Here is a 56,114-nt window from a genome sequence, read left to right as displayed (position 1 = left end):
CCGAGGATCATCGCGATGATCACGCCCAGCTGCCAGCGAATGTCGCGCGCCGAGAGCCGGTCCGCCGCCCAGCCGATCACGATCAGCCCGACGATGCCGACGACCCCGCCGGCGACGCCGAAGGTCACGCCCGCTTCGCCCACGGTCATGCCGTGGGACCGCATCAGATAGGCCGGGGTGAAGGCCATCGAGGTGTAGCCGCCCATGCCGACGAACGCTGCCCCCGCCAGCGTGGCGAGCAGGCTACGCTTGCGCAGCAGATGGAGGAATCTGGGCTGGGGCTGTTCGGCGTCGCGCGGACGGCTGGCCACGCCCGCGCCGCGCCCGAACGACAGCCAGGCAAGCAGCGCGAGCGCGATGCCGATCCCGCCCATCAGCATGAAGGTGTGCCGCCAGCCGAGCGCCTGTCCGAACACGCCGCCGACGATGAACCCCGCCATCGTACCCAGCGGCAGGCACATGGTGAAAAGCGAGAAGGCGGTGGTGCGGCTCTTCGCCGGGATGTGGCGAGTGATGAAGGCGTGCGCCGCGGGCATCCCGCCGGCTTCGCCCAGCGCCACGCCGCACCGGGTGAGCGCCAGTTGCCACCCCGCGACCACCCAGCCGCCCAGCGCGGTCATCAGGCTCCAGATGCCGAGCGAGAAGGTGATCACCGCCGGATAGCGCCCGCGATCCGATTGCGACGCGATCGGGATGCTCGCCAGCGCATAGATGGCGAGGAAGCCGACGCCGTTGACGATGCCCAGCACCGTATCCGACAGGACGAGGTCCTTCTTGATCGGCTCGGCAAGGATCGCGGGCAGGACGCGGTCGAGATAGTTGAGCATCCCGATCAGCATCAGGAAGACCACGCCGGCCCAGGGCCGCGCCATCATCCAGCCGGGCGCGGCGGCATCCGGCGTTTCGCTGCCCGCAATGCCCTGCGCGTTCCTGTTCGTTGCCATCGACCCGGCCATCCTCTTGCGTCCCCGGTCCTCCGAAGCGGGACGGTCGGCATCGGGCGCGGCCATGCGACCGCGCCGGCGCGTTGCCGCCCGCGAACTCTGGATTCCGCCACGTCCTGAAGGAAGCGGCCAGGGGTTTCTTTATGGTTGTCCAGACATATCTTGCGCCGCGGTCGTCGTCAACGCCGGGGCGTTTCGTCCAGCCTCGCATTGTCCGCATAAATTATCTGGGCTAGGCATCGGAAAGGCGCCGTTCGCGCCGGGGCATTCGATGTAATCGGGAACCTGTACTTTCCGGGTCGGCGTAATAATGCCAAGGATTGTTTGACCAGAACAAGAACCAAGAGGCTGAAGATGCCCGAAAAGGCCGTACCCGAGGAACCCCTGTACCTGCAGATCGCCAAGGTGCTGAAGCAGGAAATCATGAAAGGCGACTTCCCGGTCGGCGCCCAGCTTCCGACGGAGGGCGAGCTTTGCCAGCGTTTCTCGGTCAGCCGCTACACGGTGCGCGGCGCATTGGGGCAGCTGCGCGACGACGGGCTGATTTCCTCGCGGCGTGGCGCCGGAACCGTCGTGATTCCGCCGCCTTCGATCGGTTCGCGCAACTTCGGCGCCATGTCGATCGAGGATTTGCTGCACTTCGCCAGCGGTTCCTACATCGTGATCGAATGGATGAAGATGGTCACCGTCGACAAGGCGCTGGCGGAACGGACCGGGTTCGACGTGGGCGAGGAGTGGCTGTCGGTCCGGGCGCTGGGCTTCAACGTCGGGTCGGAAATCCCGCTCGGCCTGGCCGACTATTTCATCCATCGCGACTTTGCCGGGGTCAGCCGGCTGCTGGAAAGCCACAAGGCGCCGATCTTCCCGCTGATCGAGGATCTGTTCGGGGTGCGCATGGTCGAGGTGCGGCAGGAAATATCCGCAATACTCGTCCCCGCGGAGTTGGCGTCGCCGCTGCTGGTCGAGGTCGGATCGCCTGCGCTGGAGGTGCGTCATACGTACAAATTGGCGAACGGCCAGATCGCGCAGCTGACGATCAATACGCACCCGTCCGAGCGCTATCGCCACGCGGTGACGATGCGGCGGGTGAAGAACTGAACGGCAAGAATGGAAAAGGCCGGGGCATCGAGCCCCGACCTTTTCTAACCCACCCCTAGCCGCTCCTTGCGGGGAAGGGGATTCCGGTCAGCGTCCGGTGAACACCGGCTTGCGCTTCTCCTTCAGCGCGGCGACGCCTTCGCGGTGATCGGCGGAGCGGACGCTGACGGATTCGTAGGCGATGCCGGCTTCCATCACCGCATTGGCGATGCGCTTCAGCTCCATGTTGGTCAGCACCTTGGTCCAGCGGATCGCGTTGGGCGCGCCGTCGAGCAGCTTGCCGCACAGCGTATCGACCGCATCGTCGAGCTGATCCGCGGGAACGGCGTGGTTGATCAGGCCGATCTCCGCGGCCTTTACCGCGGTCAGCAATTCGCCGGTCAGCAGATATTCCTTGGCGCGCGCGATGCCGATCCGCTGTGCCCAGACCAGCGCGCCGCCATCGCCCGCGACCAGCCCGATGCCGACATGCGGGTCCCCGATCCGCGCCGTGTCGGCGGCGATGATGATGTCGCACAGCAGGGCGATGGTCGCGCCCAGGCCCACCGCATGGCCGTTCATCCGGCACACCACCGGCTTCTCGATGTCGAGCAGCGCGTTGACGATCCGCTTTGCTTGACGCGCTTCGTGGTCGAACAGGTGGGGGTTGGCGGCGTTATGCTCCATATGCGCGATGTCGCCGCCGGCGGAGAAGGCGCGGCCCGCGCCGGTGAGCAGGATCACGTCCGAACCGGGATCGTTTGCCGCGAAGGCCAGCGCCTCGGGAAGTTCGTCGTGCAGCGCCAGATTGACCGCGTTCATCGCGTCGGGCCGGTTGAAGGTGAGGACCAGCAGGCGCTCGCGGCGCTCGAGCAGGATGGTCTCATATCCGGGCAAATTGGCGGTCATGGGCAGCTCTCCTTGCCCGTCCCTTATCACGCCGCGCGAAGATGCAAAGCCGCTTGCTCTAAAATTTGTCCGGATTAATACGGGTGCCGGTGAGGCTGTAGCCGGAGCCGGATGACATATCGCCCGCGCGGTGATCGTCCCCGCGCCGATCTGATAGTCTCGCCGCGGGAGAGCATGGCTGGCAATCGATGCCGCGCAGCGCGCGGGCGTCACTTTTTGAGCGAAGGTTTGCATGGATTTTGACTGGACCAGCGAGGAGGAGGCGTTCCGGCGCCGGCTGCGGGATTTCCTGTCCGCGAACCTGCCTGAAGGCTGGGAGGATGTCGCGGGGCATGGTCCCGGTTCGGCCGAACTGACCGAATTCTCGCGCCGCTTCTGCGGCAAGCTGGCCGAGGACGGCCTGCTCACCCCGCACTGGCCGGTCGAGATTGGGGGGCAGGGCCTCGATCCGTGGCACCAGCTGATCCTGGCCGAAGAGATGTGGATCGCGGGCGAGCCGCGCGGCGCCCAGTATATGAACGTCAATTGGATCGGGCCGACGCTGGTCAAATACGGGTCGGCGGAGCAGCAGGCGCGCTATCTGCCGCCGATCGCGGCGGGCAATGCGATCTGGTGCCAGGGCTTTTCGGAGCCGGGTTCGGGATCGGACCTTGCGTCGCTGCGCACCCGCGCCGTGCCCGATGGCGAGAATTACCGCGTCTCCGGCCAGAAGATCTGGACCAGCTATGCCGGCCTCGCAGAAACCTGTTTCCTGCTGTGCCGCACCAGCGACGATCGCAAGAATGGCATCAGCATCCTGCTCGTGCCGATGGACACGCCGGGCATTACCGTGCGCCAGATTCCGTCGATCATCGGCGAAGGCGACATCCATGAAGTGTTCTTCGACGATGTCGTCGTGCCGCAATCGGCGCGGATCGGGGCGGAAGGGCAGGGGTGGGAGATCATCGCCTTCTCGCTCAAGAACGAGCGGCTGGGCATTCCCCGCTATCATCTCGCGCGCGCGGCGCTTGATCGCGCGGTCGGCATCCTGAAGGATCAGGACGAGTTTGCGGGCGAGGCCGTGCGTATCGAAGCTGCCAACGCGCTCGCTTTGTGCGAAGCGGCGCGCCTCGCCAGCTACGCCATCGTCGCCCAGCGCGCGCGGGGCGAAGCGGTGGGGCCGGAAGCCTCGTCGGCGCGCGCGGCCACGGTGATGGCCGAGCGCCGCGTGTCCGAATTCATCGTCGAGTATTTGCCCGAATCGCTGGGCGATGCGCACCCCTATCTCAAGATGCACCACCAGCGTGGGATCGTGGCGGGGATCGCGGCGGGCGCCGCCGAAATCCAGCTCAACATCATCGCCACCGACGTGCTCAAACTGCCGCGGGAGCCGCGCTGATGGACTTGTCGCTCACCCCCGATCAGGTCGCGATCCTCGATGCGATCGACAGCCTGACCAAGCGCTTCGCCTCGCCGCCGATTCACGACATCAGCTTTGCGCTGACCAGCGACGAACTCGACCGCGAACTGGCCGAAGGCGGGTTCCTCGACGTGGCGTTCGATCCCGATCTGGGCACCGTCTCGGCGGCGCTGATCGTCGAGCGGCTGGCGCGATTGCCCTATGCGGTCGAGGCCGCGACCAGCGCGCTGATCCGTCCGTTGCTGGGCGAAGCCGCGCGGCCGGTCTGTCTGGTCGAAACGGGCAAGCTCCGCCGTCCGATCCGCTTCCTGAAGCCCGGCGCGACGGTGCTGGTGCTCGGCGATACGGTGACCAGCTTCACCGCCGGGGAAGTCGATATCCGCACCGACAAGGAGTCGCTCTACGGCTATCCGATGGCGACGCTGATCGCGGTGCCGGATCGTGCGGTGACGCTGGATATCTCGCCGGAGGCGCTGCGCACGCGGTGGCAGGTGGCTATCGCCGCCGAAGGCGCCGGGCTGCTCGCCGCCGCGCTGGAGAGCACCGCCACCTATGTCACCGATCGCCAGCAATTCGGGCGTCCACTCGCGGCGTTTCAGGCGGTGCGCCATCGGCTTGCCGAGGCGCAGGTGCGCACCAACGGCGGCTACTGGCTGGCGATGAAGGCGGCGGCCACGCTCGATCCGGGCGACGCAGCGCTGGCCGCGCTGCACGTTCAGCAATCGGCGGGATCGGCGGCTTATGATTTCCACCAGTTCCTCGGCGCGATGGGCATGACGCTGGAGCATCCGCTCCATCTTTGGACCTATCGGCTCAAGGCGCTGGTCGGCGATATGGGCGGGCGCGGCGCGCAGGCGCTGGCGGCTGCCGATGCGGTCTGGGGTTAGCTCAGAACCCCAGCGCCGCCAGCGTGCCGCCATCCACCTTGATGTCGCATCCGGTGATATAGCTCGCGTCGTTCGAGCAGAGGAATACTGCGACCGACGCGATCTCGTCGCCGATGCCGGTCCGGCCCAGCGGGGTACGGGCGAGCATCACCTTGGTCTGCTCGCTCGCCGCCATTTCGGATCGGCCCATGCCGGTGTCGATCAGGCCCGGTGCGATCGATGCGATCCGCGCGCCCTTCGCGCCGAACGCCGCCGCTTCGCGCGCGACCAGCGCGATCACGGCGCGCTTCGAGATGGGATAAGCGCCGCGCGGCTCGGTGATCATCGGGGCGATGGCGGCGCCGTCGCCATCGATCAGATCGCGGATCGCTGCGTCGATCTCCGGACGGGCAGCCATATAGGCGGACATGGACGAGATCAGCACCGCGCACCCGCCGGATGCCATGCGCGGACGGACGGCGTCGACCAGCCGCCGGGTGGCGGTGAAGTTGACGTCGAAGATGCGAGGGCCATCGGCAAGCGTCGGCGAGAGGCCCGCGGTGTGGACCAGCGCTGCGATGGGTTCGCCGTCCAGCGCCGCGACCAGTTGGTCGGGGAAAGCGGGATCGGCGATGTCGCCGGGGAGGATGCGCACGTCGCCGCCGACGACGCGCAACGGACCCGCGACCTGTTCCAGCCGATCCGCGTCGAGATCACACAGCAGCAGCGGCCGTCCCTGCGCTGCGAACCGTACCGCCACGGGCTGCCCCATGCCGCCCGCCGCGCCGGTGACCACAGCAATGCCGTTCGGATTTCGCGTGCCGCTCATCTGGATTCCTCTCTCGCCTGCAATGCGCGCACGCGTGTGTGGCCGTCCATAGATGAGGGCCGATCATGAGGCTTTCGAGCAACAGGATCGCACGCGCGATACTGTCGATCTTGCCAGTAAAGAAGCGGGCAATCGCAGTAGCGATATGTGCCCCGGCGGCCCTCCCCAACCGGTTTTATTCAGGCATATCGCAGCCTCAAGGACAACGCGCAGAGTCGAGAACGAACAGGCGCATCAAGGGGAGGAGGTTTCCGTGAGAACCATTTTCGCAACTTCGATGGCAGGCGTCTGCCTGTTGGCGATCGCCGCGCCGGCCAGTGCACAGACTGCCGCGCCGCAGGATCCGGCGGCATCCGCCGAAGCCTCGCAGAACGAGGAAATCGTCGTCCAGGCCCGCCGCCGCGACGAAAGCATTCAGGACGTTCCGGCGGTGGTGAACGCGGTCACCGGAGATGCGATCGCCAATCTGGGCCTGCGCGATTTCACCGAAGTGAAGGACCTGGTTCCGGGCCTTCAGCTTTCGAACAACGCCAACGGCATCGGCGGCAACGCGCAGATGCGCGGCGTCAATTTCGACGTGAACGCCAGCGGCTTCAACGCCACGGTCGAATTCTACCAGAACGATGCGCCGCTGACGGCTGGCGTGGTTCTTCAGCAGATGTACGACGTCGGCCAGATCGAAGTCGTGCGGGGTCCGCAGGGCACGCTGCGCGGCCGCGCTTCCCCGTCGGGCTCGATCGTGGTCACCACGAAGAAGCCCGACCTTTACGAGATTGGCGGCTATGTCGAGCTGACGGCCAACAACATCGGCACGATGAACGGGCAGGGCGCGATCAACCTTCCGGTGATCAAGGGCATCGCGGCGATCCGCGTCGCCGGCGTGATCGATCAGGGCGAGGGCAACCGGATCCATTCGATCGACCGCACGGCCGATGCCCGCGATCCCTATACCGACGCGCGCAGCGTCCGCGTCTCGGCGCTGGTCGAGCCGGCGGACTGGCTGCGCCTTGAAGGCAATTATCAGCGGATCGATCGCTTCTCGCGTCAGTTCGGGCAGGTCGAATCCTTCCGCAACGTCAATCCGGCGGCGATTGCCACCCCGGTGCTGATCGGGCCGAAGGATCGCCTGTCGAACGTCGCGCGTCCGACCTATCTGACCCAGCTGTTCGACATCTATAACGGGCGCGGCGAAGTGTCGTTCGGCGGCCAGCAGCTGATCTATCAATTCTCGCACTACACGCAGAACATCGACTCGTTCGGCAACCAGGACCCGGCGAACTTCTTCCCGGCGACCACGGTGGTGCAGCGCACCCAGTCGAACATCAAATCGACCTCGCACGAACTCCGCCTTCAAAACCAGGAGCGCGTGTTCGGCATGTTCGACTACGTCATCGGCGGGTTCGATTATGTGAACGACACGCCAACCACGCTGAACTCGCCGACCGTGATCCGCCTGCCGGTCGCGCTGGGCGGCGGCGTCGCCACGGTCAACCAGACCGCGATCCGCCGCACCGGCAAGTCGCACGAGCGCTCGTTCTTCGGCAACGTGACGGCGCATATCGGCGAATCCACCGAAGTCTCGGGCGGCGTGCGCTTCATCAGCTACAAGGATGACGGCCAACTCTACATCAATGGCAGTCTGGCCGCGAGCAACGCGCAGGACGACGACAAGGTGATCTACACCGCGTCGATCAAGCACTCCTTCTCGCCCGACTTCATGGTCTATGCCAACACCGGCACGTCCTATCGTCCCGGCATCTCCGCGGTGGGCGATTTCAACATCGCTCGCTCGGCTCGCGAGAACTCGTTCCTGAACCTCGCGGCGGAAACCTCGCAGTCCTATGAAGTGGGCTTCAAGAGCTCGCTGTTCGATCGCCGGGTGCGGTTCAATGCCAGCGCCTATTTCCAGAAGTTCTCCAACTTCCCGTATCGCTCGCCGAACGGTGTCTATTACGTCAACACCGTCGCTGTCCGTAACGCACAGGGCCAGGTCACCGGCACCGCGCAGCAGGTCGGCGTGTTCAACTTCGTCGGGGCCGTCCCGGTCGAAGTGAAGGGCATCGAACTCGAACTTTCGGGCAACATCACGCCGCGCTGGAGCATGGGTGTGGTCGCCGCCTATTCCGACGGCAAGATCAAGAACGGGACGATCCCGTGCAACGATCTGAACGGCGACGGCAAGCCGGACACCTCGACGACGGCGCCGACGCTGGCGGCGCTGCAGGCGGCGGTCGGCGCGAACAACCTGTCCCAGTGCAACGTCACGCAGCGCTCGGCCTTCCAGGCGCCATTCAGCGCTTCGTTCCAGACCGAATACAGCGTGCCGATCACCGGCCATGTCGATGGTTATCTGCGCGGCCTGTTCAACCTGAACGGCAGCTCGCAGGGCGATCCGACCAGCGCGTTCGACGATGTCGGCAGCTATGGCCTGCTCAACCTGTTCGTCGGCATCCGTGCGCCGGACGGCCAGTGGGAACTGACTGCCTATGCCAAGAACCTCACCGATGAAGTTCGCGTACTGACGCGCGGTAACCCGCTGTCGACCTCGTACCAGCAGCTCGGCTTCGGCGGGTTCGGCCCGACCGGTCCGATCCTGACCGGCCCGACCGGCACCAGCGCGGATACCGGCTATGTCGGCATCACCACCACGCCGCTTCGCGAGTTCGGCCTTAGCTTCAAGTTCCGCTTCGGCTCGCGCTGAACGGTAAGACCTTTCAGAACCTGGGGACGGCCGGGCGGCATTGCTGCCCGGCCGTTTTCCTTTGCGGCAACGCCGCCAGCCTTCGCCCGGGCGATCAGCGCGGCTTGCCGGGGCGCGGAACGCGGTTCGCGATTGACTCCTGCGGGCAGGAGAACAGGACTGTCACCCATATCGACGGCATGTCGAAGACGAAGTGAGGATGGCGATGGCGGAGCCAAGGCAGAAGCGGACCCGGGATCCGGTCGAGACGCGCGAAGCGATCCTCCGCGCCGCGCGCACCCTGCTGGCCAAGGACGGTCCCGAAGCAATCAGCCTGTCCGAAGTCGCGCACCTTGCCGGGGTCAATCGCGGCACCGCCTATCAGCATTTCAAGACCCGCGAGAATCTGATCGAAGCGACCGCCGACGGGGTGTCCGAACAGATGTTTCGCGCGGTGTTCGGCGATCCGGAGACGATCGGCGAGCGGCAGGTCGAGGATGTCGACATCGCCGACACCACCGATCGGCTGGTCAATTTCGCAATGGACAATCCCGAGCTCGGCCGGATCTGGCTGCTTCAGCTGCTGTCGTCGCCCGATCCCACGGCCGACCCCTTCTGGCGCGAATATGAAGGCTCGCTCGAGCGGTTCGCCAGCACCGACAATTCGCGCGAAGGCGTCGATGCCGAAGTGCTGTCGGTGATCATGCTGGCAAGTGCGTTCCTGTGGCCGGTCTGGGCGCGATCGCATGCGCATGGCGAGGAGGAGCGCCGCGCGCTGGCGCATCGCTTCTCGCAGGAATTCCTGCGGCTGAGCATGTACGGATCGGTCCAGCCCGATCGCTATCCCCAGGTCGCCGAGCGGCTCGGCCGCAAGGTCGCCAAACCGGCCAAGCTGCGCGCCGTCGGGAAATGATCCCGGCCTGAGCCCCCGACGATTTCGATACCCTGTCCAGTGAGGATCAATCCCAAATGTTTTCCGCCATCCTGATTTCGAAGGACGATAGCGGCCAGTCGGTCGCGGTGACGCAGATCGACGACGCGCAGCTTCCCGAAGGCGATGTGACGATCGCGGTCGATTATTCGACGCTGAACTATAAGGACGGTCTGGCGATCACGGGCAAGGGGCCGGTGGTGCGCAAATTCCCGATGGTGCCCGGCATCGATCTGGTCGGTACGGTGACCGACAGCAGCCACGCCGACTGGAAGGCGGGCGACAAGGTCGTGCTCAACGGCTGGGGCGTGGGCGAGACGCATTGGGGCGGGCTGGCGCAGAAGGCGCGGCTCAATGGCGACTGGTTGGTCCCGCTGCCCGCAGCCTTTACCGGCAAACAGGCGATGGCGATCGGCACGGCGGGTTATACTGCGGCGCTCTGCGTCGAGGCGCTGGTGAAAGCTGGCGTGACGCCCGATGCTGGCGAAGTGCTGGTCACCGGCGCGACCGGCGGCGTGGGCAGCGTCGCGGTGGCGCTGCTGGGCAAGCTGGGCTTCAACGTCGTGGCGGCGACCGGCAAGGCGTCCGAAGGCGAGTATCTGACGACGCTCGGCGCGACTTCGATCGTCGAGCGCGCGGCGCTCAGCGAACCGGGCAAGCCGTTCCAGAAGGAACGCTGGGCGGCAGTCGTGGACTCGGTCGGCAGCCACACGCTGGCCAATGCCGTCGCGGCGACGAAATATGGCGGCGTGGTCGCGGCATGCGGTCTGGCGCAGGGCGCGGATTTCCCGGCGACCGTCATGCCTTTCATCCTGCGCGGCGTGAGCCTGCTCGGAATCGACAGCGTGATGGCGCCCAAGGCGAAGCGGCTGACTGCGTGGCAGCGGCTGGCGAACGATCTCGATCCGGCGCTGCTCGAGACGATCGCGACCGAGATCGGGCTGGCCGATGCGATCCAGACCGCTGCCGATCTGATCGACGGCAAGGTGCGCGGCCGCGTCGTCGTCGATGTGAACCGCTGAACCGTGGCGACGCGGCCCCCTTCGATCGCAGCCGGCCCGCCGCTGGCGGACGAACCCGGCATCGGTCCGCTGACGCTGGGCGGCTGGCTGCGCGAGGTGACCGGGCGGCATGGCCCGCGTGAGGCGCTGGTGCTGCACGAGGACGGGCAGACGATCCGCTGGACCTATGCTGATCTGTGGGACCGCGCCAACCAGGTCGCGCGTGCGCTGCTGGCGTGCGGGGTGGGGAAGGGCACGCGCGTCGGCGTGCTGATGACCAACCGGCCGGAGTTTCTCTCGGCGGTGTTCGGCACCGCGCTGGCGGGCGGGGTCGCGACGACGTTCAGCACCTTCTCGACGCCGGCCGAGCTGGATCACCTGATCGCGGCATCGGGCTGTTCGGTACTGCTGCTCGAACGGTCGGTGTTGAAGAAGGACTTCGCGGAGATGGTGGCGGGCCTCGAACCCGCGCTCGCCACCGCACCGTCTGGTGGGATCGCGTCGATCCGCTTTCCGTTTCTGCGCCATGTCGCCTCGATCGGCGGCGGGGCGGGGGCGATCGAGGATTGGCCGGCCTTCCTGTCGCGGGGTGACGCGACCGAACAGGCGCTGGTCGATGCCGCCGCCGCGACCGTCGCACCGTCCGATCCCGGCGTGCTGTTCTTCTCGTCGGGTTCGACGGCGAAGCCCAAGGGCATCCTCAGCGCGCATCGCGGGGTGACGCTCCAGCTGTGGCGGTGGAAGCGCTTCTACGCGGTCGAGGAAGACGTGCGGACATGGTCCGCCAACGGCTTCTTCTGGTCGGGCAATTTCGGCATGGCGATCGGCGGCGCGCTATCCGCTGGGGGCAGCCTTGTGCTGCAGCCCACCTTCCAGGCCGAGGAAGCGCTGGCGCTGATGGATGCCGAAAAGGCGACGATGGCGGTGGCCTGGCCGCACCAATGGGCGCAGCTCGAAGCCGCGGCGAACTGGGGCGAGGTCAACCTGTCCTCGCTCAAATATGTCAGCCCGAAAGTGCCGCTTGGCCGCCATCCGACCGTCAGCACCGACTGGCAGGAGCCGATGGCTGCCTATGGCAATACCGAGACCTTCACGATCAGCGCGATCTTCCCCTCGGGGACGCCGGATGAAGTGATCGGCGGCAGCCACGGCACCCCGCAACCGGGCATGGTCTTCAAGATCGTCGATCCGCTGAGCGGGCAGGTGGTGCCGATGGGCGAGCGCGGCGAGATCGCCGTCAAAGGCCCGACGCTGATGCTCGGTTATATCGGTATCCCCGCCGACGAGACGCTCGACGGTGAGGGCTATTTCCTCACCGGCGATGGCGGCTATCTGGACGTGATGGCCGACGGCACGCCGCGGCTGTTCTGGGAAGGGCGGCTGAACGACATCATCAAGACCGGCGGCGCGAACGTCTCCCCGGTCGAGATCGACAGCGTGATCAAATCCTGTCCCGGCGTGAAGGTCACCCAGACCGTTGGCGTGCCGCACGATACGCTGGGTGAACTGGTCGTCACTTGCATCGTGCCGCATCAGGACGCGGTGCTGGACGAGGATGCCGTGCGCGGCTTCGCCAAGGCCGAACTCGCCAGCTTCAAGGTGCCGCGCCGGGTGCTGTTCTTTGCCGAGGACGAACTGGAGCTGACCGGCAGCGCGAAGATCAAGACGGCGGACCTGAAGGCGCTGGTGGTGAAGCGGCTGGCGGCGGAGGGTTGATGTCCGCCGAGGACGTCGTTGCGATCCAGAACCTCAAGGCTCGCTATTGCGTCGCGGTCGATGCGCTGACCGCCGATACCGTCAGCGCCGCCGAAGCGTTCCGGTCGATCTTCCATCAACGGGCGGTTGCCGAATATGGCGGTGATCCAGTCATCGGGATCGCCGCGCTCACCGAATTCCTGTGCAGCGCCATCGCCGGCAATTCGGAGTGGCGGGTGCATATGATCCACACCCCGCTGATCGCGGTGGATGGCGATCGCGCGACCGGCGACTGGACCTTGCTGGTCCATCTCAAGCGCCCCGGCGGGCCGGTGGATGTGCTGCTGGGCCGCTATTCGGACGAGTTCGTGCGCACGGCCGAGGGCTGGCGTATCGCCCGCGTCCGCTTTCTGCGGCAGGGCTAGGCTGTTTTCGTCCGGCAGCCCCACAGCGCGTAGAACAGCACGTACAGCTCGCACACAGCGGTCAGCAGGAACGATGCCTGCAGGCCATACATATCCGCCAGCTGACCCTGCACCACCACCAGCGCGCCGCCCGCGATCGCCATGATCAACAGGCCCGACCCCTCCTCGGTCAGCGGGCCGAGGCCTTTGATGCCCAGCGTGAAGATCGTCGGGAACATGATCGAGTGGAACAGCCCGACCAGGATCAGCGCCCACATCGCGACCGGCCCGCTGCTCAGCACCGTCACCATCATCACCACGAACGCGCCCACCGAGAAGGCCGCGAGGACCGTTTCCGCCGGGATCGACCGCATCAGCCAGCTGCCAAGGAAGCGGCCGACCATCATCCCGCCCCACATGAAGGTGAGATAGCGCCCGGCATGTTCATGCGTCAGATTGGCAATGTCGGGCTGGCTGACGAAGTTCACGAACAGGTTCGCCACGCCGATCTCGGCGATCAGATAGATGAAGATCGCGGGAATGCCGAAGACGAGATTGCGGTGCTTCCACAGCGAGTGGTTCCGGCGCTCCTCCTTGCTCACCCGGCTGGTCGCATTGCCCATCGCGGGGAGCGGGAAACGGGCGATCACGATCGCGAGGATCACCAGCACGACGGCGACGAGCGCGTAGGGCAGGATCACCGATTGCGCGTCCGCCATGCGCTCGGCCTGGGTCAGCACCGTACCGGCTTCCGCCGTGCCGCCTTTCGACCGGCCGAGGATCAGATAGGCGCCGAACATCGGGGCGAGCATCGTGCCGGCAGAGTTCATCGCCTGCACCAGATTGAGCCGTGACGAAGCCGTCTCGGGCGGGCCGATCACCGCGACATAGGGATTGGCGGCGACCTGCAGCAGCGTGATCCCGCTGGCGATCACGAACAGCATCGCCAGGGTGACCCCATAGGAAGGGATGCCTGCCGCCAGCATCATGCCCAGCGATCCCATCGCCATGATCAGCAATCCGACCACCAGCGATCGCTGATAACCGACCCGGCGGATCAGCATCGCCGACGGGATCGACGCGACGAAATAGGCGATGAACCACACGCTCTCGATCAGCGTGGTCTGCGTATAGTTCAGGTCGAACACGCTGCGCAGATGCGGCAGCAGCGTGTTGTTGATGACCGTGATGAAGCCCCACATGAAGAACAGGCTGGCGAGCAAGGTGAGGGCGGGGCGGTAACCCGACGGGCCTGTCCTTGCGGGATCTGCGTCTGCCGGTGCGTCAGGCGCGATGACGGGTGTGGCCATGCGATCGGGCGTCCTCTCGTCGTGCCGGCCGTTACCGGCACCGTTGTCATTTGGCGCCAGTATATGTCGGACAAATTACCGGTCAACTGGTGAGGGCCGGGCTCCGCGATCCAGAGAAGCGAGCAAAAGAATAACCCTGACAATATCGGCAGAACGATGGTCTATCCGGCGAGGGCTACCGCGGTATCCGCCAGCGCAAGCCGGACCAATTCCTCCATCGCCCCACGCGCGGCGGCGGGATCGCCGGCGGCGATGGCGTCGTACAGCGCGCGATGTTCGGGCAGCGGGTCGCGGGGCAGCTTGCCCTTGCGCTGCTTGAACAGGGTGGTCCAACTGATCGCCGCGCCGATCGAACTCGACAGCGACATCAGCGGCGCGTTGCGCGTCGCCTGCAGGATCGCATCGTGGAAGCGCTGGTCCGCCTCGCGGCCCTCGGCAGTGGCGAGGCCGTGGCGCGCCATCTCTTCCAGTGCATGGCCCATTCGCGCCAGATCGCCGCCGTCGCGGCGGCTGGCGGCGATCGCGGCGGCGGCAGGCTCGACGATCCCGCGCAGCTCGAACAGGCCGTTGATAAAGGCTTCGCTGGGTTCGCCTTCGAACATCCAGGCGAGGACGTCGGGATCGAGCAGGTTCCAGTCGCGCTCGGGCAACACGCGCGTGCCGGTCTTGGGGCGGCTGTCGACTAGCCCCTTTGCCGTGAGGATGCGGATCGCCTCGCGATAGACGCTGCGCGAGACGTTGAGCTTTTCCGAGAAGGCGACTTCGCCCGACAATATGTCGCCCGGCTTGTACCGGCCGGTGACGATCGCCACGCCCAGATCGTGCGCGATAGTGCCGTGGATCCGCCGCGGTTCGCGGCCGGTGGGGCCGGGCTTTGCGGCGCTGCCTCGTTTCGCTCCGGTCATCCGTGCATTCTCGTCATCGCGTCTGCTGGACACGATTTCGCGCCGGATATCCACATCGTTCTGGAACGACCCGCATCACAGCGCCCGGACGGTAACCGGCTCCGGATCGGCGATCGCGATCGGATTGCGCACCGGCAGGCGGAACGGCGCGGCTTCGATCTCGAACACGTCGCCCGGTTCGGTCAGCACGCCTTCGCTGAACGACAGAGTTGCGGTGCCGAAGAAATGGACGTGCAGGTCGCCCGGCCGCCGGAACAGGCCGTATTTGAAATGGTGATGCTCCAGATTGGCGATGCTGTGCGACATGTTCGCTTCGCCCGACAGGAAGGGCTTCTCCCAGATCGTCGCCCCGTCGCGCACGATGCGGCTGGTGCCGCGAACGTCGTGGGGCAGCGGTCCGACCAGCAGCTCCGGTCCCAGCGCCGCCTGGCGCAGCTTGGAATGCGCGAGCCACAGATAATTGCCGCGCTCGGTGACGTGGTCGGAGAACTCGTTGCCCAGCGCGAAACCCAGCCGTACCGGGCTCCCGTCGCCGCCGATGAGATAGATGCCGGCGATCTCCGGCTCCTCGCCCGCATCTAGAGCGAAGGCGGGGGAGGCGATCGGCCGGCCCGGCGCGACGAGCTGGCTGCCGTCGCCCTTGAAGAACCATTCGGGCTGAACGCCGGTCTGCCCGGTCGCCGGCTTGCCGCCCTCGACGCCCATCAGGAACATCTTCATCGAATCCGTCGGATCGGGATTTTCCGCGGCCTTGCGATGCATCTGGTCGCGCCCCTCGGCTGATCCGAGATGGGTCAGGCCGGTGCCGGTCATCAGCAGATGCGCGTCGTCCGGATGGTCGATCGGCGCGAGCAGCTCGACCGTGGCCAGATCGACAATGTCCCCTTCGCCCGCTGCCGCGACCGCTTCGGCCAGTCCGTGCCCCGCGGTGATGGCGGCGCGCGCGAGTTCGAGCGTGGTGCCGAAACCGTTGACGACATGCGCGACGCCGTCGTGGTACGCCGCCACCTGCCGCACGCCGTCCGCGCGGCGGAACTGAACGAGCGACAGGGGCATGAGCGATCTCCGGCTGGTTTTCTATTACGCAGACAGAGCCCTAATTCGCGGAAGATGGAGCGGCAAGCCGGGTGACGATTTATTGTCCGACAAAATGATCAGTCTCGCACGGGCAATTCGATCTCCCCTTTCGCCGTGGCCATCGTCGTGCCGAGCTGGTTGGCCATCTTGCAATCGACCTGGATCAGCTTGCGGCCCTCGGCGTCGGTCAATTTGTCGATCACCGTCGCGGTCATGATCGTGGCGTCGCCGGTGAAGGCGGGACCGCGATAGGCCGAATTGACGTGAACCACCTGACCCCATTCGCCCGCCCAGCCGGCGAGATAGTCGAGGATCCACGCGCCCATCGACGCGCCATAGCCATAGGGCCGCGGCATCCCGATATAGCGCGCCCAGCGCGCGAACAGGTGCCCGCGCGACGGGCCGAAATAGGCGCCGTCGGTCAGCTCGGGATTGATCTTCTCCATCACCGGATCATTCTCGTGCCCCGCCATCGCCGGATCGAAGCCGAGCCCCTCAAGGTCGAAGCCCGGGCGATGCGTGCTGCCCCAGATGGTGAAGAGATAGGCGCGCCACTCGGTGGTCAGGCTGGCGATGCTGTGCGGCCCGAACACGCGCACGGGCAGCGCATCGCCGACATTCACATCGTCCCAATAGCGCTTCCCGTGACCCAGAGCGTGCATCATGTCGATGAATTCGAGCTTCCGCTCTTCCAGATCGGCGATCTCCTCGTCGGTCCAGACCGGGTCCTCGGTCGCGTCGAGCGAAGCCATCTCGACCGCCAGATCGTTGCGGTAACGGATGCTGGTCGAGCGCTGCTTGGCGATCAGTTCGCCATGCTGGTTGTAGTAATTGTTATCGCCGCGCTGGAAGCAGGTTGGGCCGGCGAATTTGGTGTCCTTCACGACATAGTCGAACGGCACCTTCTCGTTGATGATGTCGTCGCCGCCGAAGATCTTGGGGCCATAGAACCACCATTCGTCGCCGCCGAAGATCAGGTGCGAGTTGGGGATGCGGCCGACGCACGCCGGGCCCGCGCCATGCCCGTCGTCCGCCGCGACGGCGAAGGATTGCGGTGCGACCAGCCTGCCGTAGCGGCTCTCCGCCGCGAAATCATGGTCGTAGTGGAGCAGGTTGGGATAGTGCATCGCCTGCACCCAGCGGCGGAAATCATTGTTGTGCAGCGGCTCCTTCATCCGCGCCGGCGCAATCGGCTTGCCCATGTACTGATCGAGATCCGAGCAATCGAGAATCCTGTCGGTCACCGCTGTTTTCCTTGCCTGAAATCCTTTGGCGCGACGGCGTGGAGCCGGTCGCCCTGCACAGGCTAGGTATCGACGCGATCCGGCCGCGGCCATCGCAGCGGGGAAATAACGCCGGGGCGGTGGAGGCTGCGAAATCGCTAGAGGACGTTGAGGCCCAGTTCGCCGAGCAGCGCACCGGCCTGCGCGCGCGAGATGGTGGCGCCGCGAAACAGTGCGGCATCGAACAGCCGCAGGCCGCCCAGATCGGCCGATCGCAGGTCCGCGCCTTCGAATCGGCCGTCCGCCATGTTCGCGTTGCGCAGGCTGCATTCGTCGAACACCGTCGCGCGGAAATCGCACTTGCGCAGATCGGCCTCGCTGAAATCCAGCCGACGCAGTGTCTGCTTGCGGAACGAGAAGCCGGGCAGCTTGGCGTTGATCAGCAGCGTTTCCTCGAACCGCGCGTCCAGCCCGCGCGCATCGGACAGATCCGCGCCGGTCAGCTTGCAGGCGGTAAAGGATGCCGAAGTGATCGTCGCGCCGCGCAGCGAGGCATTGTTGAAATCGCTCGCGGTGAACGCCGCTTCGCTGAGGTTCGCGCCCGGAAACGCAGCGAACGGGCCGCGACAGGAAAGAAAGCGCGCACGTTCGAGCGTGGCGCCGGTGAAGTCGGTGCGGCGCAGATTGCATCGCTCGAAGGTCCAGTCGGTCAAGTCGAACCGGGCGAGGTCGGCTTCTTCAAGATCGCAGTCGACCAGATGCCGGGGCGAAAGGGCCAGACGCTCCACATCCGCCCGTCCGAGCGTCTGGCCGCGCAACGCGCGATCGGAGAACAAATCGCCTGTCATCGCCTGGCTCTAGCGGTGTCGGGAGCTGCTGCCAAAGGGCATCGCCGGAGCGATGAGGTAATTCAACATGCGAACTAGTTTCTTGCCGTCCGTGTGCTGCGGGCATATCCCGGGTGAACTGAACCGGACGAGAAGGTGACGACCATGCGCGCATTTGCAGTTGCAGCCCTGATGCTATCGGCCGCCATTCCCGGCGTCGCCTTCGCTCAGAATGCTCCAGCGCCCGCCACTGCTCCGGCGGCCGGGTACAGCGTGGACACCACCGAGATCGGGACGCTGCTCGACGATCCCGCCGCGCGCGCCGTTCTCGACAAGCATATCCCCGGCTTTTCCAGCCGCGACCAGATCGGCGCGGTGCGCGGCATGACGCTCAAGGCGGTGCAGCAATATGCGCCCGACGTGCTGACCGACAAGGTTCTGTCGAACATCGACTACGATCTGTCGAAGCTCACGCCGAAGAAGTGAGGAACGTCGCCCGGTGATCGCCGGGCGGTCGTGCGATTGACTAATTCAAAATTTGAACTATTAATTGAGCCAGCCCGCATGACGGGAGTCGAGGCATCAAGGTTCGGGAGAGGTCGCCATGCTGCGCAACAAGACGCGGTTCGCCATTGCCGCCACGCTGACGGTTCTGGTCGCGGCGCCGCTCGCCGCTGCCGTTGCGGACACGATCACGGCGCGCGTCGCGGGCTATCGCTCGCTCGGCTCGGCGTTCAAGAATCTCAACGACGAACTGCGCTCGGGCACGCCGCAACCTTATGTCATTCAGCTTTCGGCGCGCCAGATCCGCGATGTCTCCAAGGCGCAATATGGCTGGTTCCCTGCGGGAAGCGGACCGAAGCCGGGGGTGAAGACCGCCGCAAAGCCCGAGATCTGGTCGCAGCCCGCGCAGTTCAAGGCGGCGCAGGACGCCTTTTCCAATCAGGCGAACGCGATGATGAAGGCCGCGCAGAGTGGCGATATCGCGGCGATGCGCGCCCAGGCGCGGCAGCTCGGCGCGACCTGCTCGGCCTGCCACCGCACCTATCGCGTCGAAACGCGCTGAGCGACGAGCAGGGGAGAGCGAGATGAAGATCGTGCTGCTGGCATCGCTGCTTCTGGTTCAGCCAGCGTTGGTTGCCCCGGCCATCGCGCAGTCGCACGGCGACGCGCCGGCGGAGCGGACCTATCCCGCCGAAGTGAGCGTCCGCAAGACGGGCGACCGGGTGATCTACGTCACGCCCCGCAAGATGACGCTCTATACGCTCGATGCGCGCGTCGCCTTTACCCGCGGGAACGGAACCCAGCTTTTCTGCATCGAATCCTGCGCCAGGCAATGGGCCCCGCTGGCGGCCCCGGCGGATGCAAAGCCGATCGGCGACTGGACGGTCACCACCCGGGGCGGCGCGCCGCAATGGGCGTATCGCAACCGCCCGGTCTTCACGCATCTGGCGGACCGGTCGCCCGGCGACATGCGCGGCGACGGGATCGAGGATTTGTGGGACGTGATCGCCTATGTTCCGCCGCCGCCGAAGATCACGGCGCCCGCTTCAGTCGCGCCGCTGTTTCTCGACGATGCCTATGTCCTGGCCGATACCGGCGGGCACGTCCTGTTCACTGGATCGCATGAGGGCGCATCGCCCTTCCTGGCCGGCATCGCGTCGCGCGATCTGGGCGAATGGACGGTCCTGCATACCGGCGATCATCCGCAATGGGCCTGGCGCGGCAAGCCGGTGTTCGTGAGCAGCGAGGCGAAATCGTCCGAAGTCCCGCACGGCGCCGCGATCCTGCGGCCCTAAGGGCAAGCGATATCCGCACGACCGCCGCGGCAATATAGTTCGTATTTTGAACTTGATTGCAGCGGCGGTTGGGCGCAACATAGTTCAAAATCAGAACATGATTCTGAAAGACAGGAGGGTTCGGCATGGCCTGGCAATCACGGTTCAAGGTCCGGCCGGTCGGCATCGCCGGGAAGGCGGCGTTGCTCGCCGGCGTACTGACCATCGGCGGTGGCGCGACGCCCGCAGCCGAGACGCGCGCAGCGCTTGCCGCGCCCGCCAATGGCGAGATGGGGTTCATCCTCACTGCCTTCGCGCCTGCGATCCATCAGGGGGATGAGGACTGTCCCGAAGGGCTCGCCGGCACGGTCAGCGAAAATTACCTGCAGAGCCAGCCCCCCGCCGAGCGTGCGCGGCTGTCGCTGAAGGAGAATGAGCCCGAATTCACCCGGCGCTGGAAGGCGTCGGTCGCGGGGCCGAACAACACCAATATCTGCTCGAACCCCGAACTGTTCGACCGGCCGCTCCAGAAGACCGTGCAGGGCAAGGTTGCCTATGGCCTCGATCTCGATGGCGGCAATGCGAGCGACGGCTGCAGCCATGTCGAATTTACCGGAGTCGATGGTCGCGCGGGCGTGGACAATCAGGCCTATCGCGCGATGGGATGCACCCGCACCTATCGTGGTATAGATGGCAAGGGCGGCGACATCGTGCGCGGCTGGAACAATCTGCTTGCCACCGGCGAACAGTCGATCGTGCTGCTGCTGCGCGGCGTCGATAGCCTCGTCAATGACGACAATGTCGAGATTATCTTCGCCACCACCGACGATCGCCCGGTGCTGGATTCGAAGCGCGGCTTCATCCCCGGCGCCAGCTTCAGCGTCAGTGAGAATCCGCGCTGGCGCAACGTGCTGCGCGGCCGGATCGTCGATGGTGTGCTGACCAGCGATCCCGGCGAGGTGCGGCTGACCCAGCGGGTGGGGCAGGGTGGCATTCGCGGCAAGAATGCCGAATATCATTTCCTCCGCTCGCGCTTCGAACTGCGCTTCCAGCCCGACGGCACGGTGAAGGGCCTGTTCGGCGGCTATCAGCCCTATCGCACGGTGATTCAGGGCACGATCCTGGGTGGCCTCGGCGCGGGCGAAACGGCGGGGATCGATTGCCCCGCGCAATATGCCACGCTGAAGAAGCTCGCCGACGGCATCCGCGATCCGAAGACCGGGCAATGCACGGCGATCTCGTCGGCAATGGATGTCTCGGCGGTTCCGGCCTTCGTCATCGATCGTCCGCCCGTCGCGGCGAAGCGGAGCTGATCGGATGCGTCTTGGTCATATCGCCCTCGGCCTTGCGCTGCCGGTCTTCGCGCTCAGCATCGCAACGGGCCGCGCGCCCGACGCGGCGGTCGCGGAGGCTGCATCCGCCGCGCCTTCCGAAACCCTCGGCCAGATCGTCGGCATGCGCCGCCTCACCGAGGCGCAGTATCGCAACGCCATCGTCGACATCTTCGGGCCCGACATCAACGTCGCCGGCCGGTTCGAGCCGATCGTGCGCCCCGCGCATCAGCTGATCGCGACCGGCGCCAACGTGGCGTCGATCTCGCCCGCCGGGCTGGAACAGTTCGATGCGATCGCGCGTGGTATTGCGGCGCAGGTCTTCGATCCGGCGCACCGCGCCGCCTTCATGCCCTGCGCGCCGAAGGATGCGGCCAAGCCCGATGATGAGTGCGCCCGCGCCGCGCTTGCGCCGATCGGCCGCTATCTCTTCCGCCGTCCGCTGACCGATGGCGAGCAGGCCGCCTATGTCCGGATGGCCAATGATGCGACCACGCGGAATGGCGATTTCCACTCGGGCGTCCAGCTCGCGCTGGCGGCGATGCTGGTCTCGCCCAACTTCCTCTATGTGATCGAAAGCGCCGAGGCAGATCCCGACCGGCCCGGCGAACTCCGGCTCGACGGCTATTCGCGCGCGTCGCGGCTGAGCTTCCTGCTGTGGAACTCCGCGCCGAACGAAGCGCTGCTGACAGCTGCCGCAAACGGCGATCTGGCCGATCAGGCCAAGCTCTCGGCCATTGCCGAGCGCATGGTGAAGTCGCCCCGGCTGGAAGCGGGAGTCCGCGCCTTTTTCTCGGATATGCTGCTGTTCGAGAAGTTCGACGAGATCGCCAAGGATCCGGTCGTCTATCCGCGCTTCAATCCGGAAGTGGCCAAGGCGCTGCCGGAGCAATTGCTGCGCACCATCGTCGATCAGCTCGTCACCCGGAACGGCGATTATCGCGAGCTGTTCACGACGCGCCGCACCTTCGTGAACCGCGCGCTGGGGCCGCTCTACAATATCCCCGTCCGCTCTCGCACCGGCTGGGAAGCCTATGAATTCCCGGCCGATGCGGATCGCGCCGGGTTGCTCAGCCAGGCCGGTTTCCTCGCGCTCTACTCGCATTCGGGCCGCAGCTCGCCGACCCTGCGCGGACGGGCGATCCGCGAGCGGCTGCTGTGCCAGCCGGTGCCCGATCCGCCGGGCAATGTGAACTTCACCGTGGTGCAGGAAACGACCAACCCGGTGCTGAAGACCGCGCGCTCGCGGCTCGATGCGCACGCCACCGATCCGTCCTGCTCGTCCTGCCATCGCATCACCGATCCGATCGGCCTGCCGCTGGAGAAGTTCGACGGCATCGGCGCTTTCCGCGCGACCGAGAATGGCGCGCCGATCGACGTGTCGGGCGGCCTCGACGGCGAGAGCTTCGACGGCGCGGCGGGGCTGGGCAAGGCAATGGCGAACAACCCCGCGACCACCGAATGCGTCGCCAGCCGGGCACTGGAATATGCCACCGGCCGATCGATGGAAGAGGAAGGCGAGACCGTCGCCGCACTCGAAAAGGCGTTCGCGGAGTCGGGCTATCGCCTGCCCGCGCTGATGCTGCGGATCGCCACCTTGCCCAGCGCCTATCAGGTGCCGCGTACCCCCATTTCACCACCCCATGTCGCGCAATATTTCTTCGCGCGGGGCTTTCACGGAGCAGGCCGATGACCCTTACACGCCGCACCGCACTTCGGGGCATGATGAACGGCGCCGCCGTCGCCGTCAGCCTGCCGCTGCTCGACATCTTCCTCGACGTGAATGGCGAGGCGCTCGCCGCCACTGGCGCGCCGGTGCCGATCCGTTTCGGGACGTGGTTCTGGGGCCTGGGCGTCAATCCGCCGCGCTGGTTTCCCGACAAGGTCGGCGCAGGGTACGACCTGAAGCCCGAACTCGAACCGATCCGCGCCCATCGCGACAAGATCAACGTCTTCAGCGACTTCACCGTGCCGCTCGACGGCAAGCCCAATCTGCCGCACACCAGCGGCGGGATCGGCATCCGCACCGGCATGGCGGCGACGGGGGAGGGCAATCTGCCCGGACCGTCGTTCGACGTGCTGATCGGCGACAAGATCGGCACGCGCACCCGCTTCCGCTCGCTTGAAGTTTCGTCCACCGGCGATCCGCGCAACTCGCTTAGCGGACGCGGTAGCGGCAACCTCAATCCGGCCGAGGTCTCGCCGACCGCCTTCTACACTCGCCTGTTCGGCGCGGGCTTCCGCGATCCCAACAGCGCCAGCTTCACGCCCGACCCGCAGGTCATGGCCCGGCGCAGCGTGCTTTCCGGCGTGACCGATCAGCGCAAGGCGTTCGAAGCGCGGTTGGGCGCGTCGGACAAGCACCGGCTCGACCAGTATTTCACGTCGCTGCGCCAGCTGGAAAACCAGCTCGATGTCGAACTGACCAAGCCCGAGCCGATGCAGGGCTGCGTCGTCCCGCGCAAGCCGGGCGACCGCGAAGTGAATGCCGAGATCGAGAATGTCATCACCAACCACCAGATCATGACCGATCTGCTGGTGATGGCGCTCGCCTGCGACAATACGCGCGTGTTCAACATGAACTTCAACAATGGCGCGTCGTCGCTGACCCGCATCGGCAGCACGATCACGCACCATCAGCTGACGCATGAGGAACCACTCGACAACCGGCTCGGCTACCAGCCCTCGGCGACCTATTTCGTGAACAAGATCATGGAAGGCTGGGCCTATTTCGTTGCCGCGCTCGATGCGGTGAAGGAAGGCGACGGCACCCTGCTCGATCACAGCCTGGTCTTCGCGCACAGCGAGACCGAGTTCGCCAAGTTCCACACCATCGACAACATCCCGATGATGACTGCGGGCAGCGCGGGCGGGCGGATCAAGACCGGCATCCATGTCGCGGGCGAAGGCACGCCGGTCACGCGCGTCGGCCTGACGCTCCAGCAGGTGATGGGCGTTTCGGTCGATAAATGGGGTACCGAAGTGATGGAGACCAACAAGTCCATCTCGGAGATGCTGGTATGATCCGGCTCGCGTTTGGCGCGGTGCTGCTCGCGATTGCACCTGCCGCCTTCGCGCAGGATGCCCCTGCTCCGGTGGTGCAGGCGTCGCTGATGGCGCCGGGGCTGCGCGTCACCGATCTCGATCGTTCGACGAAGTTCTACGGGGCTGCGCTCGGGCTGGTGCCCTGCGTCACGCTGCATCACGGCCCGCTGACCGAAGTAATGCTGTGTGCGGACGGCCGCGCGGGCAAGCTCGCGCTGATCCTGATGCGCGATGAGAGGCCGGGCAAATCGCCTCCGGTGCAGATCGGCGACGGCTTCCAGAAGATCGTGATGCGCGTCCCCGATCTTGCCGGTGTCGCCGCGCGGATGAAGGCGGCGGGCTATGCCGTGGGTGAGGTTCACGAGAACAAGGGCGGCCCGTCGGTACTGATGATCCGCGACCCGGACGGTTATGAGTTCGAACTGGTCGGAGGCGCATCGCGTGGCTGACACGACCCTTTCGCGGCGCAACCTGCTGGGCCTCGCCGCCGCCGCACCGGTAGCGATGCTGCTCGGTGCGGGAGCAGCGGCACAGGGAGCGGCGCCCTGCGTCAATCCCGATACCTTGCCCGCCAGCCAGAAGAACCGGCGGCGTTCGCTCAACTTCGTGGCGCAATCACCCGATCCGAAGAAGTCTTGCGGCAAGTGCGCCTTCTTCACCGGCGCGGCCGGGGGCTGCGGCAAGTGCCAGATGCTGAGCGGCGGCATTGTCTCCGCCGCCAGCGTGTGCGATTCCTTCGCCCCGAAAGGCTGAGCGATGAAGCTGAAGTCTCCCCGGCAATATGTGTGGGATGTGCCCACCCGCCTGTTCCATTGGCTGCTGGTCGGCCTGATCGGCTTTTCGTGGTGGAGCGCGGAGATGCGCTACATGGACTGGCATCTGCTGTCTGGCCTTACCGTCTGCGCGCTGCTGTTGTTTCGCATCCTCTGGGGCGTTTTCGGCACCGCCACCGCGCGCTTCAGCCAGTTCGTGAAGGGGCCGCGCGCGATTGCTGCCTATCTGCGCTCAAGCGATGCCGAGACGCCGGTCGGGCATAATCCGCTCGGCGCGCTGAGCGTCATCGCGCTGCTGCTGGTGCTCGCGGCAATGGTAATCACCGGGCTGTTCGCGGTCGACATCGACGGGATCGATTCCGGTCCGCTGTCCTATCTGGTCGACTTCGATCAGGGGCGCGTCGCGGCGGATATCCACCATCTTAGCTTCACCGCGCTTCAGATCCTCGTCGTGCTGCACGTGCTGGCGATCCTCTTCTATCTGATCGCGCGGCGACGGAACCTGACCTGGACGATGATCACCGGCAGCGAGCCGCTTGGCGAAGGGGAGGGCAGGGTTGTCGCTCGCGTCCATCCGTGGCGGCTGCTGGTCGCCGTCGCGGTCGCTGGCGGCGTGGCATGGTGGATCGCGGGCGGCGCGCAACTCTGATGGCCTGGGCGCTGCCGCTTGACAGCGAAGGGCACGCTGGCCACGTCAAAGCTTCGATGAAGCCCAAGAAATCCCCCGAGCCGGCAATGACCTGGGACGAGATCGGCTTCCTGTGCCACGGCATGTCGTTCGCATCGCGCCCGATGCACGAAGCGACGAGCGACATCACCGAGGAATATTCGCTCGGGCCGCGCGGCGCGTGGATGCTCGTGCTGATCGATGTCGGCAACGTCTATCCGCTCGACATCGCCAACGTCTTCCGTATCGGCCGCAGCCTGATCTCGGCCGAGTTGGTGCGCCTCACCGACGCCGGGCTGATAACTTCGGTCCAGAGCGCGACCGACGGCCGCCGCACCGAACTCAAGCTGACCCCGCTGGGCGAAAGCGTGCGCGACCGGGTGCGCCAGCAGCTTCGCGATCTCGTGATGAAGCAGCTTGCCCATTATTCTCGCGAGGAACTGATGCTCTGTGCCCGCATCCTCAGCGATTTCCGCGGCGGCGGCCGGCCCGAGGACGGCTCGCGCGGCTAGAGTATCGCTGGCGGGATCAGTGGCCCCGCTCGATTGCCAAGGTCCGGACTTTCGCCAACATGGCGCGAAAGGAGAGGGGCGAGGATGAGCCTGTACACCACCATCCATCTGCACAACGTGCTCGCCGCGCGCGAAGCGGACTATGCCGCATGGTTCGACGGCAAGCACCGCGAGGATCTCGCCCGCCTGCGCGGCTTCCGCGCCGCCGATCGCTATCAGGTGACGACCGAGCAGATCATGCCGGACATCCCGCAGCCGTGGCGCTTCATGAGCGTCTATGAGTTCGACTATCCCGCGCCAGAAATCGACCTGCCCGCACTCGGTCCGTTGCTTGCCGAGGCACGCGACACGGGGCTGATCGACGACAGCACCCAGACCGAGCGCATCCACAGCTATGCGATGTATTCGGACTGGGTCTCCAGCCCGAACCACCGGAAGGACCAGCCCTTCTCGGGCGTCAGCATCATCCTCGCCAATTTCGTACCGGGTCGCGAAGCCGAGTATCATAAATGGTATGACGAGGTGCACGGCCCCGAGGTCACTCGCGTCCCCGGCAAGGTCGCGATGAAGCGCGGCCGCCTGTCCGATCTCCAGATCGAGCCGCGCCGCTATTGCCCGGGCAGCGACCTCGTCTTCTGTGCGCAGCAGACCGACGATCTGTTGTTCACCGTCCGCGATTTCAGCGCCCGCGCGCGCGGCGTCAGCCCCAGCTGGGTCGCGATGGCGCCGCGTTCTTCCGCGGGCTCGGTCGCGCGCACCGTCCATTATTTCCGCAAGATCAGCGGCAAGGAGTTTTGGCCGGGCGGCATCGCCTATGACGGCGATTTGTCGGTCTATCCGGCGGATTTCGCGCAGCCGGCGAAGTAATCGGACGAACATCGCGGCCGCGATGCGCTCGGCCCTTGTCCGGCGCGGGGTGGCGTGCAGAGTCGTTCGATAAGAAAATTCGGGAGAGAGACGTGGCGAAGACGATCGTGATCACCGGTGCGGGAGACGGACTGGGCCGGGCGCTGGCGCGGCGCTTCGCCAGAGACGGCGAGACGGTGGTGCTGCTCGGCCGCACCTTGTCCAAGGTTCAGGCTGTCGCCGACGAGATCGGCGCGCCGCATTTCGCGATCAAATGCGATGTCGGCAATCCGGACTCGGTCCGCGCCGCCTTTGCCACAATCGCGCAGACGCATCCGAAGATCGACGTGCTCATCAACAATGCCGGCATCTTCGAGCCTTTCACGCTGGGCGAAGTCAGCGACGATCAGGTGATCAGCCAGATCACCACCAATCTCGCCGGCCCGATCTTCTGCGCGCGCGAGGCACTGCCGCTGCTGCGCGGGGGCGGGCAGATCATCAACGTCACCAGCGAAGGCGTGGCGCTCAAGATGCCGATGCTGTGGCTCTATGCCGGCACCAAGGCCGGGCTGGAACTGGTGTCCGACATGTGGGGCCGCGAACTCGAGAGCGAAGGCGTGCGCGTCACCGTGGTCCGCGCCGGGCAGATGTTCGACGAAACCAAGACCGCGCCGCCCTGGCCGCAGGATGTCGCGATCCGCTTCGCCACCGAGAATGCGAAGGTCGGCCTGAACCTGCGCGAACGCCCGCTTTCGCACTACAACTCGGTCACCGATGCCTTCCGCGCGGTGATCGACATGCCCGCAGACCTTCACATCGGCACCGTCGCGCTCAGCGCCGCGCGCCGCTGATCCAACGACCCGACAGGAACACCGCATCATGACGATCTTGCCCGACGCCAAACTCTATATCGATGGCGTGCTGCGCGATGCCGAGGGGGGCGCGACCTTCGACGTGATCGGTCCGTGGACCGGCGAGCCGGTGGGCAAGGCAGCGGACGCTTCGGCCGCCGATGTCGAGGCAGCGATCGCCGCCGCGCGCCGCGCGTTCGATACGACCGACTGGTCGACCAACGCCGATCTGCGCGTGAAGCTGGTGACGAAACTGCGCGAATTGTTCGAGGCCAATCGTGGCCGCCTTTCCGATCTCGCCCGCCATGAAGCCGGCGCGGCGCTGGGCGCGGTCGGCCGCGCGCATGTCGACATGGCGCTCGACGGGTGGGACGATTATCTCCGCCTCTTCCCGCAGGTGACGTGGGAAAAGGATTACGGCACGCGCTCCAGCTTCGGCTTCGAAAGCCATCGCAAGACCGTCAGCGAGCCGATCGGTGTCGTCGCGGCGATCACGCCGTGGAACGTGCCGCTCTACGTCAATGTGGGGAAGGTCGTGGCTGCGCTGCTGGCGGGCTGCACCGTTATCCTCAAGCCCGCGCCGAACACGCCGGGAATGGGCGCGATTTTCGGCGAGCTGGCGGCGGAAGCGGGTTTCCCGGCGGGTGTCCTCAACGTCGTGTTCGGCAGCGATCCGGCGCTGGCGGGCGAGATGATGGTCACCGATCCGCGCGTCGATCTGATTTCGTTCACCGGATCGACCGGGGTGGGCAAGCGGATCATGGAGCAGGGCGCGCCGACGCTGAAGCGCGTCTTCCTCGAACTCGGCGGCAAATCGGCCAAGATCGTCCTCGACGACGCGCCGAACTTCGCGATGGAAGTCGCCACCGCAATGCTGGTGTTCCATGCGGGGCAGGGCTGTGCAGTCCAGTCGCGTCTGCTGGTGCCTGCCAGCCGCTACGAGGAAGCCAAGGCGATCCTCAAGCACAGCTATGCCAGCTTCGGCGACAATTGGGGCGATTTCGACAATCCCCAGCACATCATGGGTCCGGTCGTGTCGCAGCGGCAGATGGAGCGGGTGATGTCCTATGTCGAACTCGGCAAGGAAGAGGGCGCGACTCTGCTCGCGGGCGGCAACATGCGGCCGGACAAGGGCAATGGCTATTTCATCGAGCCGACCGCCTTCGCCGCGACCAACGACATGCGCATCGCTCGCGAGGAGATTTTCGGGCCGGTGCTGGTGGTGATCCCGTTCGAGGATGACGAGGACGCGATCCGAATCGCCAACGAGAGCGATTACGGCCTGTCGGGCGGTGTCGCATCGGGCGATTTCGACCGCGCCATGCGCATTGCGCGCCGGGTCCGTTCGGGCTCGATCAGCGTCAATGGGGGCATGTGCATCGCCGGCGACTTGCCTTTTGGCGGCTACAAGGCCAGTGGCGTGGGTCGTGAATGGGGCCTGGAAGGCATCGAGGAGTTCCTCGAGACCAAGGCGATCGCCTGGCGCGCCGCCTGAACAGACCCGGTTAGGGGCAAGTTCGACTGTGGATGCAGTAACGACAGCGAAGCAGAAACCGGCCAAGGCGCTCAGCCACAATCTCAACGGGCAGCGCCTGGGCCGCAAGGGTCAGGCGACGCGCGAGCGTATCCTTGCGGCGACCAACGAGCTTCTGGCGGGTCCCGCCGATGTCCAGATCACGTTGAGCGCGGTGGCGCGCAATGCGGGGCTGGGGATGACCTCGCTCTATCTCTATTTCAACGATCTGACCGAACTGCTGCTCGCGGTGCTCGATCCGGTGATGGCGACCACCGAGGAAAGCTATGTCTCGCTGCTGCGCGAGCGCTGGCCGGACGAGGAACTTGGCGAGCGTGCGCTGGCCTTCGTCACCGGCTATCACGGTTTCTGGGTGAAGCATTCGCGCCTGCTCCACTTGCGTAACAACATGGCCGATCAGCGCGACGAAGGCATGCTGCTCCACCGCGTCCGCTCCGCCCAGCCGCTGATGCGGCTGTTCGTCGAGCAGATGGACGGCAATCTGGAAGATCCCGGCAGCCCGGTGTTCAGCATGGCCACCGCGCTGATGACCGGCCTGGAGCGCGTCGTGACGGTGACCACCGACACCACGCTGCAGGACTTGCTTCACGCCCGCTTCTCTTCGAGCCATCGGCATTTGCTGCACGCCGAGGCGCGGCTGCTGGAACTGGGGATCCGGGATACGCGGGTTAGGGTGAAGGGGTGACTTCTTCTCTTAGCCCCTCCTCTGAAGGGGAGGGGCTTTAGAGTCACTTCTTCCCCAGCGCCTGAATATACCGCTCGATCCCCTCCAGATATGCCGGGTTCAGCATCAGCGCGCTGTTCGCCATGCGCTCGATATGCCGCCCGGTGTCGCGGCCGACTTCGCTGGCCATCTCGATCGCGATCTTCGCAGCGCCCATCTGTTCGGCATTCTGCTTCGTCAAATGCCGGCAGAATTCCATCGCCGCATCGTGAAAGCCCTCATCGGGCAGTACGTCGTGGACCAGCCCCATGATCAGCGCGCGATCGGCGTCGGCCTTCTGGTTGGCCATGATCAGCCAGCGCGCCCAGTGCGGCCCGCAGATCCGCGTCAGGCGGCTGACGCCATTGGAGGCGGGCAGCACGCCGAACAGCCCCTCGGGGAACGAGAAGGACGCGCCCTTCGCTGCCAGCCGGAAGTCGCAGGACATCATCATTTCCAGCCCGCCGCCGACGCAGGTCGCATGGATCGCGCCGACGATCGGCTTCTCGATATGCTCCATCTCGTCATAGATGCGCTGCATCCCATGCAGCCCGCGGCGATGGTTCTCGCGGATCGCGGTGGCGGTTCTTGCCGGGCCGCCGGGCGCGCCGCTGCGCAAGTCTGCGCCCGAACAGAAGAAGCGCCCGGTTGCGCGGATCAGCATCACCCTGAGTTCCGGCGTGTCGCGGAAGCGGCCCAGCGCCGCCTCGAACAGCGCCATCGTCTCCGCCGACAGCGCGTTGAGCTTCTCCGGCCGGTTGAGCGTCGCGATCAGGACGCCATCCTGTTCCTCGGTCAGCAGATGCGGTTCTTCGGACATCTTCCCCTCCGCCTCAGGCCCGCGTGCGGGGCAGGCCCAGCCCGCGCTCGGCGATCATGGACCGGTGGACTTCGCTTGTCCCGCCATAGATGGTCGATCCCTGCGCGTGGCGATAGAACATGTTGATCTCCGCCGCCGCGCCCGTCCGCTTGGACAGCGATACCGGCGCGGTCAGATCGATCAGGTCGCGCGCATCGCTCAGGAATTTCTCGGACGAGAACATCTTGGCCATCGGGCCATAAGCGAGGTTCGGCTTCTTCTCGGCAATCACCCAGGTCGCTCGGTAGATCAGCAGTTCCGACGCCCAGACATTGGCCGTGGTCCGCGCCAGCCGCACCTGCGCCGACGCATCCTCGATCAACGGCTTGCCGTGATGGCGAACTTCGCCGCACAGCGTCTCCGCCGCTTCCAGCATCTTGCGCTGATATTTGGCGAAGCCGCCGCCATGCTCCAGCTCAAGGCTGGCGCTCATCGTGCGCACCCCGCCATCGACTTCGCCCAGCCGCCAGCTGTCAGGGATCTTCACCCCGTCATAGAAAGTGATGTTGGTCCGCTCGTCCTGAAAGGTGTGGACCGGCTGGATCGTCACGCCATCGGCCTTTAGCGGCACGATGAACATGGTCAGCCCCTTGTGCTTGGCCACATCGGGGTTGGTGCGGCACAGCATCAGCACATAGCTGGCGAGGTTCGCGCCGCTGGTGAACATCTTGGTGCCGTCGATCCGCCAGCCGTTTCCGTCTGGCGTGGCGCGGCACTGCGCGGCGAACACGTCCGATCCCGAACCGGGCTCGGAATAGCCGAGGCTGCAGATCACTTCGCCAGACATGATCTGCGGCAGCACGTCCGCTTTCAACTCGTCGGTGCCGAAGCGATGGATGATCAGCGCGACCATCTGGGCGACGTTGGCGGCGGGATTGTTGTATCCCTGATGCTCGAACGCATCCATCGCGGCGATCTTCGCATAAGCCGAAAGCCCGCGCCCGCCGACATCCTTCGGTAGCCCGAGATAGAGCAGATTCTGCGCCGCCAGCTTGCGGTTTAGCTCGGGATTGTAGCCCTCCCAGCTGTAATGGAATTTCTCGCGCATCTCCGGCGTGACGTTCGCCGCGAAGAAGGCGTCGATCTCGGCGGCAAGCGCGCGGGCGTCGTCGCCCAGATCGAAGTCGATCGGGCAGGGGCCGGCATCGGGCAGCGCCGCGGCTTCGCCCGCATAGAGTCGCCGCCCGGCTTCCTCGATCAGCCGCTGCGGATCGCCCAGCACCAGCGGCCATGCCTTGGCGCGCAGGTTGAACAGGAAGATGTCGTATTCGGTGGTCAGGCCATAGCCGCCGAAAGTGTGCAGCGCCTGCGCCACCGTCCGCGCACAGGCGTCCGCATTCCACCACGCCGCGATCGACACCGCTGCGCCCGCGCGCGCTTCGCCATCGTGCAGGTCGCGGATCGCCTTCCACACCAGGAACCGCCCGCCATCGATATCGCACAACAGGTCGGCGAGAGGATGCGAGATGCCCTGAAACGTTCCGATCGGCTGGCCGAACTGGTGCCGCTCGCAGGCATAGGCAGCGGCCAGCTTCAGCGCTTCGCGCCCGATCCCGGCCAGGCCCGCCGCGATCAGCAGCTTCCACTCCTCGATCCCCGCCGCGAACAGCGCCAACGCCTCCGGTCCGGAAGCCAGGGTCACGCGCGGATGCGCCGAAAGGTCGATCTCGGCCATCGGCGTGGAAGCCAGATTATCCTCTGCCACCCGCGCTTCGGCGGGGACCGAGACCAGTATGATCTCGTCGCCCATCCGCGCGACCACGGCTTCGGCGACCAGCCCGCCCGCAACCCATTGCACCGGCTCGACCGCGACATCGCGGAACGCCAGCGTCGCGACCGTTTCGCCCGATACGATCCGATCCAGATCGCCGCCAAACAGCGCAATCAGCCGCGCCGTCACCAGCGCCTCGGCCAGCGGTCCGGAAACCAGCGTCCGCCCGGCATCCTCCATCAGCAGCGCGGCATCGAACAGCCCGAGGCCCAGCCCGCCCGCATCTTCCGGCACACGGATCAGCAGCGCGCCAAGCTCGGCCAGCCCCTTCCACAGATCGGCGTCGAACCCCGAGGGCATCGCCGCGCGCACCCGGGCCATGCTGCTGTGCTCGTCGAGGAAGCGCGCGAACGTGTCGCGCACCATCTCCTGATCTTCGGTCAGCTCGAAATTCATTTGGCTTACTGCGCCGGAGCCGAGCGCCGCATCATCACGCTCAGATCGACCTGACCCGTCGCCACGCCGCCCATGAACCCGCCATCGACCGGGAACACCACACCGTTGACGATCCCCGCCAGCGCGCTGTTGAGCAGCACCAATCCGCTCGCCTGTTCCTCCGGCGTCGAGTAACGGCCCATCGGCTCGGCCGCGGCGTCGATCACTTCCTTGCCCGATGCCGCGACGAAGGTTTCCATCATCGGCGTCTGGGTGGGCGAGGGCAGGGTGCAGTTGATGCGGATGCCCTGCTTGATCAGGTGCGCACCCATGAACTGGGTCCACACGATCACATTCTCCTTGGAGAAGGAATAGCCTTCGCGCACCGTTTCCAGATTGGCTTCGCACCAGTCGACCGCGGCCGCAAACCCCTTGGTCGTGACCAGTTCCATGTTGGTCGGGATCCGGCGGCTCCAGCCGAGTCCTCCGGTCGAAGCAATGCTGGCGATGGCGGCACCCGGCTTCATCCGCGGCAGCACCTGCTCGGTCAAATGGCGCAGACCGATGAAGTTGACCTTCATGATGTCCATCGGCGGCAGACTTGCCGGCAGGCCCGCGCAGTTGAACAGCGCATGGATCTCGCCGTCGATCGCCGCCACCCCGGCCTCGATCGACGCCGGATCGCGCAGGTCGACATTGTTGAACGAGGCCAGCGGCAGGCTGCTGTCCTTGTAATCCAGCCCATGCACTTCGGCGCCCAGATCGAGCAGCAGCTTCGCAGTCGCTTCGCCCATGCCGGAAAAGCATCCGGTGACGATGACGCGCTTGCCCTTGTAGCCCAGAATATCGCTCATTTTACTCTCCGAAACAGGAATCAGCCGCGCGCGGGTGGCCAGCTTTGGGTGCCGTCATCCTCGATGACGAAGATGATGCGTTCGGGGCAGGCGCGTGCGCCGTTCTTCGCGGTCTTCTCGTCGCCTGTGGCCACATCGAAGCCGTCGGTGTCGATGTACCCATCATCGTCCAGCGGATAGAGCTCCGCCGAAACCGCTGCGCAGCGGGCATTGCCGACACAGGCCGCCCGTTCGATCCGGATCTTCATATCGCCCTCTCCAACGCAATTGCCGCATCCTAGAGTGGAGAACCGGCGCGGGATCAACCGGGGCGCGTCGTCATCGCTCGCGCGATGACCGCCAGAGCGCGCTTTCTCCCGATGGCGATGCCGCTATGGTCTCCCGCGACCGCAGAACAGAAGCGTATGGAGATTGTCATGGTTCAAGCCGCCCTGAGCCCCGCCGCGCCCAAACCGGCGCACGTGGCCGACGATTTGGTCTATGATTTCGATGTCCATGCCGACCCCGGGCTGCTGGCCGATCCGCACGCTCGCCTGCTCGATCTGCTCAAGACCGCGCCGCCGGTGTTCTGGACCCCGCGCAACGGCGGCGGCTGGATCGTACTGAGCCATGCCGCGAACTATGAAGCCTCGCGCAACACCGAGGTTTTCTCCAGCGAGTTCATGCCGCCGGCGCAGATGAAGGCGATGCTCGCCGCGCTGCCGCCGGGCGCGCCGCATATTCCGACGCCGGTGCCGATCACGCTCGATCCGCCCGAGCACACCAAATATCGCCAGCCGTTGCAGAAGGTGTTCTCGCCCAAGACCATCGCCAATCTGCGCGAGAGCATCCGCGAGCTTGCCGGCGCGCTGATCGATGGCGTGAAGGCCGATGGCGGGTGCGAGTTCATGAGCGCGATCGCCGAGCCGCTGCCGGTGCAGGTGTTCCTCAAGATGCTGGGCCTGCCGCTCGACCGGCAGGCCGAATATCGCGAGATCGTCAGCGAGCATATGAAGGCGATCGACGGCGACCGCGTGGGTTCGATGAAGCGGCTCCAGCGGATCGCCGCCGCGATGCGCGACACGCTGCTCGAGCGGAAGGCGAATCCGCAGGACGACATCATCTCGATGCTGTGGGCGCTCGAGATCGACGGCCAGCCGACCACGCTCGCCGACATGGAGAATTACGGCGTCCTGCTGTTCATCGCCGGGCTGGATACGGTGATGAACGGGATGGGCCTCGCGATGCGCGGCCTCGCGCTCGATCAGGAATTGCAGGCCAAGCTGCGCGCCGAACCCAAGCTGATCAACGAAGCGGCCGAGGAAATGCTGCGCCGCTACACCTTCACCGTGCCGGTGCGGATCATCAAGCAGGAAGCCGAGATCCACGGTGCGACGATGAAGCCTGGGGACATCGTGAAGCTGTTCCTGCCTGCCGCCGATCTCGACGCGCGCGAATTCCCGCAGCCCGACAAATATGAGCTGGGTCGCGAGAACAATGTGCATATCGCGTTCGGCGTCGGCCCGCATCGCTGCCTGGGCTCGCACCTCGCCCGCGTCGAGCTTCAGGTGCTGTACGAGGAAATGCTTGCACGCCTTCCCGCCTTCCGCCTCGATCCCGCCAATCCGCCGATCTTCCACGGCGGCCATGTGATCGGGATCGAGCGGATGCACCTGCTCTGGGACGCCTGACCCTTGGCGTGGCAACGCTCGCGGCCCCGTCTCGACCGGGATAACCGCGCCTTCTGGACGGGGGGCGAGGGGGGGAAGCTGTACATCGCCCGCTGCGGCGACTGTGAAACCTTCATCCATCCCCCACGCGAGATCTGCCGCAACTGCCTGTCTGAAAATGTCGCACCCCATGCGGTGGCGGGAACGGGCGTGGTCGATACCTACACCGTCAACCACCAGCCCTGGGCGAGGGACATGGACGTGCCCTTCGTCATCGCGCGAGTGAAGCTCGACGACGCGCCGGGCGTGTATCTCACTACCAATATCGTCAATTGCCCGGTCGACTCGGTCGACATCGACGACCCCGTCCGCGTGGTGTTCGAGGAACAGGACGGCATCTGGTTTCCGCTATTCGAGAAGACCGCATGACCGAAGCCTATATCACCGGCATCGGCATGTCGGAGGTCGGCGTGCGGCTGACCCGATCGGCGCTCGCGCTCACCGTCGATGCCGTGAAAGAGGCAATCGCGGATGCCGGGCTGACGCTGGGGCAGATCGACGGCGTCGCGACCTATCCCGGCAAGATGCAGAGCTTTCTCGGCTTCTCCCCGGTCAGCTCGGACGATCTGATCGAGACGCTTGGGCTGAAGACACGCTGGCATATCGGCGCGGCCGAAGCGACCGCCCAGCTCGGCGCGATCGCCGAAGCCGCCTATGCGGTGAAGGCCGGACTTGCCCGCCACGTCCTGTGCTTCCGCACCGTGTATGAAGCCGCCGCGCTTGCCCGGCCCGAGGAATATCCGCCGCTCGAACGGCGCAAGGACGTGACCGGCAATTCGCAATGGGTGTCGCCCTTCGGCGCCTTCTCCGCAGCCAACTGGACCGCGCAATATGCGACGCGGCACATGAAGCGCTACGGCCTGACTCGCGAGCAGCTCGCGCAGGTCGCGCTCAACGATCACGCCAACGCTGCGCTCAATCCGCGCGCGCTGGTCAAGAAGCCGCTGACGATGGACGAGTATATGTCCGCGCGGATGATCTCGACGCCCTTCTGTCTCTATGACTGCGACCGTTTCACCGATGCCTCGACGGTGGTGATCGTATCCGCCGGCGACGCGCTCGACGAAGTGACGGCCACCCCGATCCGCATCGCCGCCAGTGCGGGATCGGTCGAGCGCTATAGCTGGGATCAGGCCGAATGGGCCGGCGCCTATCCGACCGGACGCGACCTGTGGCGCAACACCGATTACACGGTGAAGGATGTCGATACCGTCCAGCTGTACGACGGCTTCGCGTTCCAGCCGATCACCTGGCTCGAGGGGCTGGGCTTCTGCGAAGTCGGCGAGGGCGGCCGGTTCCTCGAAGGCGGCACCCGCATCGCCCGCGATGGCGAGCTGCCGATGAACACCGGCGGCGGGCAACTCGGCTGGGGCCGCCTGCACGGCTTCGGCTTTGCCTATGAAGCGGTGGTCCAGCTGCGCGGGCAGGGCGGCGCGCGGCAGATCGCGGGCGATCCGAAGGTCGCGGTGGCGACTTCAGGCGGCGGCCCGATGGCGGCGGCACTGCTGCTGGTGCGGGACTGACCCACACCCGATTGCAGGGAATCCACAAACGAAAAAGGGCCGCCCGTCTCCCCACGGGCGGCCCTCGATCCTCGCGGCTGACACCGCTCAGAAAGGCAGATTGTAGAGCTTCGAAGCGTTGGTCTCGAGCACCTGCTTCTTCACGCCGTAATCATAGTCGCCCAGCGTCGCGACGATATGCTCCTGCACGCCCGGATAGAGCGAAGTCGGGTGCGGGAAATCGGTTTCGAACATTACCTTGTCGGTGCCGATCGTCTCCAGCAGCAGCTTGGGGCCGACCTTTTCGAACCAGTAGGTTACCCAGAAGTGATCGCGGAAATACTCCCACGGGCGCTTGTGCAGGCGTCCGTTGGCCTTGTTCGGCAGCATTTCGTTGAACTGATGCTCCAGCGCTTCGAGCGCGAAGGGCACCCAGCCCATGCCGCTTTCGATCAGGCCGATCTTGAGCCCCGGATGCCGGTCGAGCCGGCCCGAGACGATCCAGTTGCCCAACGTTGCGGCATTGCCGATCGAGAACATCGTCGCGACCACCGACAGCGTCTGTTCGAAGGCAAAGCCTTCCCAGGTCAGCGTGTTGGGGTCGATCGCGGCGTTGAGGTGGAAATTGAGCGGCGTGCCGGTGGCGTCGCACATCTCGAGGAACGGCGTCCAGTAGTCGTGATTGAACGACGGCACGCCGACGCGCTCGGGCGTGTCGGGCAGCACGAAGCCCTTCAGCCCCATGTCGATGCAGCGCCGCGCTTCCTTGTTCATCGCGGCTTCGTCCCAATAGGGAAGATGCGCCATGTTGAAGATGCGCTGGCCCGACGTTTCCTGATATTCGACCGAGGCGTCGTTATAGATCTGGATCACCGCAAGCGCGACTTCGGGATCGCCCAGCGACATCAGCGAACCCGCCTGCGTCACGCCCGAATTCTGGAAGCAGATCTGCGCATGGACGCCCATATCGTCCATCGCCTGAAGCCGCGGCTTGACCAGATGCCCGCCCGGATGCGCCTGTTCCAGCTTGGGGAAGGCGAGGCGGCCGAGCAGCTTGTTGTTGTCGTTACGGATGACGTTGCCGCCCATCGACCCGAAATTGCGGTCGCCGACATACCAGCGCTCCACGCCATCGGCGTCGAGCTTCACATAGGGCATCTTGTGCTTCAGCGCCGCCGGCGCGCGCGACGTGAACAGATCGGGCGCTTCGGTGAAATGAGTGTCGGTATCGACGATCTTGATGCCCGCCAGCGAGGGATCAAGCCCGCCCGATTGCGAAGCATAGTCCACTTCGCGCAGCACGCCGCCGGGGGTATATCCCTCGGCCGACCAGTATTTGCGCGCGTCGCTCGCGAGTTCTTTCGTATCAGCCATGTCTAGATTCCAGCTTCGAGATCAGGCTGCGTTGAACAGCGACTGCACGCCCGCCGAAGCCGGTGCTTCCTCGCTGACCGACCGTGCGACTGCATCCTGCAAGGTGCGCAGCAGGGCGGCGGCATCGATCTGGTCCGAAGGCTCATAGACGAAGCCGACCGCGAGCGGCTGGTTCTCCGGCAGGCCGGGAAGGAGGACGGCGGTGACATCGGCAATCGATCCGAAGCCGGCGATTCCCGTCGCGTTGCCCGTGTCGCGGCACTGCTGCACGCGGGTCACCATGTCGGCGAAGGCGAAGCGGCGTTCCGGCGCGGCTTCAGCGTTCAGGCGGCGAAGCATCCCGTCACGCTGCGGCTGCTGAACCGTCGAGAGGAGGAGCCAGCCCGCAGCGGAGTCCGACAGATGCTCCTGCTGCCCGCCGGCAAGACCCATCGCATTGGCCGTGCGAAGCTTGCGGGTGCCGGTGCGCCAGCTGCACACCTGCGCCTTGAGCCCGACCATGCTGAACACGGCCACGCCCAAACCGGTCTGTGCCGAGAGCCGGTCGATCAGCCCGACGAGGCGGCCGTCGCGCACCATGCGCGGCTGTACCGCGCCGCCCAGCATCGCCGCGCGGGGCGTCAGCGAATAGGAACGGGTCTGACGATCCTTGTAGAGCAGGCCGAGGCCGACCAGGTTCGAAAGCAGTTCCGAAGTGCTCGACTGCGGGCGATCGAAGCGGCGGACGATGTCCATCACCGTCGCCTGCGGATGCTCGTCGTCGAAAAACTCAAGCACCTCGATCACGCGCTTTGCGATGCGCGCCTTGTTCGACTCGATGGCAGCCACGGCCCTCTCCTATGCTTATTTATCAACATAGTTGTTCACTAAACCGGGCTGGCTTGTCAAATAAAAATGAGAGGCTCTCGTTTTTGCGTTGCAGCAACGTTCCTTGTCATTGATCCGATTGGAAAAACTCGCGCACCGCCATGCGATCGAGCTTGAGCGAAGGGGTACGGGGAAGGGCATCGCAGAACCGCCAGAGCACCGGAACATGCGTTGCGAGGACGTGATTCCGGACGTGATTCTCCAGCGATTCCACACTCGGTTCGGGCGCGCCGGGCCTGAGTCGAATCGCGGCAGCAGGCACTTCGCCGAGCCGCCGGTCGGGCACGCCGACCACTGATACTTCGGCCACGGCGGGATGCAGCGCCAGCGCCCGTTCGATCGTCTCGGGCAGGATTTTGAAACCGCCGCGCACGATCGCGCCGTCGGCCCGGCCGCGATGGAACAGGAAGCCGTCGGCATCGATCAGTGCGATGTCCGAAGTGCGGATCCAGTCCGGTCCAATCCGGGGGGAGACGACTTCGAGCAGTCCTTCGCTGCCCGGTGGCAGTTCCGCACCGCTGTCCGGATCGACCACGCGCAGTTGCGCGCCGGGCATCGCGCGGCCGACCGATCCCAGCTTGGCTTCACCCCATTCGGCATGGAGCTCGGGCGTCATCGCTGCGACCGGACCTGCGAACTCGGTGGCGCCATAGGACAGCAGGATCGGAATGTCATAGCGCGCCTCGAACGCCCGCTGTACCGCGGGATCGAGCGCCGCAGCACCGGTGCCGAGATAGCGGATCGACGCCAGGTCCTCGCGCGGGATCTCCGCATCCAGCACTTGTTGCACGCACGACGGCGGCAGCCCCGAATGCGCCGGTCGCCAGCGCAGCACATGGTCATGCCATGCCGCGATCGAGAAGCGTTCGAGCAGCGCCACCCGTTGCCCCCGGATCAGCATGGGCAGTGTCGAATAGATGCCGGTGATGTTCCCCAGCGGGAAGAACAGCAGGAACGGCGGCAGCGTCTCCGGCGCGTCGCCCTGCCGCGCGGTCAGCGCGGTGGAGAGGAAATGCTGTTCCAGCAGCCGGTAGCTGATCGGGAATTGCTTGGGCGGGCCGGTCGTGCCGCTGGTGAGGATCTCGATCCGGGGCTCGTCGGGACCGATGCGGCCACCCGCCGCGCCGGCTCCGGCCAGCAGCGTCGCGTCCATCGCATCCAGCGCCACTGCCGCGATCCCTTCGCGCGCCAGAATCGCCCTTACTTCGGGCGTGAAGTCTTCGGCATGGGCGATCACCGCGCCGGGCTCGCATCGCGCGATGCTCGCGGCGATCCCGGCGGGGGACTGAAAGGCATAGACCATGCGGATCGTCCGCCCCTGCGCGGTCAGCGCCAGCAGCGCGGCGATCGATTCCGGCCGATTGCGGGGCACGAATGCCACGGGCGCGCGCGGACCCACGCCGCTTGCCGTCAGCGCCGCCTGCACGCCGCTCGCGACGCGACGGACATCGCCCCAGTCGAACCAGCGTTGCTCGAATTCGATCGCGGGCAACGCCGGATCTCGGGCCAGTGCTTCGATGCTGCGCTGTTGCAGGCTGGCCATCGCGGATCAGCCCGCGAACAGCTTCTTGACCTCGCGCCGCAACAGCTTGCCCATCTCGTTATAGGGCAGCGCTTCGACGAACAGGATCTTCTCCGGCACGCGCGACGAGCGCAGCCGGTCGCGCACCAGCGTGCGGAGCGCATCGGTGGCGGGCAGGTCATGCGTATCGCGCACCATCAGCGCCACGCCGACCGCCTCGCCCCATTCGAGCGATGGGATCGCCACCGCCGCCGCATCGGCCACCGCCGGATGGGTCAGCAGCACATCCTCGATCTCGCCGGGCGAGATATTCTCGCCGCCGCGCACGATCACGTCGTCGGCGCGGCCGGAGAGGAACAGATAGCCGTCCTCGTCGATCCAGCCCGCGTCGCGGGTGGCGAACCAGCCGTCCGCGTCGAGCGCGCTGCGTTCCTTATATTCGCCCGAGACCTGATCGCCGCGCACATAGATTTCGCCGCGCTCGCCGGGGGGCAGGGCCTTGCCGTCCTCGTCGCGGATTTCCAGCTCGACCGTGGGCAGCGGCTTGCCGACCGAGGCCAGCCGCGCCTGCACCCGGGGATCGCTTGAGCCATGTGCCGCGCGATGCTCGTCGGGACCGAGCAGGGCGACCGTCGAGCTCGTTTCGGTGAGGCCATAGGCGTTGGTGAAGCCGGTTGCGGGAAAGCGCTCCAGCGCCAGGCGGATCAGTTCCAGCGGCATCTTGCCGCCGCCATAGGCGATCGATTTCAGGCGGGGCAGGGCGGCATCCTCGCCCATAGCCTCGACGATGCGCGAGAGCATGGTCGGCACGACGAACGCATTGCTCGCGCCTTCCGCGGCTGCCAGCGCCAGCCAGGCGGCGGGATCGAAGGCGGGGAGCAGCAGGATGCGGCGTTGGGCATAGATCGAGCTGAGCAACGCCGCGATGCCCGCGATGTGATAGGGCGGCACGCTGACCAGTGCGGCGTCGGCTTCGTCCGCCGAACCGAATTCGATCGTGCCGAGAATGTAGGACACCAGATTGGCATGGCGCAGGATCGCGGCCTTGGGCGCGGCGGTGGTGCCGCTGGTGAAGAGCTGGATCGCGATGCCTTCGCCGTCATCGGCTTCGCTCGCCGGTTCCGCCGCCAGCGCCGCCTCGACCAATTCGCCGCGCGACATCACCCGATTGGCATCAGACGGGCAGAGCCGCTTCACCCGCCCGGCCTCGCCCACGATCAGCGCGGGCGTCACGCGTTCCAGCAACGCGGCCAGATCGGTATCGGCCAGCCGGTAGTTGAGCGGCACATAAGGTACGCCCGCGATCGCCGCGCCGAACAGCGCCATCGCTGCCGCTTCGCTGCTTTCGTCGAGCAGCGCGACATGCGCGCAGCCGCTTTCGCGGATCAGCGTCGCGGCGCCCCGCGCGCCGGCCAGCAGCTCGGCATAGCTCCAGCGCCGTCCGTCGCACACGATGCCGACGCGGTCCGGCGCGGCCTCCGCCGCCATTTCGAGGAACAGCGCGATATTCATCGTCTTGCGGTCAGTCCGAAGCCGGCAGCGGCTTGGCTTCCTTGATGATCAGCGCCACGCCGTCGACCGACATCGAGCCTTTGCCCGGCTTCACGCAGAGCAATTCGAACGTGCCCGCCGCGTCGACATAACGCTTGCCCATCAGCGTGCCGTTGGCGTGCGCCGGATCGATCGCACCGACCGTTTCCGGCTTCGCTTCGGCCATCGGCGCGCCGCCGCATTCGATCGTGCCCGCGCCCGCGCGGATCACCATCGCTTCGGTGTCGCAGACTGCGCTCTTGAGTTTGGTTCCGGGTTTCATCTCGCAAATCCTCGTGTCGCTCAGGCGATCGCGCCGCTCGATTTCAGCGCTTCGATCCGATCCCATTCGATGCCCAGTTCCATCAGCACCAGCTCGGTATGTTCCGAAGCCTGGGGCGAGCGGGTCGCTGCCAGCGGCTCGCCGTTGAACTGGATCGGCCCGCGCACCAGCCGCAGCGGCGCGCCGCCATCGGCGCCTTCCACTTCGACGATCATGTCGTTGGCCAGCGCCTGTTCGTCGGTCAGCAGATCCTCGAAGCTCTGGATCGGCGCCCATTGCCCCTTCATCGCCTTCAGATGCTCGCGCCAATAGGCGAAGGGCTTCTGGGCGAAGGCCTTGACCAGGATGTCGCTCGCCGCGCCGGCGTTCTCGATCAGCGAGGGGACGTCGGCGAAGCGCGGATCTTTCGCGGCTTCGGGTACGCCGACCATCTCGAACGTGTCCTCGATCAGGCCGGTCGGGCTGACCATGCACAGGTTGATCGTACCGCCGTCCGAGGTGGTGAAATTGCCCATGAAGGGGTTGCGCAGCGATCCGCCCGAGGTCGGCATCGAATTGCGGGTCAGCTGGCCGGTCTCCATCACCTGTGACACCAGCGCGCCCGATGCCCACCATCCCGCGCTCAGCAGCGATCCGTCGAGCTCTACCGCTTCGCCGGTCTTCTCGCGGTGGAGCAACGCAGCGGAGATGCCGCCGGCGATGAACATGCCGCCGATCGAGTCCCCGAACGCCGGGATGCCCTGCGTGATCGGCCCGGGCAGTTCGGCCGGGGTCATCGACCAGGCCACGCCGCTGCGCGACCAGAAACAGGTGCCGTCGAACCCGCCGACTTCGCGCTCCGGTCCCTTGTTCCCCAGCGCACTGCCGCGGGCGTAGATGATGTTCGGGTTCGCCGCGCGGATATGCTCGATATCGAACTTGTTCTTCTGGCGATGCTGGGGGAGGTAGTTGGTCAGGAACACGTCGCAGCTCTTCGCGAGCTCGTAGAGGACTTCCTGTCCCTCGGGCGTCGACAGATCGATGCCGATGCTGCGCTTGCCGCGATTGGGATGCTCGAACAGGGTATGGCGCAGCGGATCCAGCTTCACCCCGCCCATGTTGAGGAAGCCGCGCTGCGTATCGCCGCGCACCGGGTGCTCGACCTTGATCACGTCCGCGCCCCAGTCGGCCAGGATCGCGCCCGCCGCCGGCACATAGGTGAACTGAGCAACTTCGAGGACGCGCACGCCCTGCATTACCTGCGTCATAAAGCAACCATAGCCCCTGGCGCCACGCGGCGCCTTCAATTGGGGCAAAGCCTAGGAGCAGGTACGAACGCCGGAAACCCGGAAACGCGTGTCGCCCCAATGCTATCGCCGGTACGATGAGAGAGGGGTGCAAACGCCGCCGCGATATCCGTAATATCGCTTAGCCGACGCGTTGAGCGGCGGCGGATTCCGGCCGATAGCGGGACCGAACAGGAGAGGCACAGCCAGCATGAAGATCGACTCGTCACTGTCCGCCATCGTCACTGGCGGGGCTTCCGGCCTCGGCTTCGCCACCGTCCGCGCACTGCGCGCGGCGGGCGCGAAGGTTGCGATCTTCGATCTGAACGAAGAACTGGGCAGGCGGGTCGCGGAGGAACAGGGGGCGACCTTCGTCAAGGTCGACATCATGTCCGAGGAAAGCGCGCTGGCCGGGTTCGACGCCGCCCGCGCCGCCAATGGACAGGAGCAGGTGCTGGTCCATTGCGCGATGTTCGCCAAGGGCGGCAAGACGGTGAGCAAGGACAAGGAGACCGGCGGCTTCAAGCGCCTGTCGACCGAGGATTATGCGATCTCGGCACAGGGCATCCTGATCGCTTCCTATCGCATGGCGTCGATCTCGGCACTGGGGATGGCCGGGCTGGAGCCGGACGAGGATGGCGGTCGCGGCACGATCGTCCTGACCTCCAGCGCGGCGGCGCAGGACGGCCAGATCGGGCAGGTCGCCTATGGCTCGCTGAAAGCAGGCGTGAACGGCCTCGTCCTGCCGATGGCGCGCGATCTGATGGACCTTGGCATCCGGGTGAATTCGATCATGCCGGGCATCTTCGCCACGCCGCCGATGATGCGTTTCAAGGAGATCAACCCGGCGATGTGGGACGCGTTGAACGCCTCAGTCCCGTTCCCCAAGCGGCTGGGCAATCCCGACGAGTTCGCCAGCCTGGTGATGGAGCTGGTCCGCAACAGCTATATGAACGGCCAGACCTACCGCATCGACGGCGCGATCCGGATGCCGCCGCGCTGAGAGGCGGGCTTCCCTTTTCTTCTCCCTATGGGAGAGGGGCGTGACCGTCAGCGGCGAGGCGATCGAGCCAGGCCCGGGCCTGTTTTGGCTCGCCGACCGCCTGCGGACCCGGCTTGCCCCGCGAGGCGAGGAATTGCTGTTGTAGCTCGAACGGCTCCAGCCCGAGTTGCGCCCGCGCCTTGTCGATCGCTTCGCCGAGCTCGCTGAGATTGTCGATGACCGGCGCAATCGCGGCGCGCATCGTGCGGTCGCCAACATGGTCGAACAGGCCCCATTTGCCCGACGCCGTCGCGCGCAGGGCGGCGATCAGCGCGGCGGCATATTCCGCCTCAAGTTCCACACGGTGCGCATCGAGGCGTTCGAGACGATCAGCTTTGGCCATCGGGCGATGCTTAGCTCCGTGGCTTCCCGCGTCAATTTCCGTGGTTCGCGCCCGGCCGAGAATAAAAATGACACACCCTCACTTGACTCTCCGTCAGTAATCCCTAAACTAGGTTAGCAATTAAGAGGATGCCTGATGGATGCGATCCATCAGCTATTAGGAGTTCTCCCGTGAAGAAGACTTTCGCCCTGCTCGCCCTTGCCGTCGCCGCAGCCGTTCCGACCGTCGCCGTGGCCCAGAACGCCCCGGTCGCGACCGCGGGCAAGATGCTGTTCGACGCCGAGGGCAAGCGCGTCGCCGCCGTCTATCGCGTCTCGCCGGACGGCTCGGCGCAGGTGATGCTTTCGGGCAAGCTCGTGACCGTTCCCGCGTCGACTCTCAGCGTCGACGGCGGCAAGATCGTGACCAGCCTGACCCGCGCACAGATCGCTTCGACCCGCTGATCTCACGCGCTCCTCCGCGCGAAGACCTGAGCGTGGCCCGGCTGGTTCGGGTCACGCTCTTTTCTTTTGCGGCTCCGCCTCTTCCGATCCGCAATTGATGTTCGCGTAGAGCCGGTCGAGCAATTCGCTCAGCTGGTTCAACTCGGCTTCCTCGAAGCCGCGAAACGTATGTTCCTCCAGCCGCGCCGCGACCTTGCCGACCTTGTCGAGGATAGGCCGCGCCGCCGGGGTGAGCGACACGCACCAGGCCCGCTTGTCATCGGCCTTGGCCTGCCGCTCGAGCAGGCCTTCGGCGCACAATTTGTCGATCAGTCGCCCCGCCGCCGCTTCGGACATGTCGAGCGTTTCGGCGATGATCCGCTGCGTCGCGCCCGGTCGCCGTGCGACCACCGCGATCGCGGTCCATTGCGAGCGGGTGACTCCGAAACTCTCCAGGTCATTGTCGAACTGCTTGCGCAGCTGGCGCGCCATCACCGTCATCTTGGTCGAGATGTTGCGCTTGATGCTCGTCGGTTCGTCGAAGCCATGTCCCATCAGGGAAGCGCCTGTACCCGTTCGATGATGATCGCCGGAGCCATGCCGCCTGCCGCGCACATCGTGATCAGCGCATAGCGGCCGCCGGACCGCTCCAGTTCGTCGAGCGCGGTGCCGATCAGCACCGCCCCGGTCGCGCCGATCGGATGGCCCAGCGCGATCGATCCGCCGTTGATGTTGATCTTCGCGCGATCGATGCCGAGGTCGCGGATGAACTTCTCGACCACCACGGCAAAGGCTTCGTTGACTTCCCACACATCGATGTCGCCGATGCTCAGCCCGGCTTTCGCCAGCACCTTCCTCGCCGCCGGAACGGGTGCGTTGAGCATCAGCGTGGGATCGTCGCCGATATTGGCCATCGCCACGACGCGAGCACGCGGCTTCGCGCCGGTGCGCTTTATGTAATCCTCGGATGCGAGCAGGATCGCCGCCGCGCCATCGACCACGCCTGACGAAGTGCCCGCATGGTGCAGCGGCACGATGTCCACATCGGGATAGCGCTGCTTCACCAGCTCGCCGAAGGTCGGCCCGTCCTGCCGCGAGGGCATGTCCGCGAACATGCCGAAGGCGGGCTTGAGTTGCGAAAGCTGCTCAAGGGTCGTGTCGGGCCGCGGATATTCCTCATGATCGAGGATCACGCTGCCGTCGTCGGCCAGCACCGGCACGGTCGATTTGTCGAACCGCCCTTCGCGCATCGCTACGCCCGCGCGGCGCTGGCTCTCCAGCCCGAAAGCGTCGAGTTCCTCGCGGGTGATGCCCTCGATCGCGGCAATCGCATCGGCGGCGACGCCCTGATTGGTCTGGGGATGCTTTTCCTGCAGCCGGAGGTTGCCGGTGCCGATCCCGCCCGCCGATTTTACTCCGGCTTCGCGCAGGCTCATGCCATAGGCGGTGACGTGCGACATCATCTCGGTGCCGCCTGCGATCACCAGATCCTCCATGCCCGACATGATCTGTCCGGCGGCGAGGTTCGTCGCGGTGATGCCGCTGCCGCAGAAGCGGTCGAGCGTCACGCCCGACGCCTTCACGTCATAGCCCGCGTCGAGCGCCGCCATCCGGCCGAGGTCGCCGCCCTGCAATCCCATCTGCGCGCTGGTGCCCCAGATGATGTCGTCCACCTGTGCGGTGTCGAGGTCGTTGCGGTCCTTGATCGCCTTCAGCACCGTCGCCGCGACATGCTGCGGGTGCATCGTGGACAATGCGCCCTTGCCCAGCTTGCCGATGCTGCGGGGTGTACGGACGGCGTCGAGGATATAGGCTTCGGCCATGTCGGACTCTCGTCAAAATGCGTTCGGGCGACGCTATCGCATGCACGCCCGTCATGCCACAGAGGCGGCAATCGCGCGGGCGATCAATCGCCCGTCCGCGCCGCGCCGAAATCCCCGATCCTGCAGGTAAGCGAATGATTCACAAGCCTTTTGACCCAGATCATCGGTTCGCGGCCCGCGATGCATGCGGTTCCCTCGCTCGCGCGTTGCGGCATAGGATCGTGCGGAGCGAGGGAGCAGCCCGATGACGGGAGCAGCAGGAGAGGCAGGGGCGAAGCGCGTCGGCGCGTTCGAGCCGCTGCGCGTGCCGGTGTTCCGCCGCATCTGGTCGGCCAGCGTTGTCGCCAATTTCGGCCAGCTGATCCTGGGCGTCGCGGCGGCGTGGGAGATGACGCGGCTGACCCCCGATCCGGGCATGGTCGCGCTGGTGCAGACCGCGCTGATGCTGCCGCTGATGCTGGTCGCGGTGCCCGCCGGCGCGCTGGCCGACATGTTCGACCGCCGCAGGATCGCGATAACCGGCCTGTTCGTTTCGATTGCCTGTGCGGTGACGCTGACGCTGCTCGCGCGCGCCGGATATACTTCGCCCGCGATCCTGCTGGTCTTCTGCTTCCTGATCGGCACCGGCGTCGCGCTCTACACGCCCGCCTGGCAGGCCTCGATCCCCGAGCAGGTCGATACGCACCAGCTGCCCGCCGCGATCGCGATGGGCAGCATCAGCTACAATGTCGCGCGCAGCGTCGGGCCGGCGCTGGGCGGCCTGATCGTGCTGGCGGCCGGCGCGACGGCGGCGTTCGCGACCAATGCTGTCTGCTATCTGCCGCTGCTGCTGGCCTTTTTCCTCTGGCGGCGGCGGCATACCCCCTCGCGCCTGCCGCCCGAGCGGATCGACCGCGCGATCGTTTCCGGCGCGCGCTATGCGATCCATTCGGACCCGATCCGCACCGTGTTCATCCGCGCCTTCCTGTTCGGCGCGGTGGGCGCGACGACTACCGCGCTTGCGCCGCTGGTCGCGCGCGACCTGCTGCATGGCGACGCCAGCACCTATGGCCTGCTGCTCGGCGCAGGCGGCGTCGGCGCGGTGACGGGCGCGCTGATGGTCGGCCGGGTGCGCGACCTGCTGGGCACCGAGCGCGCGACGAAGCTGCTCGCGATCGTCTCGGGGCTGGCGCTGCTCGTCGTCGGGTTCAGCCATTCGCTGGTGCTGACCTGCCTCGCGCTGTTCGTCGCGGGCGGGGGCAACATTCTGACGATCGCGCTGTTCAACATCTCGGTCCAGCTCGCCGCACCGCGCTGGGTCACCGCGCGGGCGCTGTCGCTGTTTACCTCCGCGCTGACCGGGGGGATCGCGATCGGCGCCTGGGCATGGGGCGTGGCGGCGAGCGTCTGGTCGGTCGATACCGCGATCCTCGCTTCGGGCGTGGCGTTGCTGCTGCTGCCGCTCCTGTCGCTGCTGCTCCCGCTGCCCGAGGCCAATCATGGCGGAGTCGAGACGGTAGGTATCGGCAGCGAGCCGGAAGTGGCGCTGGCGCTCACCCTGCGCTCCGGCCCGATCGTGATCGAAGTCGATTATCGCGTCGATCCCGACGATGCCCGGGGCTTTTACGACGCGATGCTCAAGGTGCAGCGCGCGCGGTTGCGCAATGGCGGGTTCGACTGGTCGCTGTCGCGCGACATCGCCGATCCGACCTTGTGGACCGAACGCTATCACTGTCCGACCTGGAGCGATTATCTGCGCCTGCGCGATCGGCTGAGCCAGGCCGATATCGAGATCCAGCTGACCGCCGACGCCTATATATTGGCGGGCGAGGAAAAGCAGGTCCGCCGCCGTCTCGAACGGCCGTTCGGATCGGTGCGGTGGAAGCCGGATTCGCCCGATCCGCAGCAGGATACGATCGGTTACGTCACGCCATAAGAGCGAAGGGAGAGGGCATGGAGGGCAGGCGCTTGAGGGTGGTCCAGTGGGCGACCGGCAATATCGGCACCCGCTCGCTTCGTGCGGTGATCGAGCATCCGCAGATGGACCTGGCGGGGCTGTGGGTCAGCTCGGACGCCAAGCGAGGCAGGGACGCGGGAGAGCTGTGCGGCGCGCCGGCCACGGGCATCGCGGCGACCGGATCGCTCGACGACATCCTCGCGCTCCGGCCCGACTGCGTCCTCTATATGCGGCAGGGCACCGACCTCGACGAGCTTTGCGCGCTGCTGGAAGCGGGGGCGAACATCGTCACCACGCGCGGCGATTTCCATCATCCGCGGACGATGGACCCGGCAGTGCGGGATCGGGTCGAAGCGGCCTGCGCGCGGGGCGGGGCCTCGATCTACAGCACCGGGTCCAGCCCGGGCTTCTCGACCGAGGCGCTGGCGCTCCCCTTGCTGTCGCTGGCGCGGCGGCATGAGGGGATCACGATCGACGAATATGCCGACATGTCGAGCCGCAACTCGCCCGAGCTGCTCTTCCATATGATGGGCTTCGGCGCGCCGATCCGCGAGATGGATCAGCGCATGGCCGATCATATCAAGACCGATTTCGCGGCGTCGCTCGGTCAGCTTGCCGACGCGATCGGCTTGCCCTGCGACGGGTTCGATGCAGCGGGCGAACTGGCGATGGCGCGCAACCGGGTAGAGATCGCGGCGGGTGTCATCGAAGCCGGAACCGTGGGCGCGATGCGCATCACCGTTACCGGCCAGCGTGAGGGCAGGGCAGTCGTCCGCTTCCGCGCCAACTGGTATTGCACCACCGATATCGACGCCGACTGGCACCTGCGTGCCTCGGGCTGGAAGATCCGCACCGAGGGCGACACGCCGCTGGAAGTGGATATCGGCTTCCCGGTTGCGCCGGAGGATTATGCCGCGTTCACGCCGGGACTGACGGCGCACCGGGCGGTGAATGCGGTCCACGCGGTCTGCGCGGCGGCGCCGGGTATTCGCACGACGGCGGACTTGCCGCAGATCATCGCGCGGTTCTCTTGAATCCTCCCCTGCCAGGGGGAGGATTAATAGTCGGCGGTCAGCCTTTCGCTCACGTCCCACAACCGCCGGGCGGCATCGTCGTCAAGCGCGGCGGGGGAGGGGGCGATGGCTTCGCGGCGGTGGAAATAGAGGCCATTGCTCCGCCCCGGTTCGTCGGCGTTCGCCAGCCATACCAGGGTATCCGCGGCTTGCTCGGGCGTGTTCGCCTTATCGCGGATCGACTCCATGTACGCCTGCATCGGGCCGTCGCAGTGGCTGGCGAAATTGCTGTCCACCACGCCGGGATGCATCGCGTGCGACACTAGCCGGTCGCCGAACTGCCCCGCCAGCTCGCGTGCGAACAGCACATTCGCCAGCTTGGCATGACAATAGGCCGCGCCGCCGACGAACCCGTCCTCGAAGCCGAGATCGTCCCAGCGTATTGCGGGACAATGTTCGTGCCCGGTCGAGGAAACTGCGATCACCCGCGCGCCTTTGACGAAATACGGCATCAGCTTGCGGGTCAGCAGGAACGGCGCGAGATGGTTCGCCGCGAAGGTCGCTTCATGCCCTTCGGCCGTCACGATCCGATCGGCATAGACGCCGCCGGCATTGTTGAGCAGCGCGTCGATCCGGGGCGCCAGCGTTGCGATCTCGTCGGCCGCCCGCGCGACTTCGGCCAGCAGCGACAGGTCGGCGCGGACCATCGCGAAACCGTCTCCCAGTTCGGCTTCCGTGGCCGCGCATCGTGCGGCATCGCGGCCCACGCCGATCACGCGCCAGCCTTGCGCCAGCAGCGCCTTCGCCGCTGCCTTGCCGATCCCCGCGCTTGCGCCGGTGACCACCGCAGTCCGGCTCATGCCGCTGCCTCCGGATCGCGACCGAGCGTCAGGAACAGCGCGGCTCCGATTAGCGTCAGTACCGCGCACAGCAGCAGGAAGGGCGTGTAGCTGTCCCACCACTTCAGCGTGAGGCTGAGCAGCAGCGATCCGATCGCGAGCCCCGCGGCGGTCGCCGCGCCGACAAAGCCGAGCACGAGGCTGAACACCCCCAGCCCGAACCGTCGCGACACCAGATACGCGGCGATGTCTCCCTCCGCGCCCTGTGCCAGCCCCAGCACCACGACCGAAAGCAGCAGCACCGCTGTCGCATCGATGGGCGAGGCCAGCATCACCATGCCGATCGCCGGGACGCCCAGCGCCACCGCCGCCACCAGATAGGGCCGGTAGCGGTCCAGCGTCACGCCGCAAGCGAACCGCCCCACCACCACGCCGATTGCAAAGGCGGAGATCAGCCAGGTCGCGGCCTGCGCGCTCGCGCCGCTGTCGATCAGCACCAGCTTGATCTGATGCGAGAACAGGCTCTGGGGCACATTGACCAGCACCATCGCCGCCATCAGCACCCAGAAGGCGGGCATCCGCAGCAGCGCCTGTGTCGGGGCGACGGGGGAGGGGCCGTCGATCACGGGCGGAAATGCGACCGGCTCCAGCTCCACCGGCTCCGCCGTCACTTTCGCATGTGGCAGGCCCTTCGGTGTCAGCGCCACCGCGACCGATCCGAATACCAGGGACACGAACGCCAGCACGAGGCATGTCGCGCGCCATCCCTCCGCTTCGATCACCGCGCCCAGCACCGGCACCAGCAATGCGCCGGCCAGAGGCGGCCCGGTCATCACGATCGAGAAGGCAAGGCCGCGGGCCAAGTCGAACCGTTCGGCGACGATGCGCGACCAGACCGGCGTGGTGGTCAGCGTGCCGATCACGACCTGCATCAGCGTGATCGCGAAGAAGAGGCGGATATCGCCGCTCTGGAACGACAGCGCGGCATAGGGGATGGGGCTGGCCAGCACGCCCGCCATCGCGACGGTCCGCACCCCGAACCGGTCGGTGAGCCGTCCGGTGATCGGCTGCAGCACGATCATCAGCAGCGCGAAGCTGCCGATCAGCGCGAACTGCGCCCGGCTCCAGCCGAACTCGGCGATCAGCTTCGGCGCGAACAGTCCGGCAGTATAGGCGTTCAGCCCGATCCCCACGCCAAGACCCAGCGTCGCCGCCAGCAACGGTCTCCAATGGACCCGCAGCTCATCCCAATATGGCGACGCCATCACCTTCTCCCTGCCGGCGCTTCGAGCCGCCTTTTGTCCGGTCATAACAGGCTGGAGACGCCGGGCGTCAATCGCTCCGGCGCTATTCATGCCGCCCGGCTTTACCCCGCACGGCCAGGGTCACACCTTTCCCGAAAGGAGAGCGATCATGACGGGCATATTGGCGGGCAAGGTCGCGCTGGTCACCGGCGCATCCTCGGGAATCGGCGAAGCGGCTGCCCTCGCGCTGGCCGAAGCAGGCGCCGCCGTCGCGCTGTCGGCCCGCCGCGCCGAGCGTCTCGAAGGCCTCGTCGCGCGCATCGCCGCAGCCGGGGGCAGGGCAGTCGCAATCCCCGGCGATGTCTCGTCCGAAGCCGATGCGACCGCTGCCGTCGAGGAGACCATCGCCCGGCTGGGCCGCATCGACATCCTCGTCAATTCGGCGGGCGTCATTCAGGCGGGCGGTGTCGAGAGCCTGCCGCTCGACGAATGGCGCCGGGTGATCGACATCAATTTGCTCGGCACGCTCTATACCTGCAAGGCGGCGATCGGCCCGATGAAGGCACAGGGATCGGGCGACATCATCAACATCTCGTCCACCGCCGGACGGCGGGCCGCCGGGATATTCGGTCCCTATTCGACCAGCAAGTTCGGGCTGACCGGCCTGACCGAAGGGCTGCGGCAGGAAGTCGGCGGCGCGGGGATTCGCGTCAGCATCGTCGAACCCGGCGCGACGGCGACCGAAGTCGCGGGCGGGATCAGCGATCCCACGATGCGCGCGGCAATGAGCCAGCACGTCGCAAAGGACGGCGCGATGCAGCCCGAGGACATCGCTTCGGCGATCCTTTTCATCGCCGCGCTCCCGCCGCGTGTGAACGTCTCGCAGATGCTGATACGCCCGACCATCGACACGGCGGCCATGTAGCCCCGCGCGAGGAGAGGAACGATCATGAGCGACGCCCAAGTCAGTTCTCCGGGCGAGAAGCTGCCCGGCATGGCCTATCGGTCGTGGTTCCTGTTCGTGATGATCCTCGTATCGGCATCGGTGATGGCCGAACGCTATATGATGTCGGTGCTGGTCGAGCCGATCCGCCGCGATCTGGGCCTCAGCGACACGCAGCTCGGCATGGTCAAGGACCTTGCGATCACGGCGGTCTATGTGCTGGCGGTCATCCCCGTTGCGCGCCTTGCCGACCGTCATTCGAAGCGCAAGATCATCGCCGCCGCCGCGGTCGTCTGGGGCATCGCGGTGATGATCTGCGGCCTTGCCAGGAATTTCTGGATTCTCCTGATCGGCCGCGCCGGCATCGGCCTTGGCGAAGGCAGCTTCACTGCGCCGTCCCAGGCGTGGGTCGCCGATATCTTCCCGCCGAAGCAGCGCGCCACCGCGTTGGCCATCTTCCTGCTCGGCGCGTCGCTCGGAATGCTGATCGGCCCGGCGCTGGGCGGCTGGGCGGGGAAGGAATTCGGCTGGCGCAACGCGATGCTGCTGGCCGGCATTCCCAGCCTGATCCTCGCGCCGATTGTCTGGTTCACCCTGCGCGATCCGCGTCCCGGCCTTGCCGACGGCTTTTCGGGTGAAGTGAAGCCGACCCCGTTCCGCGACGCGGTGCGCGAACTGCTCGCGATCCGCACCTTGCCGCTGCTGATCGGCGCGGCCGCGCTCAACACGGTGATGACCGCCGGGATGATCGGCTGGGCGCCTGCCTTTATGGAGCGCACCCACGGTATCCCCGCGCACGTCACCGGCCTGCAGATGGGCGGCGCATTGTTCCTCGGATCGGTGATCGGCCACACGGTCGGCGGGCCGCTGAGCGACCTGCTCGGGCGGTGGGACAAGCGCTGGTACGTCTGGACGATGATGATCAGTGGCGCGCTGGCCACGGGCCTCGGCTATATCATCCTCACCGGACCGGCCGACAATGTGTTCCCGCTGTTCGGCCTGCAGATGCTGATCGGCGGCATCTCCGCCGCGCCGATGATGTGGACCGTCACCGCGCTCGCCCCGGTCCATTCGCGCGCCACCGCCGTCGCGCTGCTGATGGTCACCATCTACGTGATCGGCATGGGCGCGGGGCCGGTGCTGATCGGCTTGCTCAGCGACCTGCTCAACCCGGTTTATGGTGAGCAATCGCTGGGCGTCGCCATGCGCTGGGCGCTGATCGTCGGCGTGCCGAGCACATTGCTGAGCTGGCTGGCCGGTCGCACCTGCCGCGCCGATTTCGGCGATGCCGAAACGCGGATGGACGGCGATCGCGGCACGTCCGCTCCGGCATTTCATTGAGAGGTCCCGTGATCCGTATTTTTCTGATTGCCGCAGCCCTGACCGCAGCCGTTCCGGCACTCTCGCAGCAGGCCGCGCCCGCGCCGCGGATGGAGAAAGGCTATCTCGATCCCGCTCCGGTCCCCGCCATGCTCGGCCTGACTCCGCCGCCGCCTGCGTCCGGCTCGCCGGCCGAGGCGCGGGATATCGAAGGCGCCCGCACCGCGCTCGCGCTGCGGGGCACGCCGCGCTGGTCGCTGGCGACGTCGGATGCCGATCTGTTCGGCCCCGGCGCGACCGGTGCGCTGTCCTGTGCGGCTGGCATCGATATCGGCCGGGCAAGCACGCCGTTGCTCGATCGCCTGTTGCGCCGGACCATCGCCGATTTCGGCCTTTCGGGCAGCGTCGCGAAGCGCACCTATGCGCGCCCGCGTCCGTTCATGGTCAACGAGCAGCCCAGCTGTACGCCCGATTGGGAACCGATGCTCCGTCGCGACGGCTCCTATCCCTCGGGCCACAGCGCGATCGGTTTCGGCTGGTCGATGATCCTTGCCGAGCTGCTGCCCGATCGCGCGGCCCTGCTCATCGCGCGGGGCAGGGCGTTCGGCGACAGCCGCCGCATCTGCAACGCGCACTGGCTGAGCGATGTCGAGGAAGGCCGCGTCACCGCGACGGTCGCGCTCGCCCGGCTCCACGCTGATCCTGCCTTCACCGCCGATCTCGCTGCTGCCCGCGTCGAGGCGCGCAGCGCCAAACCACCGGTTCGCGATTGCGCTGTCGAAGCCGCCGCGCTCGAACCTGCCAACGGAGCCTCCAAATGAGCGACATCAAGCCCCGCATCCTCCCGCTGCCGCGTAGCGAGTGGACGGACGATGCGCGCGAAGTCTTCGCCTTCTGGGGCGAGCCCAATGCGTGGGAGGAAGGGTCGAAGACCAATGTGATGATGGTGCTCGCCAATCACCCGGCGATGACCCAGCCTTACAATATCTGGTCGAAGCATCTGCTGATGGGCAACACGCTCGGCACGCGCTTCCTCGAACTCATCATCCTGCGCGTCGCGTGGCGGGTGAAGTCGGCGTACGAATGGCACAACCATGTCGGCTATGGCCTGAACGCCGGGCTGACCCTCGAGGAGATCGGCGCGATCCGCGACTTTCCCGA

General features: G+C 66.2%; 56 protein-coding genes (2 of these 56 only partly in view). 33 read left to right on the top strand and 23 right to left on the bottom strand.

The window, feature by feature from the left end; all coding sequences use genetic code 11:
- Positions 1 to 944: the 5' portion of an MFS transporter gene (locus tag HHL13_RS08650; RefSeq protein WP_169555284.1), read on the bottom strand. 358 nt of this gene lie to the left of the window's left edge; 944 of the gene's 1,302 nt are visible here — the first part of the coding sequence; the start codon lies at positions 942 to 944; the stop codon falls past the left edge of the window.
- A gap of 354 nt (positions 945 to 1,298) precedes the next feature.
- Between HHL13_RS08650 and HHL13_RS08645 the strand changes: the two genes are divergently transcribed.
- Complete coding sequence (locus HHL13_RS08645) at positions 1,299 to 2,042, top strand: GntR family transcriptional regulator (RefSeq protein WP_169555283.1); 744 nt, start codon at positions 1,299 to 1,301, stop codon at positions 2,040 to 2,042.
- A gap of 87 nt (positions 2,043 to 2,129) precedes the next feature.
- On the opposite strand, the gene HHL13_RS08640 is transcribed toward HHL13_RS08645, so the two are convergent.
- The gene (locus HHL13_RS08640; RefSeq protein WP_169555282.1) at positions 2,130 to 2,930 is read right to left on the bottom strand and encodes an enoyl-CoA hydratase-related protein; all 801 of its coding nucleotides are present in this window, start codon (positions 2,928 to 2,930) and stop codon (positions 2,130 to 2,132) included.
- A 232-nt stretch (positions 2,931 to 3,162) separates the two neighbouring features.
- Here HHL13_RS08640 and HHL13_RS08635 point away from each other — a divergent pair, with 232 nt between their 5' ends.
- Together HHL13_RS08635 and HHL13_RS08630 are read left to right on the top strand one after the other, a co-directional pair.
- Positions 3,163 to 4,308: an acyl-CoA dehydrogenase family protein gene (locus HHL13_RS08635; protein WP_169555281.1), complete on the top strand. Its 1,146-nt coding sequence runs from the start codon at positions 3,163 to 3,165 to the stop codon at positions 4,306 to 4,308.
- A complete protein-coding gene (locus HHL13_RS08630; RefSeq protein ID WP_169555280.1) occupies positions 4,308 to 5,216 on the top strand; it encodes an acyl-CoA dehydrogenase family protein in 909 nt (302 codons plus the stop codon). The genes HHL13_RS08635 and HHL13_RS08630 overlap by 1 nt, the downstream gene beginning before the upstream one ends.
- A 1-nt stretch (position 5,217) precedes the next feature.
- Here the strand turns inward: HHL13_RS08630 and HHL13_RS08625 are convergent, their stop codons facing one another.
- A complete protein-coding gene (locus HHL13_RS08625; protein ID WP_169555279.1) occupies positions 5,218 to 6,024 on the bottom strand; it encodes an SDR family oxidoreductase in 807 nt (268 codons plus the stop codon).
- Between the two features lie 253 nt (positions 6,025 to 6,277).
- Between HHL13_RS08625 and HHL13_RS08620 the strand changes: the two genes are divergently transcribed.
- From HHL13_RS08620 to HHL13_RS08600, 5 genes are all read left to right on the top strand, one after another.
- A complete protein-coding gene (locus HHL13_RS08620; RefSeq protein ID WP_346775523.1) occupies positions 6,278 to 8,725 on the top strand; it encodes a TonB-dependent receptor in 2,448 nt (815 codons plus the stop codon).
- Positions 8,726 to 8,930: 205 nt separating this feature from the next.
- Positions 8,931 to 9,617, top strand: a complete 687-nt coding sequence (locus HHL13_RS08615; RefSeq protein ID WP_169555278.1) for a TetR/AcrR family transcriptional regulator — start codon at positions 8,931 to 8,933, stop codon at positions 9,615 to 9,617.
- A gap of 56 nt (positions 9,618 to 9,673) precedes the next feature.
- Positions 9,674 to 10,657, top strand: coding sequence for an MDR family oxidoreductase (locus HHL13_RS08610; protein WP_169555277.1), 984 nt, complete (start codon positions 9,674 to 9,676; stop codon positions 10,655 to 10,657).
- Between the two features lie 3 nt (positions 10,658 to 10,660).
- Entirely contained in the window at positions 10,661 to 12,352 is a 1,692-nt protein-coding gene (locus HHL13_RS08605; RefSeq protein ID WP_169555276.1) for a class I adenylate-forming enzyme family protein, read from the top strand.
- Positions 12,352 to 12,756, top strand: a complete 405-nt coding sequence (locus HHL13_RS08600; protein ID WP_169555275.1) for a nuclear transport factor 2 family protein — start codon at positions 12,352 to 12,354, stop codon at positions 12,754 to 12,756. The genes HHL13_RS08605 and HHL13_RS08600 overlap by 1 nt, the downstream gene beginning before the upstream one ends.
- Here HHL13_RS08600 and HHL13_RS08595 read toward each other — a convergent pair.
- The 5 genes from HHL13_RS08595 to HHL13_RS08575 form a co-directional block, all read right to left on the bottom strand.
- On the bottom strand, positions 12,753 to 14,045 hold the full coding sequence (locus HHL13_RS08595; protein WP_169555274.1) for a sugar MFS transporter: 1,293 nt from the start codon (positions 14,043 to 14,045) through the stop codon (positions 12,753 to 12,755). The two genes, HHL13_RS08600 and HHL13_RS08595, sit on opposite strands and share 4 nt — an antisense overlap.
- Positions 14,046 to 14,206: 161 nt before the next feature.
- The gene (locus HHL13_RS08590) at positions 14,207 to 14,950 is read right to left on the bottom strand and encodes a FadR/GntR family transcriptional regulator (RefSeq protein WP_169556848.1); all 744 of its coding nucleotides are present in this window, start codon (positions 14,948 to 14,950) and stop codon (positions 14,207 to 14,209) included.
- A 75-nt stretch (positions 14,951 to 15,025) separates the two neighbouring features.
- Positions 15,026 to 16,006: an AraD1 family protein gene (gene araD1, locus HHL13_RS08585; RefSeq protein WP_169555273.1), complete on the bottom strand. Its 981-nt coding sequence runs from the start codon at positions 16,004 to 16,006 to the stop codon at positions 15,026 to 15,028.
- A 98-nt stretch (positions 16,007 to 16,104) separates the two neighbouring features.
- On the bottom strand, positions 16,105 to 17,271 hold the full coding sequence (locus HHL13_RS08580) for a MaoC family dehydratase N-terminal domain-containing protein (RefSeq protein WP_169555272.1): 1,167 nt from the start codon (positions 17,269 to 17,271) through the stop codon (positions 16,105 to 16,107).
- 137 nt (positions 17,272 to 17,408) lie between these two features.
- Complete coding sequence (locus tag HHL13_RS08575; protein WP_169555271.1) at positions 17,409 to 18,098, bottom strand: pentapeptide repeat-containing protein; 690 nt, start codon at positions 18,096 to 18,098, stop codon at positions 17,409 to 17,411.
- Between the two features lie 144 nt (positions 18,099 to 18,242).
- Between HHL13_RS08575 and HHL13_RS08570 the strand changes: the two genes are divergently transcribed.
- The 14 genes from HHL13_RS08570 to HHL13_RS08505 all read left to right on the top strand — a co-directional run bounded on the left by HHL13_RS08570 (position 18,243) and on the right by HHL13_RS08505 (position 30,099).
- Positions 18,243 to 18,563 carry a hypothetical protein gene (locus HHL13_RS08570; protein ID WP_169555270.1) on the top strand — a complete coding sequence of 107 codons (321 nt, stop codon included), beginning with the start codon at positions 18,243 to 18,245 and terminating at the stop codon, positions 18,561 to 18,563.
- A 118-nt stretch (positions 18,564 to 18,681) separates the two neighbouring features.
- Entirely contained in the window at positions 18,682 to 19,143 is a 462-nt protein-coding gene (locus HHL13_RS08565; protein WP_169555269.1) for a cytochrome c, read from the top strand.
- A gap of 22 nt (positions 19,144 to 19,165) precedes the next feature.
- Positions 19,166 to 19,876 (top strand): hypothetical protein, encoded by a 711-nt coding sequence (locus tag HHL13_RS08560; RefSeq protein WP_169555268.1) that lies wholly within the window; start codon positions 19,166 to 19,168, stop codon positions 19,874 to 19,876.
- A 125-nt stretch (positions 19,877 to 20,001) separates the two neighbouring features.
- Entirely contained in the window at positions 20,002 to 21,168 is a 1,167-nt protein-coding gene (locus HHL13_RS08555) for a hypothetical protein (RefSeq protein ID WP_169555267.1), read from the top strand.
- A gap of 4 nt (positions 21,169 to 21,172) precedes the next feature.
- Positions 21,173 to 22,879 (top strand): DUF1592 domain-containing protein, encoded by a 1,707-nt coding sequence (locus HHL13_RS08550; protein ID WP_169555266.1) that lies wholly within the window; start codon positions 21,173 to 21,175, stop codon positions 22,877 to 22,879.
- A complete protein-coding gene (locus HHL13_RS08545) occupies positions 22,876 to 24,210 on the top strand; it encodes a DUF1552 domain-containing protein (protein WP_169555265.1) in 1,335 nt (444 codons plus the stop codon). The genes HHL13_RS08550 and HHL13_RS08545 overlap by 4 nt, the downstream gene beginning before the upstream one ends.
- Entirely contained in the window at positions 24,207 to 24,680 is a 474-nt protein-coding gene (locus tag HHL13_RS08540) for a VOC family protein (RefSeq protein ID WP_169555264.1), read from the top strand. Before HHL13_RS08545 ends, HHL13_RS08540 begins: the two co-directional genes overlap by 4 nt.
- Positions 24,673 to 24,984 (top strand): high-potential iron-sulfur protein, encoded by a 312-nt coding sequence (locus tag HHL13_RS08535; protein ID WP_346775522.1) that lies wholly within the window; start codon positions 24,673 to 24,675, stop codon positions 24,982 to 24,984. Before HHL13_RS08540 ends, HHL13_RS08535 begins: the two co-directional genes overlap by 8 nt.
- A 3-nt stretch (positions 24,985 to 24,987) precedes the next feature.
- Entirely contained in the window at positions 24,988 to 25,653 is a 666-nt protein-coding gene (locus HHL13_RS08530; protein ID WP_169555262.1) for a cytochrome b/b6 domain-containing protein, read from the top strand.
- A 56-nt stretch (positions 25,654 to 25,709) separates the two neighbouring features.
- Entirely contained in the window at positions 25,710 to 26,183 is a 474-nt protein-coding gene (locus HHL13_RS08525; RefSeq protein WP_169555261.1) for a MarR family winged helix-turn-helix transcriptional regulator, read from the top strand.
- An 84-nt stretch (positions 26,184 to 26,267) separates the two neighbouring features.
- Positions 26,268 to 27,050 carry a hypothetical protein gene (locus HHL13_RS08520; protein ID WP_169555260.1) on the top strand — a complete coding sequence of 261 codons (783 nt, stop codon included), beginning with the start codon at positions 26,268 to 26,270 and terminating at the stop codon, positions 27,048 to 27,050.
- Positions 27,051 to 27,142: 92 nt separating this feature from the next.
- Complete coding sequence (locus tag HHL13_RS08515; protein ID WP_169555259.1) at positions 27,143 to 27,880, top strand: SDR family oxidoreductase; 738 nt, start codon at positions 27,143 to 27,145, stop codon at positions 27,878 to 27,880.
- Between the two features lie 28 nt (positions 27,881 to 27,908).
- The gene (locus HHL13_RS08510; protein ID WP_169555258.1) at positions 27,909 to 29,375 is read left to right on the top strand and encodes an aldehyde dehydrogenase family protein; all 1,467 of its coding nucleotides are present in this window, start codon (positions 27,909 to 27,911) and stop codon (positions 29,373 to 29,375) included.
- 28 nt (positions 29,376 to 29,403) lie between these two features.
- Positions 29,404 to 30,099 carry a TetR/AcrR family transcriptional regulator gene (locus HHL13_RS08505; RefSeq protein WP_240953658.1) on the top strand — a complete coding sequence of 232 codons (696 nt, stop codon included), beginning with the start codon at positions 29,404 to 29,406 and terminating at the stop codon, positions 30,097 to 30,099.
- A gap of 43 nt (positions 30,100 to 30,142) precedes the next feature.
- On the opposite strand, the gene HHL13_RS08500 is transcribed toward HHL13_RS08505, so the two are convergent.
- The 4 genes from HHL13_RS08500 to HHL13_RS08485 are packed head-to-tail and all read right to left on the bottom strand — an operon-like array spanning position 30,143 to position 34,224.
- Positions 30,143 to 30,937: an enoyl-CoA hydratase/isomerase family protein gene (locus tag HHL13_RS08500; protein WP_169555257.1), complete on the bottom strand. Its 795-nt coding sequence runs from the start codon at positions 30,935 to 30,937 to the stop codon at positions 30,143 to 30,145.
- A 13-nt stretch (positions 30,938 to 30,950) separates the two neighbouring features.
- Positions 30,951 to 33,143 carry an acyl-CoA dehydrogenase gene (locus HHL13_RS08495; protein ID WP_169555256.1) on the bottom strand — a complete coding sequence of 731 codons (2,193 nt, stop codon included), beginning with the start codon at positions 33,141 to 33,143 and terminating at the stop codon, positions 30,951 to 30,953.
- A 5-nt stretch (positions 33,144 to 33,148) separates the two neighbouring features.
- The gene (locus tag HHL13_RS08490; protein ID WP_169555255.1) at positions 33,149 to 33,976 is read right to left on the bottom strand and encodes a coniferyl-alcohol dehydrogenase; all 828 of its coding nucleotides are present in this window, start codon (positions 33,974 to 33,976) and stop codon (positions 33,149 to 33,151) included.
- 20 nt (positions 33,977 to 33,996) lie between these two features.
- Positions 33,997 to 34,224: a ferredoxin gene (locus tag HHL13_RS08485; protein WP_169555254.1), complete on the bottom strand. Its 228-nt coding sequence runs from the start codon at positions 34,222 to 34,224 to the stop codon at positions 33,997 to 33,999.
- A 168-nt stretch (positions 34,225 to 34,392) separates the two neighbouring features.
- Here HHL13_RS08485 and HHL13_RS08480 point away from each other — a divergent pair, with 168 nt between their 5' ends.
- Genes HHL13_RS08480 through HHL13_RS08470 form a run of 3 tightly spaced genes read left to right on the top strand, consistent with a single transcriptional unit; the run spans position 34,393 to position 37,208 of the window.
- Positions 34,393 to 35,646 carry a cytochrome P450 gene (locus tag HHL13_RS08480; RefSeq protein ID WP_169555253.1) on the top strand — a complete coding sequence of 418 codons (1,254 nt, stop codon included), beginning with the start codon at positions 34,393 to 34,395 and terminating at the stop codon, positions 35,644 to 35,646.
- Between the two features lie 3 nt (positions 35,647 to 35,649).
- Positions 35,650 to 36,054 carry an OB-fold domain-containing protein gene (locus tag HHL13_RS08475; protein ID WP_169555252.1) on the top strand — a complete coding sequence of 135 codons (405 nt, stop codon included), beginning with the start codon at positions 35,650 to 35,652 and terminating at the stop codon, positions 36,052 to 36,054.
- Positions 36,051 to 37,208: a thiolase family protein gene (locus HHL13_RS08470; protein ID WP_169555251.1), complete on the top strand. Its 1,158-nt coding sequence runs from the start codon at positions 36,051 to 36,053 to the stop codon at positions 37,206 to 37,208. The genes HHL13_RS08475 and HHL13_RS08470 overlap by 4 nt, the downstream gene beginning before the upstream one ends.
- An 87-nt stretch (positions 37,209 to 37,295) precedes the next feature.
- Here the strand turns inward: HHL13_RS08470 and HHL13_RS08465 are convergent, their stop codons facing one another.
- From HHL13_RS08465 to HHL13_RS08440, 6 genes are all read right to left on the bottom strand, one after another.
- Entirely contained in the window at positions 37,296 to 38,561 is a 1,266-nt protein-coding gene (locus HHL13_RS08465; protein ID WP_169555250.1) for an amidohydrolase family protein, read from the bottom strand.
- Positions 38,562 to 38,582: 21 nt separating this feature from the next.
- A complete protein-coding gene (locus HHL13_RS08460; RefSeq protein ID WP_169555249.1) occupies positions 38,583 to 39,389 on the bottom strand; it encodes a helix-turn-helix domain-containing protein in 807 nt (268 codons plus the stop codon).
- 106 nt (positions 39,390 to 39,495) lie between these two features.
- A complete protein-coding gene (locus HHL13_RS08455; protein WP_169555248.1) occupies positions 39,496 to 40,971 on the bottom strand; it encodes a class I adenylate-forming enzyme family protein in 1,476 nt (491 codons plus the stop codon).
- A 6-nt stretch (positions 40,972 to 40,977) separates the two neighbouring features.
- The gene (locus HHL13_RS08450; RefSeq protein WP_169555247.1) at positions 40,978 to 42,462 is read right to left on the bottom strand and encodes an AMP-binding protein; all 1,485 of its coding nucleotides are present in this window, start codon (positions 42,460 to 42,462) and stop codon (positions 40,978 to 40,980) included.
- A gap of 10 nt (positions 42,463 to 42,472) precedes the next feature.
- Positions 42,473 to 42,763 (bottom strand): hypothetical protein, encoded by a 291-nt coding sequence (locus HHL13_RS08445; protein ID WP_169555246.1) that lies wholly within the window; start codon positions 42,761 to 42,763, stop codon positions 42,473 to 42,475.
- 20 nt (positions 42,764 to 42,783) lie between these two features.
- Positions 42,784 to 44,010: a CoA transferase gene (locus HHL13_RS08440; RefSeq protein ID WP_169555245.1), complete on the bottom strand. Its 1,227-nt coding sequence runs from the start codon at positions 44,008 to 44,010 to the stop codon at positions 42,784 to 42,786.
- Positions 44,011 to 44,239: 229 nt separating this feature from the next.
- Between HHL13_RS08440 and HHL13_RS08435 the strand changes: the two genes are divergently transcribed.
- Positions 44,240 to 45,031 (top strand): SDR family oxidoreductase, encoded by a 792-nt coding sequence (locus HHL13_RS08435; protein WP_169555244.1) that lies wholly within the window; start codon positions 44,240 to 44,242, stop codon positions 45,029 to 45,031.
- Positions 45,032 to 45,056: 25 nt separating this feature from the next.
- Here HHL13_RS08435 and HHL13_RS08430 read toward each other — a convergent pair whose 3' ends face one another.
- Positions 45,057 to 45,413, bottom strand: coding sequence for a hypothetical protein (locus HHL13_RS08430; protein ID WP_169555243.1), 357 nt, complete (start codon positions 45,411 to 45,413; stop codon positions 45,057 to 45,059).
- Positions 45,414 to 45,583: 170 nt separating this feature from the next.
- Between HHL13_RS08430 and HHL13_RS08425 the strand changes: the two genes are divergently transcribed.
- Complete coding sequence (locus HHL13_RS08425; protein WP_346775521.1) at positions 45,584 to 45,856, top strand: hypothetical protein; 273 nt, start codon at positions 45,584 to 45,586, stop codon at positions 45,854 to 45,856.
- A 51-nt stretch (positions 45,857 to 45,907) separates the two neighbouring features.
- On the opposite strand, the gene HHL13_RS08420 is transcribed toward HHL13_RS08425, so the two are convergent.
- Together HHL13_RS08420 and HHL13_RS08415 are read right to left on the bottom strand one after the other, a co-directional pair.
- Entirely contained in the window at positions 45,908 to 46,390 is a 483-nt protein-coding gene (locus tag HHL13_RS08420; protein WP_169555241.1) for a MarR family winged helix-turn-helix transcriptional regulator, read from the bottom strand.
- Complete coding sequence (locus HHL13_RS08415) at positions 46,390 to 47,658, bottom strand: acetyl-CoA C-acetyltransferase (RefSeq protein WP_169555240.1); 1,269 nt, start codon at positions 47,656 to 47,658, stop codon at positions 46,390 to 46,392. The genes HHL13_RS08420 and HHL13_RS08415 overlap by 1 nt, the downstream gene beginning before the upstream one ends.
- Before the next feature lie 244 nt (positions 47,659 to 47,902).
- Here HHL13_RS08415 and HHL13_RS08410 point away from each other — a divergent pair, with 244 nt between their 5' ends.
- Together HHL13_RS08410 and HHL13_RS08405 are read left to right on the top strand one after the other, a co-directional pair.
- A complete protein-coding gene (locus tag HHL13_RS08410) occupies positions 47,903 to 49,573 on the top strand; it encodes an MFS transporter (RefSeq protein WP_169555239.1) in 1,671 nt (556 codons plus the stop codon).
- 17 nt (positions 49,574 to 49,590) lie between these two features.
- A complete protein-coding gene (locus tag HHL13_RS08405; RefSeq protein ID WP_169555238.1) occupies positions 49,591 to 50,628 on the top strand; it encodes a dihydrodipicolinate reductase in 1,038 nt (345 codons plus the stop codon).
- Between the two features lie 23 nt (positions 50,629 to 50,651).
- Here HHL13_RS08405 and HHL13_RS08400 read toward each other — a convergent pair whose 3' ends face one another.
- Complete coding sequence (locus HHL13_RS08400) at positions 50,652 to 51,467, bottom strand: SDR family NAD(P)-dependent oxidoreductase (RefSeq protein WP_169555237.1); 816 nt, start codon at positions 51,465 to 51,467, stop codon at positions 50,652 to 50,654.
- Positions 51,464 to 52,711, bottom strand: coding sequence for an MFS transporter (locus HHL13_RS08395; protein WP_169555236.1), 1,248 nt, complete (start codon positions 52,709 to 52,711; stop codon positions 51,464 to 51,466). Before HHL13_RS08395 ends, HHL13_RS08400 begins: the two co-directional genes overlap by 4 nt.
- Positions 52,712 to 52,859: 148 nt before the next feature.
- Between HHL13_RS08395 and HHL13_RS08390 the strand changes: the two genes are divergently transcribed.
- The 4 genes in view from HHL13_RS08390 to HHL13_RS08375 are tightly spaced (at most 24 nt apart) and all read left to right on the top strand, a layout consistent with a single transcriptional unit that may run on beyond the window.
- Positions 52,860 to 53,615 (top strand): SDR family NAD(P)-dependent oxidoreductase, encoded by a 756-nt coding sequence (locus HHL13_RS08390; RefSeq protein WP_169555235.1) that lies wholly within the window; start codon positions 52,860 to 52,862, stop codon positions 53,613 to 53,615.
- A 24-nt stretch (positions 53,616 to 53,639) separates the two neighbouring features.
- Positions 53,640 to 54,974 (top strand): MFS transporter, encoded by a 1,335-nt coding sequence (locus tag HHL13_RS08385; protein ID WP_169555234.1) that lies wholly within the window; start codon positions 53,640 to 53,642, stop codon positions 54,972 to 54,974.
- An 8-nt stretch (positions 54,975 to 54,982) separates the two neighbouring features.
- Positions 54,983 to 55,774 (top strand): phosphatase PAP2 family protein, encoded by a 792-nt coding sequence (locus HHL13_RS08380; RefSeq protein ID WP_346775520.1) that lies wholly within the window; start codon positions 54,983 to 54,985, stop codon positions 55,772 to 55,774.
- Positions 55,771 to 56,114: the 5' portion of a carboxymuconolactone decarboxylase family protein gene (locus tag HHL13_RS08375; protein ID WP_169555233.1), read on the top strand. 310 nt of this gene lie beyond the right edge of the window; only the first 344 of its 654 coding nucleotides appear in the window; it begins with the start codon at positions 55,771 to 55,773; its stop codon lies off the right edge, out of view. The genes HHL13_RS08380 and HHL13_RS08375 overlap by 4 nt, the downstream gene beginning before the upstream one ends.

The sequence above is a fragment of the Sphingomonas sp. G-3-2-10 genome, from assembly GCF_012927115.1.
Lineage (GTDB): Bacteria > Pseudomonadota > Alphaproteobacteria > Sphingomonadales > Sphingomonadaceae > Sphingomonas.
This window is presented reverse-complemented; position numbering and strand designations above follow the sequence as displayed.

Coding starts and splice junctions, on each gene's coding strand:
- araD1 (WP_169555273.1), bottom strand. CDS start 16,006: ATGCCCCTGTCGCTCGTTCAGTTCCGCCGCGCGGACGGCGTGCGGCAG.
- HHL13_RS08590 (WP_169556848.1), bottom strand. CDS start 14,950: ATGACCGGAGCGAAACGAGGCAGCGCCGCAAAGCCCGGCCCCACCGGC.
- HHL13_RS08630 (WP_169555280.1), top strand. CDS start 4,308: ATGGACTTGTCGCTCACCCCCGATCAGGTCGCGATCCTCGATGCGATC.
- HHL13_RS08600 (WP_169555275.1), top strand. CDS start 12,352: ATGTCCGCCGAGGACGTCGTTGCGATCCAGAACCTCAAGGCTCGCTAT.
- HHL13_RS08500 (WP_169555257.1), bottom strand. CDS start 30,937: ATGTCCGAAGAACCGCATCTGCTGACCGAGGAACAGGATGGCGTCCTG.
- HHL13_RS08645 (WP_169555283.1), top strand. CDS start 1,299: ATGCCCGAAAAGGCCGTACCCGAGGAACCCCTGTACCTGCAGATCGCC.
- HHL13_RS08420 (WP_169555241.1), bottom strand. CDS start 46,390: ATGGGACATGGCTTCGACGAACCGACGAGCATCAAGCGCAACATCTCG.
- HHL13_RS08540 (WP_169555264.1), top strand. CDS start 24,207: ATGATCCGGCTCGCGTTTGGCGCGGTGCTGCTCGCGATTGCACCTGCC.
- HHL13_RS08625 (WP_169555279.1), bottom strand. CDS start 6,024: ATGAGCGGCACGCGAAATCCGAACGGCATTGCTGTGGTCACCGGCGCG.
- HHL13_RS08530 (WP_169555262.1), top strand. CDS start 24,988: ATGAAGCTGAAGTCTCCCCGGCAATATGTGTGGGATGTGCCCACCCGC.
- HHL13_RS08525 (WP_169555261.1), top strand. CDS start 25,710: ATGAAGCCCAAGAAATCCCCCGAGCCGGCAATGACCTGGGACGAGATC.
- HHL13_RS08395 (WP_169555236.1), bottom strand. CDS start 52,711: ATGGCGTCGCCATATTGGGATGAGCTGCGGGTCCATTGGAGACCGTTG.
- HHL13_RS08445 (WP_169555246.1), bottom strand. CDS start 42,763: ATGAAACCCGGAACCAAACTCAAGAGCGCAGTCTGCGACACCGAAGCG.
- HHL13_RS08490 (WP_169555255.1), bottom strand. CDS start 33,976: ATGAGCGATATTCTGGGCTACAAGGGCAAGCGCGTCATCGTCACCGGA.
- HHL13_RS08430 (WP_169555243.1), bottom strand. CDS start 45,413: ATGGCCAAAGCTGATCGTCTCGAACGCCTCGATGCGCACCGTGTGGAA.
- HHL13_RS08575 (WP_169555271.1), bottom strand. CDS start 18,098: ATGACAGGCGATTTGTTCTCCGATCGCGCGTTGCGCGGCCAGACGCTC.
- HHL13_RS08470 (WP_169555251.1), top strand. CDS start 36,051: ATGACCGAAGCCTATATCACCGGCATCGGCATGTCGGAGGTCGGCGTG.
- HHL13_RS08390 (WP_169555235.1), top strand. CDS start 52,860: ATGACGGGCATATTGGCGGGCAAGGTCGCGCTGGTCACCGGCGCATCC.
- HHL13_RS08405 (WP_169555238.1), top strand. CDS start 49,591: ATGGAGGGCAGGCGCTTGAGGGTGGTCCAGTGGGCGACCGGCAATATC.
- HHL13_RS08565 (WP_169555269.1), top strand. CDS start 18,682: ATGCTGCGCAACAAGACGCGGTTCGCCATTGCCGCCACGCTGACGGTT.
- HHL13_RS08560 (WP_169555268.1), top strand. CDS start 19,166: ATGAAGATCGTGCTGCTGGCATCGCTGCTTCTGGTTCAGCCAGCGTTG.
- HHL13_RS08480 (WP_169555253.1), top strand. CDS start 34,393: ATGGTTCAAGCCGCCCTGAGCCCCGCCGCGCCCAAACCGGCGCACGTG.
- HHL13_RS08450 (WP_169555247.1), bottom strand. CDS start 42,462: ATGAATATCGCGCTGTTCCTCGAAATGGCGGCGGAGGCCGCGCCGGAC.
- HHL13_RS08615 (WP_169555278.1), top strand. CDS start 8,931: ATGGCGGAGCCAAGGCAGAAGCGGACCCGGGATCCGGTCGAGACGCGC.
- HHL13_RS08465 (WP_169555250.1), bottom strand. CDS start 38,561: ATGGCTGATACGAAAGAACTCGCGAGCGACGCGCGCAAATACTGGTCG.
- HHL13_RS08455 (WP_169555248.1), bottom strand. CDS start 40,971: ATGGCCAGCCTGCAACAGCGCAGCATCGAAGCACTGGCCCGAGATCCG.
- HHL13_RS08545 (WP_169555265.1), top strand. CDS start 22,876: ATGACCCTTACACGCCGCACCGCACTTCGGGGCATGATGAACGGCGCC.
- HHL13_RS08520 (WP_169555260.1), top strand. CDS start 26,268: ATGAGCCTGTACACCACCATCCATCTGCACAACGTGCTCGCCGCGCGC.
- HHL13_RS08400 (WP_169555237.1), bottom strand. CDS start 51,467: ATGAGCCGGACTGCGGTGGTCACCGGCGCAAGCGCGGGGATCGGCAAG.
- HHL13_RS08555 (WP_169555267.1), top strand. CDS start 20,002: ATGGCCTGGCAATCACGGTTCAAGGTCCGGCCGGTCGGCATCGCCGGG.
- HHL13_RS08635 (WP_169555281.1), top strand. CDS start 3,163: ATGGATTTTGACTGGACCAGCGAGGAGGAGGCGTTCCGGCGCCGGCTG.
- HHL13_RS08385 (WP_169555234.1), top strand. CDS start 53,640: ATGAGCGACGCCCAAGTCAGTTCTCCGGGCGAGAAGCTGCCCGGCATG.
- HHL13_RS08610 (WP_169555277.1), top strand. CDS start 9,674: ATGTTTTCCGCCATCCTGATTTCGAAGGACGATAGCGGCCAGTCGGTC.
- HHL13_RS08440 (WP_169555245.1), bottom strand. CDS start 44,010: ATGACGCAGGTAATGCAGGGCGTGCGCGTCCTCGAAGTTGCTCAGTTC.
- HHL13_RS08485 (WP_169555254.1), bottom strand. CDS start 34,224: ATGAAGATCCGGATCGAACGGGCGGCCTGTGTCGGCAATGCCCGCTGC.
- HHL13_RS08435 (WP_169555244.1), top strand. CDS start 44,240: ATGAAGATCGACTCGTCACTGTCCGCCATCGTCACTGGCGGGGCTTCC.
- HHL13_RS08570 (WP_169555270.1), top strand. CDS start 18,243: ATGCGCGCATTTGCAGTTGCAGCCCTGATGCTATCGGCCGCCATTCCC.
- HHL13_RS08410 (WP_169555239.1), top strand. CDS start 47,903: ATGACGGGAGCAGCAGGAGAGGCAGGGGCGAAGCGCGTCGGCGCGTTC.
- HHL13_RS08415 (WP_169555240.1), bottom strand. CDS start 47,658: ATGGCCGAAGCCTATATCCTCGACGCCGTCCGTACACCCCGCAGCATC.
- HHL13_RS08640 (WP_169555282.1), bottom strand. CDS start 2,930: ATGACCGCCAATTTGCCCGGATATGAGACCATCCTGCTCGAGCGCCGC.
- HHL13_RS08495 (WP_169555256.1), bottom strand. CDS start 33,143: ATGAATTTCGAGCTGACCGAAGATCAGGAGATGGTGCGCGACACGTTC.
- HHL13_RS08510 (WP_169555258.1), top strand. CDS start 27,909: ATGACGATCTTGCCCGACGCCAAACTCTATATCGATGGCGTGCTGCGC.
- HHL13_RS08550 (WP_169555266.1), top strand. CDS start 21,173: ATGCGTCTTGGTCATATCGCCCTCGGCCTTGCGCTGCCGGTCTTCGCG.
- HHL13_RS08595 (WP_169555274.1), bottom strand. CDS start 14,045: ATGGCCACACCCGTCATCGCGCCTGACGCACCGGCAGACGCAGATCCC.